Source organism: Arthrobacter sp. Leaf234, assembly GCF_001422665.1.
In the GTDB taxonomy this organism is placed as follows: domain Bacteria; phylum Actinomycetota; class Actinomycetes; order Actinomycetales; family Micrococcaceae; genus Arthrobacter_D.
Window position 1 is genome coordinate 227,368 of sequence record NZ_LMLU01000001.1, and the last position, 57,015, is coordinate 284,382.

Consider the following 57,015-nt stretch of genomic DNA (forward strand, 5'->3'; position numbering starts at 1 on the left):
CCGCCCTGGTGCTCTCGGAGCTCGCGGAGACCCTCGTGCAGAACAGGCTCGCGGTGGCACTGCTCGGGGACGACCTCCGCCACCGCGGGCTCGCCCGCAGCTCCTACTACCGGTGGTTCACCGATCCCGCGGAACGCCGGTTCTACCCCGAGCGGGACCACGCGCACCAGTCGCGCGTGCGGGCCGCGGCCCTGCGGGCAGCCCTGGGAACGGGTACCTCCACCCGTGGCAGGCGGATCGTCGACGCCCTGCTGGCTGAGAGCGAGGAGTTCGCCGAGGTGTGGAGCGGATACGAGGTCCGCAGCCGGTTCGACGACCACAAGACCCTCGTGCACCCCGAGCTCGGCGAGATCGAGGTGGACTGCCAGGTGCTCTTCACGGAGAACCAGGCGCAGTCGCTCCTGGTCCTCACCGCGCCGCCGGGCTCGGAGGGCTTCGAGAAGCTGCAGCTCCTCAGCATCCTCGCCGCCCGCCAGCCGATCTCCTGAGGTCGGGCGACCGGGCCGTTACCTCGACGGTGAGCCCTTGCGCGGCGCAGGGCCGGCGCCTCCTGCTCCACCGGTCGTCCAGGGCCGCGGGTCGGTCCTTGATGCTGCCCTTCGCTCGTCGGCCCGGGCCGCTCCGGCGCGTGCCCCTCCAGCAGTCCGTGCGGCTCGCCGTGCACCACCCTCGGAGCCGCACGGGAAGCCTTTCGGCCTGATCCCGGTTACCGCCAGTAGACGCGCCAGCCTGGCGCCCGATCGGGAGGACTTGCCATGACCATCGTCATCACCGGAGCCACGGGGCACCTGGGCCGCCAGGTCGTCGAGCAGCTGCTGGCCCGGGGCGTGGACCCGTCCACCGTCGTCGCCGGGGGCCGCAACGAGGAAGCCCTCGCCGCACTGGCGGCGCACGGTGTCCGGACCGCTCGCATCGACTACGCGGATCCCGCCACCCTGGACGACGCCTTCGCCGGCGCAGAGAAGGTGCTGCTGATCTCCGGCAGCGAGGTGGGCAAGCGGTCGGTGCAGCACAAGGCCGTGATCGACGCCGCCCGGAAGGTGGACGCATCCCTCGTGTACACGAGCGCGCCGAAGGCCTCGACGTCGGCCCTCGTCCTCGCACCCGAGCACAAGGCCACCGAGGGCCTGCTCGAGGGGTCCGGCCTCACCTACACCGTGCTGCGCAACAACTGGTACACGGAGAACTACGACGACACGATCCGCCAGGCCGCTTCCACCGGCAGCATCCTGACGAGCGCGGGGCACGGCAGGGTGGCCAGCGCGACGCGCCGCGACTACGCGGAGGCGGCCGCCGTCGTCCTGCTGTCCGACGAGTACGCGGGCGAGATCCTCGAGCTCGGCGGCGACGAGCCGTGGTCCGTCGACGAGCTCGCATCGGTGGTCGCCGACGTGCGGGGGGACGACGTCGCGGTGGAACAGGTCTCCACCGACCAGCACGTCGCCGCGCTCCAGGGCTTCGGGCTCGACGAGGGGACGGCGGGCTTCGTCGCCGCGATCGACGCGAACATCGCCGACGGCCTCCTGGCCGAGAGCGACGGGACGCTGTCCCGCATCATCGGCCGACCCACCACGCCCCTCAGGCAGTACGTCGCGGAGTTGCTCGGGTAGCCGGCAGGCCGCCGCGGGCCGGCCGCCGCTACGCTGGCACGACGCATCCACGCATCACGGAGACCGGAGGGGAGACACGTGCCGAACGACCAGGACCTCTCGGTGGGGCAGCTCGCGTCCCGCAGCGGCATGACGGTGTCCGCCCTGCACTTCTACGAGCGCCAGGGCCTGATCCGGAGCCACCGCACGTCGGGCAACCAGCGTCGCTTCGATCGGTCCGTCCTGCGCCGCGTCGCCGTCATCCGGGCGGCGCAGCGCGCGGGCATCCCCCTCGCGACGGTCGGCACGGCCTTCGCCGAACTGCCGACGGACGGGGTCCCGGACCAGGAGGACTGGCAGCGGTTGTCGGCGGCCTGGCGGCAGGAGATCGAGCGGCGGATCGCCCAGCTGGAGCACCTGCGGGACCGTCTGGGTGGATGCATCGGCTGCGGTTGCCTCTCGCTCGCGACGTGCGGTTTCGTCAACCCGGACGACGACGCCGGGCGCCGCGGTGTGCCGTCGACCCTCCTCGATCCGTGATCCCCCGATTTGACCTCAACCTTTGTCGAGGTTCTAGCGTGGAGGGTATGACAGCCTCGACGGACCACGCGGTCCCCACCGCCGATCTCTTCAAGGACGCCTTCCGCGCCCATCCGGCGGGTATCGCGGTCATCACGGCGCAGGGGCCGGAGGGTCCGGTGGGACTGACGGCGTCGTCCGTCTCGTCCGTGTCGGCCGAGCCGCCGGTCCTCGCGTTCTCCGTCTCGACGGCATCGCCGTCCGCCGCCGCCCTGGTCCACGCCGGGACGATGGTGGTGCACCTGCTCGGAGCCGGCCAGCTCGGTCTGGCCCAGCTCTTCTCGACGCGCGGTGCGGACCGCTTCGGCCCGGCCACGGTCTGGCGCACCCTGCCGACGGGAGAGCCGCTCCTTAATGACGCGCCCTGGGCACTGCGCTGCCGGATCCTGCACCGCCTGCCCGTGGGCGGTTCGATGATCCTCGCCGCGGAAGTGCTGGGGATCGAACAGGCAGCGGACGACGGCGGGAGCGCACCGCTCGTCTACCACAACCGTTCCTACCACCGGCTGGGCGACCAGTCGCTGCTGGACTGAACGACCGAACGACGACCACCCCACCACCGAGGAGGACTACGTGAGCGACTACGTACTGCCGGATCTTGACTACGACTACGCGGCCCTGGAGCCGCATATCTCGGGCCGGATCATGGAGCTGCATCATTCCAAGCACCAGGCCACCTATGTSAAGGGCGCCAATGATGCCCTGGCCCAGCTGGCCGAGGCCCGTGAGAAGGGCGAGTTCGGGACGATCCCGAAGCTCTCCAAGGATCTGGCGTTCCATGTGGGTGGTGTGATCAACCACAGCATCTTCTGGAAGAACATGTCGCGAGAAGGGCGAGTTCGGGACGATCCCGAAGCTCTCCAAGGATCTGGCGTTCCATGTGGGTGGTGTGATCAACCACAGCATCTTCTGGAAGAACATGTCGCCCGAGGGCGGGGACAAGCCCGAGGGTGAGCTCGCCGCGGCGCTGGATGACGCGTTCGGGTCCTTCGACGCGTTCCGGGCGCACTTCACCGCCGCYGCGACGTCGCTGCAGGGGTCGGGGTGGGCGGTGCTGGCGTWYGAGCCGCTGGGGAAGAACATCGTGATCGAGCAGCTCTACGACCAGCAGGGCAACGTGCCCGTGGGYACCGTCCCGCTGCTGATGCTGGACATGTGGGAGCACGCGTTCTACCTGGACTACGTGAACGTGAAGCCCGAGTACGTGAAGGCGTGGTGGAACCTGGTGAACTGGGCCGATGTCCAGGCCCGTTTCCAGGCNGGGAGCACGCGTTCTACCTGGACTACGTGAACGTGAAGCCCGAGTACGTGAAGGCGTGGTGGAACCTGGTGAACTGGGCCGATGTCCAGGCCCGTTTCCAGGCTGCGAGGACCGGGGCGTCGAGCCTGATCACCCTCGGCCACTAGCCACCCGACCGCGCACCATCCGGCGCGCTTCGACCTCCGGAAGGGCCACCCGTCAGGGGTGGCCCTTCCGCCGCGTCGACCCCCATTAGTTGCTTAGGCAGCCTAAGTGTAAGATGGATCGTCGGCACCGGAGGGAGGACATGTGCGAGCAGCACTGCGGCGACTCGGCTCCTTCACCCTCGTCGGTACGGTGGCCTTCGTCGTCGACATCTCGGTGTTCAACATCCTCGCGTCCGGGCTCGACATCGGGCCCATCTCGTCGAAGATCGTCTCCGTGGTCCTGGCCACCGGCGTCTCCTGGGTCGGCAGCCACTACCTGACCTTCCGGATGTTCGCCGGGCGGCCGAAGCGCGAGGAAGCACTGCTGTTCGGACTCACCAACCTCATCGGACTCGGCATCGCGGCTGCCTGCCTCGTCGTGTCCCACTACGTCCTGGGTTTCACGAGTCCACTCGCCGACAACATCTCCGCGAACGTGATCGGGGTCCTGCTCGGCAACGTGTTCCGCTACGGGGCCTACCGCTTCTTCGTCTTCCGCCCGGCGACCGTCCCGGCCTCGCCACAGCCCTCCGTGACCGGTCCGTAGGCAGGTCCGGCGCCGAAGCACCATCGGCGATGGGCGGCGCACTCCTCTGGGAAGCTCCGGCCGTCCCGCGTACGATTGACCCAGATCCTCAGCATGCTTCTGAAGCTGCTGTCCGCCCGCGTCCCGAAGAGTTCCCATGCGCGTCCGTCACGCCATCATCTCCCTGACCCTCAGCTGCGGCCTCCTGATCGCCCTCCCGGGGGTCGCCGTCGCACAGACCGTATCGCCGGCACCTGCCTCCCCGAGCCGGACCGATGTGTCGGCGCGGCACCAGGGACCGGTGCTGCCACCCCCAGCCAACGCGACGCTGCCGCCGGTTCCGGTACCCGCCGTCGAACCCGGGCCTCCGACGGCCCCCGGCGAGACGCCGATCGTGCCTCCGGATCCCGGCCAGCCGGCACCGCCGGAGACCGGCCCCACCGACCCGGCAGCGCCCGCTCCCCCGACTCCCGACCCAGCCGTGGTTCCCGCCCCGGAGCCCTCGGCGCCGGCGGCGGATCCTGCACCGACCGCCGACCCTGCGAGCAGTCCGCCCGCACCGGCCGGGACCCCGCCCGATGAGAGCGCGAGTCCGGCCCCCACTCCCTCGGAGGATGCCGCGACGGCGCCCGCGACGGATTCCGCCGAGGGAGCCGCCGAGGCCGGAGGGCCTGTGAGGAACGTCGGCAATGACACCGGAGGCATGGGCGCTCCCGCGTCCGGAGCCCGAACCGCACGCACCACGTCGGCCGCCCCGGCCACCTCGGCCGCATCGGCCGAGACGACGCCCGAGGACCAGCCGGCCGGTGATGCCGTGGTCGAGGCCGCCACTCCCTTGGGCTCGGATCCCGCCCGCTACATCGCTGCGGGCGTCCTCAGTATCGTCGCCGTCGCCCTGGCCCTGGCGATCGCCGTCGTCGCCCAGCCTCGCCGCCCGCGCCGCAAGCACTAGGCCACGCAGGCAGAAGGAGCCGGGACGCGTGTCCCCGGCGCCTTCTGTTGCCATGCGACGGACCGCGGCGGAACCGGCGCGACGTCACCGGAAGAGCACTGCGCGAGGTGAGGTCGATGGACCCCTGCAACCTGAACCGGTTCATCGGGTAGTGCTGCTCGCAGACTAGAGTGCCGGCGGCATATTTCGGGTAGAAGAGCGCCGTTTCCGAGAAGTCCCTGTGAACCAGAATCTAAGGAGAATTGGTTTTCTTTCTGCCCGCCGTGGTGCAGGGACACCCGTGGTGCATGGCGGCTCAGGAGCCTCCGCCCGTGGTGCGTTTCTCCGCCAGGTCCTCCCATCCGCACCACGCAAGAGGAACACCTTGATCACGAAGACACTCACGCGCCGCAACCGGACGGCCCTCGCCGTCACGTCCGGCGCCCTGGCCCTCGCCGTCACCGCCGGCGTCGGGCTCCCCGCCGTAGCCGCACCACCCGCAGACTCCCCCTCGCGGTCGGAGAACAACAACGGCGCCGGCCGCGGAGCCCAGCAGGACGCCCGCGAGAAGGCCCTGCGCAACGGGTCGGGCCGCAAGACCACCGTCGCACCGGTCGACGGAGCCTGGATGAACACCCGGCTCTCCTCGGACAGCCGGGCAGACCTCCTCCTCGCCCAGATGACGCTCGAGGAGAAGGTCTCGCGCCTGCACGGCGAGTTCAGTGGCGAGACCGCGTTCTACATCGCGCCGCTCGAGCGGCTCGGCATCCCCGCCCTGCTCCTGACCGACGCCGGAGCGGGCGTCCGCGTCACGAACCAGGACACCAATGACGGCAGGGCCACGGCCCTCCCTGCACCACTCGCCCTCGGTGCGACCTGGGACACCTCACTGGCCGCCGAGTACGGGGACATCCTCGGCGCGGAGACGCGTGCATCCGGCCAGAACGGACTGCTCGGTCCTACCGGTGACCTCGTGCGCGACGCCCGCTGGGGGCGCGCCTTCGAGAGCCTGGGCGAGGATCCCCGCCTGACCTCGCGTCTCCTCGAGGCCCAGGTCAAGGCCGTCCAGGCGCACGACGTCGTCGCGACCGTCAAGCACCCTGCCGCCTACTCGCAGGAGGAGTCGCGTCTGGCCGGTGGCAACGTCGCCATCAGTGAGCGGGCCCTGCGCGAGGTGTACCTCGCGCCCATCGAAGCCGCCATCAAGGCCGGCGTCGGGTCCGCCATGTGCTCGTTCAACAAGGTCAACGACGTCTACGCCTGCGAGAGCTCCGAGGTCTTCGACATCCTCAAGGAGGACTACGGCTTCAAGGGCTTCATCCAGACGGACTACGGCGCAACCCACAGCACGGTCGACGCCGCCAACGCCGGGCTCGATGTCGAATTCCCGGCCGCCGTGTACTTCGGGCAACCGCTCATCGACGCCGTGAACCGGGGCGAGGTCAGCACTGCCACGATCGACGACAAGGTGCACCGCATCCTCCGCACCATGTTCGAGTTCGGCAGCTTCGACACCCCGGTCGCGGTCACGCCGATCGACGTCGCGGCCGGCAACGCCGTCGCACGCGAGGTGGCCGAGAGCTCCGCCGTCCTGCTGAAGAACGACGCCCCGGCCGGTTCGCCGTCGGCCGCCCTCCCGATCGACGCCGCCTCGATCTCCTCCCTGGCAGTCATCGGGGCGGACGCGGACGCCCTCGCCACCGGGGGCGGCAGCTCCGTGGTGAAGCCGACCAGCACCTCCACCCCCCTCGACGCGCTCACGGCCCGTGCCGGCGCCGGCGTCGAGGTCACCTACGCCGAGGGCACCGACGCAGTTGGCCCGGCGCACTCGCTCAGCGGTGCGGCGGTCCCGTCCTCCGTCCTCGCGCCTGCAGGTCAGCCGACGGCGACCGGCATCACAGCCGAGTACTGGTTCAACGGCGCCGACACGGCGGGCACTCCGACGGTGACACGCGTCGAGGACCAGGTCGCCATGAGCGCCGGGTTCCTCGCCCTCGACGGGCTGTACGGCTCGTCGGTCCCGAAGATCCCGGGCTACCCGTTCGGCGGCCCGCTGACCGCACGCTGGTCCGGCACCATCACGGCTCCCGCCACCGGCGAGTACACCCTCTCGCTGACCGGCTTCGGCAGCGCGCGGCTGTTCCTGGACGGCGAAGAGGTCATCGATGCCTCCGATCCCCACGCCGTCCGCACTGATTCCAGCCTCGCACTGCAGCTCGACGCGGGCGAAGCCCGCGACCTGCGCGTCGAGTACTCCAACAACGCGAGTGATCCCGACCAGGAATCCGCCGCCGACCTCGTCATGACCTGGGAGCACCCGGAGGACGTGGTGACCCCGGCGGTCGCGGAGGCCGTCGCTGCCGCCGAGGCATCGGACGTCGCCGTCGTCTTCGCCCGGGACTACGTGGGCGAGGGCCGCGACAAGAACACGCTGACGCTCGCCAACGAGCAGGATGCCCTGATCGACGCCGTCTCGGCCGCGAATCCGCGCACCGTCGTCGTCCTGACGACCGCCGGTTCGGTCACCATGCCGTGGCTCGACCGCGTGCCGTCGGTGCTCGAGGCCTGGTACGGCGGCCAGGAGCAGGGCGCGGCGATCGCGCGCGTCCTCTTCGGGGACGTCAACCCGTCCGGCAAGCTGCCGGTCACCTTCGCCACCGGAGACGCCGCGACTCCGACGGCCGCGCCGGCCCTCTTCCCGGGTATCGGCAGGACGGCCTCCTTCGCCGACGACGTGAACATCGGCTACCGCGGTTACCTCGCCGCAGGCATCACCCCGCAGTTCGCCTTCGGTCACGGCCTGAGCTACACCGACTTCGGGTACTCGAAGCTCAAGGTGAATTCCTCGGGCAAGCCCGTGAAGAACGGCGGCACGGCGAACGTCAAGGTCACCGTCGACGTCGCCAACACCGGCGCCCGCGCCGGCAGGGAGACCGTGCAGGTCTACGTCGGCTCGCTCCCGACGACGGCGGTCGCCACGCCGGCACGTCAGCTCGCCGGCTTCGCGAAGGTGGACGTTCCGGCCGGACGGACGTCCAAGGTCACGATCGATCTCGACCCGCGTGCGTTCTCCTCCTGGGATTCGGCGACCGACGCCTGGGTGACGCCGACCGGCAATGTCCCGGTCTACGTCGGCACGTCCTCCGCGGAGGCCACGCTGCAGGGTACCGCCAGCATCCGCTGACAGCGCGGCGCCACGTCCGCACACGGAAGGAGCCGGGACGCGTGTCCCGGCTCCTTCCGTGCGTGCGGGCGGGTGCCCGCGGCGGACTAGCGGACCTGCAGGGTCAGCATGCCTGTCGGGTTGGACTGCACGACCTCGATCTTCGTCCCCGTCCCGGCGACGACGACGGACCCCTGCGGGTTCGTGACGTCGTAGTAGGCGTTCGGGTCGGTGTCGTCGAAGACGGCGACGCCGGGCTGCGACGGAGCCGTGACCGTGCTCGAGCCCGCTGCGGTCTCGCGGTGCAGGCTCAGCGCGTCCGTGGCCTGCTTGCCGAAGGTGGCGTCGAAGCTCTGGATGCGGTTGCGGACCACGGTGCCGTCCGACCAGGTGAGCGCCTTGGGATGCGCATCGACCGGGAGTGCCAGGCCGGCCCCGGGGTGCTGGCGCGTGTTGTTGTTGCTCTGCGCGGTGTTCCAGTAGGTGATGCTCAGGCCGTCCTGGTACGCGTAGTGCTCCACGGTGTCGGGGGCGGTGACGCCCCAGCCGAAGTTGTACGGACCGGTGGCCAGCGTCGCGTCGTAGCCGGCGTAGACCCGGTTCTCGGCGATGTAGAAGCGGTCCTTGCCGGCGGCGTCCTTCGGCAGGTTCACGACGACGGCCTGCGGGGCCTTCGTGGCGTGGAAGGACGGCCCGATCTTGTGGGTCGACTTCACACCGGCCGTGGCCACGTCGTAGTCCAGCCAGCCGAGCTGCAGCTTCTCCCAGGCGCCCATGTGGTTCGGGGTGGTGCCGATGGAGCCGTCACCGTGGCCGAGCCAGGAGCCGGAGCTCATGAGGGTCCAGAAGCCCGTGCCGTTCTCGCCACCGCTCGTGTCGTACAGATCGGGAAGGCCGAGGTCGTGTCCGTACTCGTGCGCGAAGACGCCGAGGCCGCCGTTCTCGGGCTCGGTGGTGTAGTCGCGGATCCAGACGTCCGAATCACCGATCCTGATGCCACCGAAGGGGTTGGCTGCCGGGCCGGCCGTGCCGCGTCCCGCCTGGCCCACGGACCAGCGGTGGGACCAGATGGCCGACGACGCCGCCCCGGCCTCCTCGCCCTCGCCGGCGTGGATGGCCTGGAAGTGGTCGATATAGCCGTCGGCCTCGTCGAAGTCGCCGTCCTTGTCGAAGTCGTAGCGGTCCCACTGGTCGAAGGTCGCGAGGTAGGCGTCGATCTCCGCCGGCGTCGTGCCGTCGGCGAGCCGGGCGTCGTACCAGGCGTCCGCGGTGTCCTGCACGAAGCGCGTCATGTCGGCCTGGCTCTCGGTCTCGCCGTAGCTCGCCGAGGTGTAGGGGACGGTCACCCAGTCGCTGACGTCGCCGTCGACCGTGTAGCGGCCGCTCGACATCTCCTCGTAGACGCCCTTCAGCGATTCGCCCTCCTCGCTGAAGAACATGTCGAGGTAGTGCTCGCGGTCGAAGGTGCCGGACCAGTAGGTGGAGTTGTCCACCGCGCGGTCGGGCTCCTTGATGGCGCCGCTGACGGGGCCGGCGGTCGAGGCGGGGAAGCGGGGGTCCACCGTGTCGCCGAACTGGACGAGGAAGGAGAGGATCTGGTCGCTGTCCTGCAGTCCGTACTGCGCCCACTGGCCGGGGGCCACCTTGACCGCCCTGGACCCTCCGCGGTCCTCGACCTTCGCCGCACCGGAGATGACCTTCGCCACGCCCTGCTGGTTGCGGTCGCGGCGCTCCTCCGCCGCGGGGTCGGAACGGTCGTGGAGCTTCTCGGCAGCGCCGTCGACGGTGGGCGAGGAGGTGAAGGACGACGACGTCACGGTCGGTGCGTCCGTTGTGGCACCGGCGGTGGCCTGCGCGCTCACCGGGGCGAGGACGACGGCGCTGGTCACGGCGAGCGCCATCGCGCACCGCAGCCTCCGGGTACGAGGAATGGAATTCAAGGGTTCTCCTTCATGAAATGTCCCAGCTGGTGTGTTGCATCTGCAGGCTGAGTACCTGGTGTGGCAGAACATGTTGCCTAGGTCACACGTTCTGCTGGGCACGCTAGCACCGCGCCAGGACACTTCGGAAGATCGTTGCCCATTGTGAACCATCGGCGTGTCCCCCTCTGGCGGAGGAGGGCGAGTCGACGTATAGTGCCGCGCCGACCGGGTGGCGGAAGGCGCCCGCCTACCTGAAGGACGCGAGCACTCCGGCCGCCTCGCCGAACACCTCGGAGCGGGTGGTCGCGTGCACGGAGAGGCGGATCCGGTCCTCGCCGTGGACCGTCGTCGAGATGCCCGCGGCCGTGAGGGCGGCCTGCGCCTCGGCAGCACGGCCGGGGACCTGCGCCACCACGATGCCCGCCCGCTCCGCACGGTCGCGCGGCGAGAGGACCGGCACGCCGGCGTCGTCCAGCTGCGCGATGAGCGCCTGCGCGTGCGTCGACACGATGCCCTCGATCGCGGGAACCCCCACCGACTCGATCAGCTCGAGGGCTTCCGCGAAGGCGCCGCTCGCGTAGGGCGAGAGGTTCGAGATCGAGAACCGCCCGGCACCCGGCAGCGGCGGGTGCTCCTCGCCGTCGTACCGTCGCGACTCGGTGACGCCCGTCCAGCCGGTGAGCAGCGGTTCGATCCGCTCCACGCCCCGCTGCGACACGGCGATCCCGGCCACGCCCCAGGCTCCGCGGACCCATTTCTGGGCGCCGGCGATCAGGACGTCGGCGAGCGTCCAGGCGTTGTCCACGACGCCGAATCCCTGGATTCCGTCGACGACGAGGAGCCGATCAGGGCCGATCACGTCCCGGATGCCGGGGAGATCCGCGCGGTAGCCGGTCCGGAAGTCGACGGCGCTGACGCTCACCGCCACGGTGTCCTCGGTCAGTCCGCGCGCGACGACGTCCGGCGTCATCTGCGTCCCGGGTTCGCCGATGAGCTCGACGCGGGCCCGGCCGGCATCGCTGGTGCGCAGCCAGGGGTACATGTTGGACGGGAACTCGCCGGCGCCGACCAGCACCGTGCCGCCGGTCAGGCCGAAGGCCACCTGGAACAGCCCGAGCGACGTGCTGCCCGTCAGCCCCACCTGCTCGAGGGGGAAACCGGTGAGCCTCGCGAACGCGGACCGGGCCCGCAGGTCCTCACCGTGCAGCTGGTCCGCTGCGCGCGCGTCGCCGTCACCGGCGGTCTGCAGCAGGTGCGCCACGCGGTCCGTGACCCGGCCCGACGGCGGACCGTAGCTGGCGAAGTTCAGGTACCCGGGCGCTTCGGAGAAGGCGGCCTGATAGTCGGCGAAGGCTGCGGCGTCGTTCCCGGTGTCTCCCATGCTGCCAACCCTACGGTCGCCGAGGTGTCCGCGCTCCTGTCAGCGCCTCTTCCCGCCCTTCATGAGCGGGTTCGCCCTCGATCCGGTGGTCGACGGGCTCCCTGAACCCGTCCGGGTGCGGTCGCGGGCGGAGGACGTGCGGCCGTGGGTCGAGGAGGTGCGCCCTCGAGTGGTCGACGCGTCGTCGACGTCGGCGGCATCGACGCCACCGACGCCACCGGCGCCGCCCTCGACGCTGCCTGAGACAGCGCCAGAGACAGTGCCAGAGACAGTGCCAGAGACAGTGCCAGAGACAGTGCTGGCGATCCGCTCCTTGCGGACCTCCTCACGCACCGTCGCCCTGCCGTCCACCTCGACCGTTCTCATCCGCACACGTTCGAGGGCCACCGTCTCCGTGCCCACGACGGCGACTTCCTCCCGCGCCACGAGTTCCACGGACTGCTCCTGGAACGGTGCGTCGTCACCGTCGAGGTTCGAGGCCGACGTGACGGGTTCCACCTCGATCCGCAACTCCTCGCGCTTCAGGGGAACGCTCACCATGGCCTCTTCGGTGACGACGTACTTCCGCAGGCGCACGCGGGCAGCGTCGACCCGCTCAATGCCCACACGGAGCCGCTCCTCGGACCGGACGACCCACGGGGTGCCGCCCTCGTCGTGGGTCTGCGGTGCGCCCCCGTCGAGTATGCGGGTGCCGACCGCGTCCTCTGAGCCTGCTCCTGCAGCGCCGAGCGCGCGCGTGCGGCCGTCGTCGAGCGGTCGCGTACCGCCGTCGTCGGAGACGCGTGTGCCGACAGCGTCCTGCGGGCCTGTTCCTGCGGCGCCGAGCGCGCGCGTACCGCCGTCGTCGGGCATGCGCATTCCGCCGTCGCCGGGAACAGCCGGGCCCTCCGGCTGCAGCGTCACCGCCGGAGTGGTCGGGGCCGACGACGTCGCGGGCGGCGCGACCCGATCCAGACCGTAGTGCCGGTACAGCTCGGCCTCGTCCTCGGGACCGAGATGGCCGTCCCGATCGATCGACGGAGCATGCCTGATGAGATCGCGCGGGTAGGCGACCACGAGCTTCTGGCCCTGCACCGACGCCCCCTCCAGCGGCACGAAGGACTCCCGCGTGCCGAAGAGTCCCGTGTGCACGGTCACCCAGCTGGGCCGTTCGTCGGCGTCGTCGAGGTAGACGACACCGATCGAGCCCACCCTGTCGCCGTCACCCGACAGCACTGCGCTGCGGCGTCGGATCAACGGATCGAGGTCGGTCATCGAGAGCATGCGGAGTCCTGTCGTCGGGAGCGGCCACCGAAGGGGCGGCTGAACCTCAGGGTAGGGCCGTCCGGCAGGATATAGCAAGCATGCTTACTAATTACCCGGGCAGTCAGCGCACCCTGAGCGGCACTGCCGGGCGGCACTGCCCGCCACGTGTGATGCATCGTACGCCCGGTTTATTTTGAGTAACTCATAATAAGAACTAGCCTGAGAGAACGGCCGCAGCCAGGACGCCGCGGGTCCTCCCCGATGCACTCCCCGTGCTGTGCCGTGCCCTGAATCAGCCTGCCCGACACCCCCGGGCGGCCCCCACCGACGTGAGGATGCACCCATGACGATCATCGACCGCCCCCGCTACGCCCGCCACTCCGCCGCAACCATCCACCAGCCGGCAGCAGGTGCCTCGGACCTGCCGGGTGGTTCCTACGTCACCGGCTCGATGCCGCGGCCCGGCACGGAGGGCACTTACGTCTCGACCGCAGCCGGAGCCAGCAGCCAGGCCCGTCCCCTGCAGCGGGGTACCTACGTGTCCTCCGCCCTCCCGTCGGTACAGCGCGGGGGCACCTACACCTACGCGGGCTGAACCGGCCCGGCACTTCAGCGGAACAGGTCCGCCAGGAGTTCGTCCGAGCGCGCCCGGCCCTCGAGGTCGTAGGCGCCGCCACTGACCAGCAGTTCGTCCGCCCCGGTACGCGCCTGCAGATCGGCGAGGGCACGCTCCACCTCGGATGGCGTGCCGTGGACGGCCGAGCGGAGCGACTCCTCGACGTACCCGGATTCACGATCCGTCAGGCCCTCCCCCGTCTCGGCCCGAAGCGGCGGGAACGAGCCCCTCGTCCGCGAGGAGGCCAGGGCCCGCGCCTCCGGCAGCAGGAGCCGCCGTGCCGCCGCCGTCGTCTCCGCGACGGCGACGTTCAGGGACGCGAGGACGTACGGCCGGCCCCACCAGCGGGAAGGCCGGAAGGACTCGCGGTACAGCTCCAAGGCGCCACCGGCCTCCTCGGCGAGCGCGGGACCACCCACGACGACGGCCAGACCGGCCCGCGCGGCGACCTCCACGCCGTGCCCGGTCGCGAGCACGAACACCGGTGTCCGCCCCGCGTCCGCGGGCCTGGCGGTGACCGGTGCCGAACCGTCGAGGAAGGCGAGCAGATCGTCGACGTCCTCGCCGAACCGGGCGGACTCGTCCTTGCCCGTCCGAAGCGCCGACCGCACGGCCTGCGTGAACCCGAGCGATCGCCCGATCCCCAGGTCGAAGCGGCCCCCGAACAGCGCACCCAGCGTGGCAGCCTGCTCGGCGACGACCAGCGGTTGGTGATTGGGCAGCATGATGCCGCCGCTCCCCACACGGATCGTCGATGTCCTCGATGCCACTGCTGCGGCGAGAACGGCGGGCGCCGATCCGGCGATCCCCGGTACGCCGTGGTGCTCCGCCACCCAGAACCGCCGGTAGCCCAGCTCCTCGGCGCGTTGCGCACGCGCGATCACGTGGTGCAGGCTCTCCGCCTCGGGCGAGCCTTGGCGTGACTGCGCTCGGTCCAGGATGGACACGGCAGCGAAGGGGAGGGGCATACCGGTGGGAACCACGGGCGTCCCGGCCCCATTCCGTGCGAGGCGCGTCACGCCGTCCGTCGGCAGCGGGCCGGTGCGTCCGGGAGGTGCACCCCGGGAGACCGCTGCGGATAATGACCGTGCCACCGGGCAGGATGGGAGATCGCCGCCGGCCGCCATCCCGCGCCGGCGTGGTCTCTGCCGAAAGGACTCCCGCCATGATGGGCGCCCACCATGCTGCCTGCGGCGCTGCCGCCTGGGTCGCTGCCACCACCCGGATCGAGGTCCACCCGGCCCTGCTCGTCCCGGCCCTCCCCGACTCGGTGACCCTCGGCCTCGGGCTGCTGGATGTCAGCCCGGTCGGCGTGGTCACCGGAGCGCTCGTCACGGCGGGCGCGGCCCTCCTGCCGGACGCCGACCACCACAGCGCCACGATCGCCCACTCACTCCCGCCGCTGTCCAACCTCTTCTGCGCCGGCGTCGGCATGATCTCGGGCGGCCACCGCCGCGGCACCCATTCGCTGCTCGGTGTGGCAGCCTTCGTCGCCGTCGCCTTCCTCGCCGGCCTCTGGACGGTGGAGACCGCCCGGTTCGGTACCGTCTACCCGGGCGCCGGGCTGCTCACTGTCCTGCTCGTCTCCTTCGCGGCGAAGGCACTGAAGATCATCCCGGACGGCATGCGGAGATCACCCTGGGCCGTCGGGCTGACGGCCGGGGCCTTCGTCACGGCGTTCGCCCCGGAGGAGCAGTTCTGGTTCCCGCTGTCCGTGGGCATCGGGGTCGTGGTGCACATCCTCGGCGACATGCTGACGACCGGCGGCTGCAACCCGGTCTACCCCCTGCGGCTGCGGAGACCACGACGCCTCACCGGCGTTCCGGTGATCGCGCAGGTGTGGCGGCCGAACGGCAACATCGCCGTGCCCCTGCTCGGCAACGCGGGTTCGATCCGCGAGTGGTGCCTGCTGGTTCCGGTCTCGCTCTACGCCGTCGGCGGCATCGGGTGGGCCGTGACGCGGATCGGCGACGGCGGCGTGATCACCCGCGCGTCGGGCCTCGGCTGACCGCTGCCGGGCGTTCGAAAACAGCTGGAAACACGACCGGGATACCGTCGGGTCCGAGCAGAGAGCGCAAGGAGGACCATGGAGCGCAACGGATTGTTCTTCGACCCCCTGCAGGGCGAGGGCCGACGGCCGGAGGAGAACCTGCCGGAGCAGGACGACGACGGACGGGAGCCACCCGCCGCACCGCGACGCCGCCCGTTGGACCCGGACGAGGTGCAGGTCCAGCGGCGGCGCGAGATGGACCGCGTGCAGGAGGAACTGAGGAAGATGGCGAGTGGGATACCCGTCGTCATCTCGCCGTCCCGCCGTGATCGCGCCGGGGCCCGATCCGGTCAGGCGTCCGACGAGGGCAGATCGACGTGATGTGGCGGGCGGCGCCGGCTGTTCAGCACCCGTCGGGGCCGCAGGCCGGTCCGTCGGCCGACGGCGTCAGCGACACCAGCGGATGCGCCTCCTGCCAGGCCTGATCCAGGGCCTGCCGGAACAGCTCGGTGGGCTGGGCTCCGGAAATACCGTACTTCCGGTCGATGACGAAGAACGGGACGCCCTGGACGCCGATGGTGCGCGCTTCCTCGATGTCGCGGCGGACGTCCTCGGCGAATCGGTCCCCGCCGACAGTGGACCGGATCTCGTCCTCCGCCAGCCCGATCCCCGCGCCGAGCGGGACCAGGACATCGACGTCGGACGTGTCGAGGCCCTGTTCGAAGTGCGCGGACATGACGGCCTCCTTGGCGGCATCGCCCAGGCCGTGGGCTTTGGCGAGATGCAGGAATCGGTGGGCGGTGAAGCTGTTCCCCACCACGATCCGGTCGAAGTCGAAAGCGAGGCCTTCGCCCTCCGCCTGCTGGGCGAGGTGCTGCCACATCTTCCGGACCTGGTCCGGATCGATCCCCTTGCGCTCCGCGAGGTACTGCTGCTCCGTGCCGTCGTAGTGGTCGGGGAGGTCCGGATCGAGCTGGTAGCTCTTCCAGGTCACCTCCACGCCGTCCCTGTGCGGGAAGTCGGCGAGGGCCTTCTCGAAACGGCGCTTGCCCACGAAGCACCACGGACACTTGACGTCGGACCAGATCTCGATCTTCATACCGGGGACAACCGCGACGGGCTCGGGCCCTATTCCCCGGGGGTCGGGGCCCGAGCACCGGTGCTACCGCCGGTTGAGGAGGTTGCGGAGGATTCCGCCGGCCTTGCCGGACGGCACCGGTGTTCCGCGCCGTCCGCCCGACACGCCTCCGGCGGGTCGGCCCGACGTCGTGCCGGTGCCGGACCGGCCGAGGTAGCGGCTCGCTGCATTCTTGACCATAGTGCTGATACCCATCGGATCTCCTTCGGTCGTGCGCCTCACACCCGAAATCATCAGGTGGCTTAGCAGTTTACCCGTCCCGCACCGAAGGAGCCAGCAACCGCCGGCGTGGATCGCCGACGTGGATCCCCCGAATGACGGGGGCAGAACCGGCCGCCGCCGCCAGCACGTGCCGAAGCGGTCCTCCTAGCCCTTCACGGAGCCGTCACTCAGCCCGGCGACGAGGTACTTCTGGGCGATGAAGGAGATGGCGATCACCGGAAGGGTCAGGAGCATGGCTGCCGCGCCTGCCTGCTGGAGCATGGGGAGGGTCTGGCCCAGCTGGGTGGTGATGAAGACCGGCACCGTCTTGGAGGCAGTGTCGGTGAGCACCAGCGCCGTGAGGTACTCCTGGAAGGCGAAGAGGAAGACGAAGACACCGGCGGTGAGGATGCCCGGTCGCATCAGCGGGATCATGATGCGGCGCAGCGTGCCCCACCGGGTGCAGCCGTCGATCATCGCTGCCTCGTCCAGTTCCTTGGGGATCTCGGCGAAGAAATTGCGCAGCAGCCAGATGCTGAAGGGCTGGTTGATGGCCACGAGCGCTGCGGCCAGCGCGAAATTGGTGTCGTAGATCCCGAGCGCCCGGCTGATGTCGTACATGGGCAGCACCACGGCGAAGCGCGGCAGGGACCTGAAGACCAGGGCGAGGAGCAGCAGGATCGCCGAGACGTACCCGGGGAAGCGGGAGAGCGCGTAGGCGGCGGGGATACCCAGCACCAGGGCGACGACCGTGGAGATGACCGCCACCACGGCGGTGTTGACCAGGTACTCCGCGAAGTACGTGGTCTCCCACAGGTTCTTGAACGCCTCGAGGGTGGGCGTGTAGCCGCTGAGTACCGGCGGGTTCGCGAAGGCGACGTCGGTGGGCTTGGTGACCGACAGCGCCGTCCAGATGAAGGGCGCCAGCATGACGACGGCCAGCAGGATCAGCAGGATGGCGGCGGTCGGGTTCGTCCGTCGGCGGCGGCGCTTCGGGGCCGGCCCCACGACCTTCGTGGCCGGTGCGGTGGCGGTACTGGGGATCATGCTTTGGCCTTCGCTTCCTTGAGGAGGTCCCGGATGAAGGGGAAGAGGCAGATCAGGATGAGGAGGATCGAGAGCACGTTGACCGCACTGCCGAGTCCCAGCTGCTGCGAGCCGTCCCGGAACGCATTGTCGAAGACATAGAACATGATGGATTCGTTGCCGATCGCATCCGCCTGGGGCGAGAGCGGGATCAGGCTGTCGAAGGTGCGGAGCACGTCCATGATGGTGATCAGGCAGACGAAGCCGATGATGCCGCGCATGGTCGGGATGATCACCCAGAGGTGCATCTTCAGCGCATTGGCGCCGTCGATCCTGGCGGCCTCCCGCAGTTCCTTCGGCACGCCCTGGAGGCCGGCGAGGATCATGAGCACCGAGAACGGCAGCAGGTGCCAGACGGTGTGCGCGATGATCATGACGCGGTTGGGCCAGGTGTCGGTGAACCACAGGAGTTCCTGCCCGGTCAGCCGCTCGATCACGAGGTTCAGCACCCCGCCGAAGTTCGAGTTGAAGAGCCACGAGAAGCTCACCGCCCCGACGACGCCGGGAAGCACATAGGCCACGAGCATGGAACCGAGGATGTAGGGGCGGAGCTTCCCCAGACCGTTGACGCCGATGGCCACGAGGTAGCCGACGACCAGGATGAGCGCCGTGACGATGGCGGTGAGCAGGAGGGTGAAGAAGACGGCGCGGCCGAACCGGGGGTCGCCGAGGGCCTGCGTGTAGTTGGACAGGCCGATGAAGGTGCCCGCCTGTCCGTAGTTGACCTCCTGGAAGCTCCACTGGACGGTGCGGATCAGGGGGAGGACGAGCAGGCCCACCATGACGAGCAGGCTGGGGCCGATGAAGCTGGCGAATTCACGACGACGCACAAGGTACTCCTGGCTTCGGAAGAGACAAGGAACGAGGGAGTGAGCGCCGGTGGGGCGCTCACTCCCGGAGGCGTCAGCTTCCCGAGACGGTCTCCTCGGCGAGGCGCTGCATCTCCTGCATGCCGTCCTCGACCTCGGTCTGGCCGAGGAGCACCTCGACGAGGACCGGGCGGATCGCGTTGGTCACGGGCGCGCTGAACGGGTCGTTCGGGGCGGGCATCGTGGCCGCGATCGTCTCGTTAGCGGCGACCGCGTACGCGGAGCTCTCGTCGGTGACGATCCCCTCACGCGCCGGGTAGGCGGCGGGCACGGACGCGTTCGAGGCGTCCTCCCCCACGGAGGAGGCGATCATCTGGAAGAGCATGTCCTTGTCGAGCTGCGTGTTCTCGGGGATCGCCCACCCGTCCACCGACAGGCGGCTGAACAGGTACGGGGCATCGGCGGCGAGCGACGGCGGAGCGGCGAATCCGAACTTGTCGAAGTTGGGCGAGTTCGATTCCAGCGTGAGGTCGTTCATGCGCCCCGAGAACATGATGGCCATGGCCGCATTCCCGTTGAACATCTGCTGCTGGACCGACGGCTGGTCGAAGGTTGTGACCTCCGGGTCCATGTACGGCAGGAGCGACTTAAGGCCTTCGAGCGCCTCGCGCGAGCCGTCCGAGGTGAACTGCGGCTCCCCCGCGTCGAGGAAGTCCGTGCCCGTCGAGTTCATGGCGGCCTGGTAGATCGTGGAGATGTCCGCGGTGGCGCTCATGGGGAGGGCGATCGGGTACTCGATGTCGCCCTGCTCGCGGATGGCCTCGGCCGCCGCGATCATGTCCTCGAAGCTCTCGGGGGCGGTGAGGTCCAGCTCGTCGAAGATGTCCTGGCGGTAGGCCATGACGTACATCTGCGCCTGCATCGGCAGTGCGTACAGCTTGCCGTCGTAGGACAGCGCGGAGCGCATGCCCTCGTTCAGGGCGTCCAGTTCGTACTTCTCCCCGTACTCGGCCACGAAGTCGTCCAGCGGGACGATGCTGCCGGCGGAGGCGATCTCGGGGACGGCGAAGCCGTAGGTCTCGAGGATGTCGTAGCTGCCGGTATCGCCGGAGAGCGTCGCCGTGGTCTTGGTGACCTGTCCGCTGAAGTCGATCGGGTCGTGCTTGAGCGTCACGTTCTCGCGTGTGCAGCTCTTGACCATGGTGTTCGTGAACGGATCGATCGCCGACGAGTTGTAGGCGAGCACGTTCACGGTGGTCTCGCCCTCGGGCATCGTGTAGTCGCACTCGACGGCGGTCGCGTCCTCGGCCCCGGTCCGCGAACCGGCACCACAGGCGGTGAGGGACGTGAGGCTGGCGGCGATGACCATCGCGGTGATGCCGGTACGGATCTGTGTGCGGTTTCGCATCATGGGTCCTCTTCTGGTGTCGGGAGGGGAAGCGCATCGTGCATCCCGTGGGGTCGCGGAAGTGGCCCGGGCAACGGCAGGCCGTTGTGCCAGGACGTGATCTGTCCGCGCTGCGTACACTCGCCGTGGGCGGGTCACCAGGTGAACCCGAAGTGGCCATGGAGCCATGGCCTGGCGCGGTGGATCCCCGGTCCCGTCCCCAACATCAGTCGCTCCCCAACGGTTGCGACACCTGCGGTTCCGAACGGATCTCCACCTGATTCAGAGTGTAGGCGGCAGCACCGACGCCCGAACAGCGTTTGCCCCACCCTCACTCCTGCTGTAGGGGGGACCCGAGGACTCCGGTCCCGGACACGTCGGTGGATGACGCCGGCGTGTCAGGGCGCGCGCACCAGCCAGGCGCCGGCGTCAGGAGGGAGCAGCCCATCGCCGGTCAGGGGCGCCGTGGCGAGGAGGAGGTCACCGGCGGGCAGCCGGGCGGGCTGGTCCCCCATCGCCATGACTGCGAGGAACCGGCCCCCTCGCGCGCACACCAGCAGGCCGCCGTCCTCCACCCGGAAGCCGGCCTCCCGCGCGGGGACCAGCGTCCCGTCGGCGACCAGGGAGGTCCGCAGTGCGAGCGCCGTCGTCACGAAGGTCAGCATCGAGTCCCGGTCCTTCCATTGGTCCTCGATCGAGTACCTCCCCCAGAACGACGGCGTGGGCAGCCAGGGTGCGTCCGTCCCCGCCGGCGAGAAGCCGAAGGACCCCTCCTCCGCCGTCGTCCAGGGCAGCGGGATGCGGGCGCCGTCGCGGGAGATGCCGCCGCGCAGCCACATCGGGTCGACGCGGTCCCCGACGGGCACGTCGACCTCCGGCAGGCCCAGTTCCTGTCCCTGGTACAGGTACGCTCCGCCGGGCAGGGCGAGCACGGTGAGCAGGGCCGCCCGTGCCCGGGCCTGCCCCCTCGCCCCGCCGCCGTAGCGGGTCACGGCCCGGACCACGTCGTGGTTCTCCACGGACCACGCCGGAGCCGCTCCGTGGGCGGCGTGTGCCGCGGTGAGCGCGCCGGCGGTCGAGGCCCAGGTAGCGGCATCCCAGGGCACCTTGACGAAGGGGTAGGCGAACGCCTGGTGCATCTCGTCCGGCCGGACGAGCCGGGCCGCGCGGTCGGCGTCGAGATTCACCTCGCCCACCAGGACCCGCGCGGGCGAGTATCCGTCCGCGATCAGGCGCCACCGCCGGTAGACCCCGTGCAGCTCCTCCTGGTCCGTGAGGTGCGGATTGAAGCGCAGGCCCCGCGCGACGGCGGCCGGGTCCTCGGCGTGCGGCAGGCCCTCGCTCTTGAAGAGCCCGTGCGCGACATCCACCCGCAAGCCGTCCACCCCGCGGTCGAACCAGAAGCGGATGACGTCCTCGAAGAAGTCGCCGACGGCCGGATTCCGCCAGTTCCAGTCCGGCTGGGCGGAGGAGAAGATGTGCAGGTACCACTGCTGGTCGGTGTCCGAGCCGGGGTGCGCACGCGTCCAGGACCGGTCGCCGAAGGAGGAGACCCAGTTGTTCGGCGGCGTGTCCCCGTCGGGCCCGTCCGCGAAGTGGAAGAGGTCCCGTTCGGGTGAGCCGGGTCCGGCGGCGAGGGCGGCCTGGAACAGCGGGTGCTCGGACGAGCAGTGGTTCGGGGCGATGTCCATGAGGACGCGCAGGCCCAGTCCGTGGGCGGCGTCGAGCACGTCGTCGAAGTCCGCCAGGGTCCCGAACAGGGGGTCCACGCCGCAGTAGTCGCTCACGTCGTACCCCTGGTCGACGTGCGGCGACGGCTGGAAGGGGGTGATCCAGAGGCCGTCGACGCCGAGGTCCGCGATGTACGGCAGGCGGGCGGTGAGGCCGGGGAGATCGCCGACCCCGTCGCCGTCGTGGTCGGCGAAGGAGCGCGGATAGACCTGGTAGACGACGGCGTCCCGCCACCACTCCGCCTGCGGGTCGGTCCCCGTCATGGGGCGCCGTCCGAGGATGCGGGCACGGGACGACACGAATTTCGGCACATGATGCGAGCCTACGATGCCCTCGGCCCCGGCGCACCGCGGCCATCGCCTGGCAGTGCCACGGCAGCACCTCCCCCGGACGGCACCGCCTCGCCGGTGCCACCCGTCCCGCCACGGCGGGAGGGGCCGGCCCGCCCCGTCCGGGGGAGGGCCGCGCCCTTCCCACCCGGTGTCAGGACGCGGCGATGTCCGCACCGGTCAGCAGCGTGACGAGCTCACGGCCCGTGGTCTCCGAGGCCCTCCGCTTGGCGATGGCCCGCCCCTGCCGCATGACCCAGATGACATCGGCGAGTCCCATGACCTCCTCGAAGTTGTGGCTGATGAGGATCACCGTGATGCCCTGCTCGCGCAGTGAGGCGATGAGGCGGTGCACCTCGGCACTCTCGTTCGGTCCGAGGGCCGCGGTGGGCTCGTCGAAGATGACCGTCCTGGCGCCCCAGGCGACCGCCCGGCAGATTGCGACGGCCTGGCGCTGGCCGCCGGACATGCCGCCCACCTCCTGCGTGAGCGAGAGGGTGGTGTTGCCGATGCGCGCGAGCATCTCCTTGGCACCGGCCTTCATCTTCCGCTGGTTGAGGAGCCGGAAGGGCCACACCCCGGTCCGGATCTCGCGCGACAGGTAGAGGTTCTGCATCACGTTGAGCGTGTCGATCACCGCGAGGTCCTGGTAGACCGTCTCGATGCCGAGGTCCCGGGACGCCTGCGGTGAGGAGATCGAGGCTGGTTCGCCGTTGACCAGGATCTGTCCCGTGGTGGGCTCGTGGATACCGGAGAGGCACTTGATGAGCGTGCTCTTCCCGGCGCCGTTGTCACCGATGATGGCGGTGACCTGGCCTGCCGGCACCTGCATGGAGACCCCGCGGAGGGCGTGCACACCGCCGAAGTACTTCTCGACGTCGATCAGTTCAATCATGTTTTCAGCCATGGGAGGGTTCCGGCTCTTTCAGGGAAGGGATGAAGGGGGCTTCCTGGGTGTCGTCCAGGGCCAGCCGGTCCGTGGACGCGAGGTAGGAGGTCTGCTTGCCGCAGACGATCCGCCCGGCCCGGTCGGCGAAGACCAGAGCGTCGTGGAAGGAGTGTCCGGCAGCGAGCGCCGCGACGAAGCCCCCGAGGAAGGAGTCACCGGCACCGATGGTGTTGACCACCCGTGCCGAGACGCCGCGGATGCGGCCCCGGGTGCCGGCGTCGTCGACGTAGGCCGCACCGTGTGCGCCGAGCGTGATGACGGCAGCCCGTGCCCCGGCCGCGCGCAGCGCTGCAAGGAGTGCGGGCGGATCCTGCTCCTCCGGGAGATCGAGGACCAGCCGTGCCTCGTCGGCGTTCAGCACGACGACGTCCGCGAGGGCGAGGAGCGTACGGGCGCCCTCCTGGACCGGTGAGGCGTTGAGGATCACCGAGGCGCCGGCTGCACGGAAGGACCGTGCGGCGTGCAGGACCGTCGGCAGCGGCACCTCGAGGTTCAGCACCGCGAGGTGCGGCGCTGCGTTGCCGTCCAGGTAGGCGTCGATGTCCTCGCGTGAGAATCCGTCGTTCGCGCCGGGTACCACCACGGTGTCGTACTCGCCCGCCGCGCTCACCCGGACGTGGCCCACTCCGGTGCCTCGGGCGTCGTCGACCACGATGCCCTCGGTCCCCACCCGGGCCGCCCCGAGTGTCCGCCCGACGAAGACGCCGAAGTCGTCGTCACCGATCCTGCCGATCAGGTCCACGGGCAGGAGCGCGGCGATGGTCATGGCCGTGTTGAGGCTCTTCCCACCCGCGGACATCTGGAAACCACGCCCCCCGGAGTACCGGGCGGCCTCCGGGGCGTCGTCGACATAGGCGATCAGGTCCACGTTGATGGACCCCGCTACGCAGATACGGCGGTGTTCCATTTCTCCCCCATGACTGTCCCCCACAGGATCGGCGTCGATTCCAGGGCATGGCCCGTCGGCAGGTCGGGGTGGTCCCTGACGAGGCTGCGGGCCATGTCGATGATGGCACCCATGCGCGAGATGTTCATCCCGCACTCCTCGACGGGGTTCTCCCGGACCGGGTCCGTGTCGAAGTAGTAGGTGCCGGCATAGCCCTCGCGCACGAGGTAGTAGGCCAGTTCGATGGTCTCCGAGAGGTGGATGCTCCCGACCATGAGGCCGTCGTCCGCGACACCGTGGGAGTCGTTGAGCTGCAGCCCGAACAGCTTGCCGGACTGCAGGCACATCGCCGCGGACTGCGCCGGGTTCTCGCGGGCCATGAGCAGGTGGCCGAAGTCGAGCGTCACGCCGACGTTGTCCCGGCCGCAGTCGTTCACCAGGTTCATGACGGCGCCCGTGGTGTTGAGGATGGTCCGGCCCCGCGGGTCGGCCGGCTTGTACTCGATGGAGACGCGGATGGCCGGATCGTGATCGGCCACGGCCCGGAGGCTCTCGACCATCCAGGCCCAGGACTTCGTGTAGTCCATCTGCAGCGGGTACTCGTAGCCGTCGTGGGCGGGCCAGAGGAGGACGTGGTCGGCCCCGAAATCGGCGCACAGGTCCATGGCCTCCGTGACCATCCGGACGGCCTCGGCGCGGATCTCCGGATCCGCGTTGGTGAACGCACCGTCGGCGAAGCGCGGCGAGGGCCAGCGGAGCTGGATCGCCGGGACGTCGAGGCCGGCCCGGGCGACGGCGGCCTTGATTTCCTCGACCGAGTCCCGCCTGAAGTGTTCGGGGTAGTTCAGTTCGAGTGAGGTCAGGCCGGGAACGGTGCCGGCCGTCGCGATGAGGTCAAGGACCGGTTCGTCGCCGGTGGGCAGCTTCTTGCCCTTGCCGAGCGCGAAGGAGTTCAGGCGGGTGGAGTACTTCACGGGGTGCATTAGCGCTTCGCTTTCGTTCGGGAGGCCGCCCGGTCCACGAGGACCGCGAGGAGGATGATGAGGCCCGTGATGACGAGCTGGAAGAAGGGATTGACGTTGAGCAGGGTCAGCCCGGTCCTGATCGAGCCGAGGAGCAGCGCCCCGAGCACGGTGCCGACGATCGAGGCGCGCCCGCCCATGAGGCTCGTGCCGCCCACGACGACGGCGGCGATCACCGTGAGCTCGTAGCCGGTGCCCGAGATCGGTTCCGCGGCACCGATCCGGCTGATCAGGAGGACGGAGGCGAGCCCGGCCAGGCCGCCGGCGATCACGAAGGCCGAGACCTTGACGCGCTTGACGGCGATGCCGCTCTTCAGGGAGGCGTCGGCGTTGGTGCCGACGGCCTTGAGGTGGACGCCCAGCTTGGAGCGGTTGAGGATCAGGTAGCAGATGACGGTGACGGCCACCAGCAGGACGATCGGGTTGGGGATGGTGCCGACGGTCCCGCTGAGGATGTTCCTGAAGCCCTGGTCCAGTCCGAAGATGGGCAACCCGTCGGTGTAGAGGAAGGCCAGCCCGCGGTACACGTTGAGCGTGGCGAGGGTGACCACGAAGGATTCGAGCGAGAACACGGCGGAGAGGCTGCCGTTGACGAATCCGAGGACCGCGCCGAGCAGGATCCCCGCGATGATCGTCGGTACCGCGCCCCAGGTCTCGAGGTTCGCGGCGCAGATCACGCTGACGAGGCCGACGATCGAACCGACCGACAGGTCGATCCCGCCCGTGACGATCACCAGCGTCATGCCGAGCGCGATGATGGCGATGATCGCCGACTGCACGCCCATCTCGAGGAGGTTGGCGATGCTGAGGAAGGACGGCACGAGGGCGGTGAAGATGGCGAACGTGATGACCAGGGCGATGATGACGCCGAGGACGCGGTTGTTGGCGAAGTCCGGCATGCGCCGGGGGCTCCCGGCGGGCGGGGGCGACGCCGGCCGGGCCGCCTGCGCTGCGGGTGCGGGTTGCTTGATGGGAAGTGTCACTGCGGGGACTTTCTCGTGGGGGACGGGTGGGGTCGACGCAGTGCGTCAGTCGAGCGTGGGGGGAGCGTCGTCGACGTTCTCGGTGGTGATCAGGGCCTGGGGCGTGTAGACCGCACGCGGTACGTCCTGGCCGCCGAGGATGCGCAGCGCGACGTTCACGGACACCTGGCCGGTGAGGTACGGGTAGGAGTCCACGGTGGCGGTGAGGTCGCCGGCGCGGATGGCGTCGTAGGCGGCTTCCACGCCGTCGGTGCCGATCACCATGATCTGGCCCTTCTTCCCTGCCGCGTTCACGGCCTCGGCCACACCGAGGGCCATGCCGTCATTGTTCGCGTAGATGGCCTTGAGGTCGGGGTACTGGCCGATGATCGTGGTGGCGGCGTCGCGCGCCTTCGCGATGTCCCAGTCGCCGGGGACGCTCGCGACGACCTCCAGTCCACCCTCCTCGGCCGTGGTGGTGAAGCCGGCGGTGCGCTGCTTCGCGGCGTACACGCCGGCCTGGCCCTCGATCACCGCGACCTGGTCGCCCTCCTGCGCCGATTCGAGGACGAACTCGGCGGCGGTGATCCCGTTCTGGATCTGGTTGGGTCCGACCCACTGCTTCGCGCCGGGGAGGACTGCGTCGTTGACGTTGATCACGAGCAGGTCCTGCTGCTCGGCCTTCTCCACGGCGGGGCAGAGATTGGTGTCGGTCTGGGGGGAGACGAGCATCGTGTACTTCTTCTGCAGCATCGTCTCCGCGGCGTTCAGCTGGCCGACCTGGTCGGACTCGGTGGCCGCCGCCTGGACGTCCACGCCCACGCCGTACTCCTCGGCTGCAGCGGTCTGGCCCTCGGAGAGCGCCACCCAGTACTGGTTCCCGAGGAACTTCATGATGGAGCCGATCTCGGTCCCCTCGGGAGCGTCGGGGACGGCTCCGAGGGTGCTTTCGAGGGCGTCGTACTCGACGCTGTCCTCGGCGTCGTCGGTGCTGAACGGCTCGCCGTCCACCGAGCACGACGTCGTCGCAGCGGGATCGGCGGCGGCATCGCCGGGGGCCGACTCGGCGGGACCGCAGCCGGCGAGCGCCAGGGCGAGGACGGACAGCAGTCCTGCGGTCTTGAGGGCGGATGGTGCAGTCGTCGATGACTTCATGGTTCTCTCCCGGGACGGGTGGATCAGTGGAGAAATTTCCTCACGGAACTTCGGCTCTGAAGCTGGATGGGTGCTCGGAGTCTATGAGCGGAATCACACGGCGACAGGCCCTCGGCGCAATCGGTTGTAACGATTCGTGACCGATGAATAGGCATTCAGGTGCGCCCCGGGTAGTACCGCGAATCACGTCTGCATATATATTCAGAGCCCGCCCTCCGCCGTCGAAAGGTCCCGGTTCATGACACCGCCGAACGAGCCGACATCCCTCTCCACGGCGACTCCCGACCAGCTCCGGCTCCTGACCAAGATCGCCGTGCTCTACCACGAGGAGGGACTGGCCCAGGGGGAGATCTCCACCAGGCTCAACCTCTCGCAGGCGAGGGTGTCGAGATGCCTGAAGCTGGCCGCCGAACTCGGGATCGTACGGACCTCGGTGGTGCAGCCCGCCGGCATCTACGTGGGCCTGGAGAAGGCGCTCGAGGAGAAGTACGGGCTGCGGGAGGTGGTGGTCGCCGACATGGTGGACGACGCCTCGCTCGGCATGCGCCTGGGCTCCTGCGCTGCCACGTACCTCGAGACGACCATCGAGGTGAACGACGTCGTCGGCATCTCGTCGTGGAGCACCACGCTGCTCCAGACCGTGGAGGCCATGCGGTCCAGGCCCCGGAAGATCCTCAGCGAGGTCATTCAGATGATCGGAGGGGTCGGCAGCCCGCAGGCGCAGGTGCAGGCCACCCGTCTGGTCTCGCACCTCGCCGAGCTGACGTCCGCGCGCCCGGCCTACATGGCGGCCCCGGGGCTGGTCGCCAACCACGGGATTCGGCAGGCGTTCCTCGACGATCCCGCGGTGGCCAGCACCGCCGGTGCGTGGGACCGCGTCACCACCTCCCTCGTCGGGATCGGCACCTTCCCGGCGTCGCCGCTGTGGCGGGCCAGCGGCAACGCGCTGACCCCCGCCGAGGAGAAGGAACTGCTCGATTCCGGCGCCGTCGGGGAGATCTGCCTGCGCTACTTCGACATCGACGGCGTCCCGATGAACCCGGCCGTCGAAGAGCGCATGATCTCGATGACCTCGGAGGCGATGCTGCGGATCCCCCGGCGGATCGGCGTGGCCGGGGGCATGCGGAAGCTCGCCGCCATCCGCGGCGCGATCAACGGCGGGTGGATCAACGTGCTCATCACGGACTCCGACGTGGCCCGCCAGCTGCTCGAACCACCGAGGCTCGACGCCGGACCGCCCCGCGTCAGGTGACCGGCTTGTTGCGGTAGCGCTCCACGAGTTCCGGTGCCGCCGCCTGCAGCCGGACGGGTGGAAGGCCGCGCGACATCAGGACGAGGTCATCCACCACCATGTCCCCGATGCTGTGGAAGGCCTGGGGGATGCCGCCCGCGCGGTGGGGTGAGAGCACCACGTTGGGCAGGTCCCGGAACGGGCTGGTGGCAGGGAGCGGCTCCTCGGGCCACACGTCGATCGCCGCGAGGAACCGGCCGGCGCGCAGCCGGTCGAGGAGTGCGTCGTAGTCGACGACCGCGGCGCGGCTGACGAGGACGACCCGCGCGCCGTCGGGCAGCAGGTCCAGCGCGTCGCCGTCGAGCAGGTGCGCGTTGTCCGCGGTCGCCGTCGCGAAGACGAACAGGAAACGGCTGGTCCGCAGGGTCTCCTCGAGGCCGGCCGCCTGCGCGCCGGTGTCCTCGATGACGGCGTCCGGAAGCCACGGATCGTGGATGCGGACCGTCGCGTGGAAGGGCTGCAGCAGGCGGTGGAAGCTTCGGCCGAGGTTCCCGTACCCCAGGATCCCGACACTGGAGCGGTGCAGCAGCACGGCGTCGGACGAGGAGCCCCCCACGTACTGCTCGGTACCGGCGCGCATCGCACCGTCCTGGCCGCTGATCCCCCGCGCGAGGTCGAGGGCCAGTCCCAGCGAGAACTCCGCGACGGCCTGCGAGTACGCGGATCCGCAGCCGAGCACCCGCACGCCCTGCGCGAAGGCGGCCCGGTAGTCCACATTGGGGAAGAAGTTCCCCTCGACGTTCACGACGGCCCGGAGGCTCCGGGCCCGTTCCAGGCGTCCGGCGTCGAGGTCGGGTTGCCCCACGACGGCGAAGGCGTCCGGAAGATACTGCTCCAGCACGGCCTCACCGGGAGTGTCCTCGAGGTCGACGACGGTGAAGGCGGCCCGGAGCCGCGCCAGGGCCTCCGGCGTGAAGATCCTGTCCCTCTTCTGGGGTGCGGGGGCGAGCAGGACGACGGGCTTCGCGTCGGTCATGGCGGGTCCTTCGATTCGGAGGGGTGAGGCGGATCCGGCTCACAGGTGGGTGCGGAGGTCGGCGGCGAGGGCAGCGCGTGGATTGTGGGAGTGGCGGACGCCCACGGTGAACGCCCCTGCGGACCGACCGAGTCCGAGATAGGTGTCGCTGTCCTCGAGGACCACGCACGGCGGGAGGCACACCTCCCGGAAGAGTGTCTCCTTGTCCCGCCCCGGCTCCCGCCGGGCCACACGGACATGACCGGCCAGGCCCCAGCGCTCCAGCAGCGCTTCGATCAGGTCCGGGTCGCCGTTCGAGACGACCACCTGCTCGGCCGCCGTCCCGTCGAGCGCGGGCATCAGGGCGGCCGCGAGCCAGGAGGGCCGGAGGTCTGCGAGTGCGGCTTCCGCCACCACCGAACCACGCTCCCGGTGGAGCGCCGCGATCTCGTCCGGGCCGGCAGGGAACCCTTCGCGGATGACGCGCTCCCAGATCCATTGCTCGGTGTGGCCCACGAGGTCGTCGAAGAAGTCCTCCGCGAAGACATGGCCGCGCCGCTCGGCGAGGACCCGGTAGCTGGCCTCGTGGAGCGGCTCGGTATGAGCCACCACACCGTCGAAGTCCCAGATCACCCGGCCGTCCCGGGCCCGGTCGAGGACCTCGCGGACGAGGTCCGGGTGTGCGGCGTCGCCGATCGGCATGCGGGACCCTTCGGTGGATCGGACGGGGCGGAGGTGCCGGTCCCGATGTCGGCCATCGTAGGGTCGCAGGCGCGGGTGGGCCAATCCTCCGAGGCGCAAGCGCGTCATCCACGGGGCGGACCCGGGACGCGCCCGGCGGCACGCGGCGTACCGTGGACGGATGAGCGTACCCCTCCGGTCCAGAGTCACCCTCGACGGTCGCTTCGCGCAGGAGCTCCCCGAGATGGCGGCCGCCTGGCAGGCGGATCCCACGCCCGGGCCCCGGCTCCTCGCCCTGAACGAGGGACTCGCCGCGGAACTGGGCCTCGACGCCGCTTTCCTCCGCTCGCCCGACGGGCTGGCCCTCCTGACGGGGACCGCCGTCCCCGAGGGTGCGACACCCGTGGCGCAGGCCTACTCCGGCCACCAGTTCGGGAGCTTCAACCCCCGCCTCGGTGACGGCCGCGCACTGCTCCTCGGCGAGCTCACCGACCACACCGGCGCCCTGCGGGACATCCACCTCAAGGGCTCCGGCCGCACGCCCTTCGCCCGCGGCGGCGACGGGCTCGCCGTCGTCGGGCCCATGCTGCGCGAGTACGTCGTCAGCGAGGCCATGCACGCCCTCGGGGTGCCGACCACCCGGTCCCTCGCCGTCGTCGCGACGGGCCGTGACGTCCGGCGCGAGACGATGCTGCCGGGGGCCCTGCTCACCCGCGTGGCGAGCAGCCACCTGCGCGTCGGCAGCTTCCAGTACGCCGCAGCCAGTGGGAACCAGGACCTGCTGCGTCGCCTCGCCGACCACGCGATCGGGCGGCACCACCCGTCGGCGGCGGATGCCGTGAATCCTCCCCTCGCCCTGTTCGAGCACGTGGTCAGCGCGCAGGCACGGCTCGTGGCCCAGTGGATGCTCGCGGGGTTCATCCACGGGGTCATGAACACCGACAACATGACCATCTCCGGGGAGACCATCGACTACGGGCCCTGCGCCTTCATGGACGTCTTCGACTACGCCACGGTCTACAGCTCCATCGACCACGCGGGCCGGTACGCCTACGCCAACCAGCCGCTGATCGCCGAGTGGAACCTCGCCCGGCTCGCCGAGGCCCTGCTGCCGCTCATCGGGGAGGACCAGGAGGAGGCCGTCACGACGGCCGTGGCAGCGCTCGAGGTGTTCCGCCCCCAGTACGGCGCGGCGTGGCTCGCCGGGATGCGTGCGAAGCTCGGACTGCCCGACGGCGTCCCCGACGACGTCGCCTCACCGCTCGTCAACGATGCCCTCAGCCTCCTGCAGGAGAACCACGTGGACTACACGTCGTTCTTCCGCGGGCTCTCGTCGGTGGTGCGCGGGGACCCGCGGCCCGCCCGGGACAGGGTGCTCGACGTCGCCGCCTTCGACGCCTGGGCGGAGCGGTGGCTGGCGCTCGGGCCCGACGCCGACGCCATGGATGCCGTGAATCCCGTGTACATCCCGCGGAACCACCTCGTCGAGGAGGCGCTGGAGGCCGCGACCGCCGGCGACCTCGGCCCGCTGGACCGGCTCGTCGACGTCGTCCGCCGTCCGTTCGAGGAGCGCCCCGGGCTGGAGCGCTACGCGGCCGGACCGCCGGAGGACTTCGGGAGGTACACCACCTACTGCGGGACCTGAGGGAGCGGACCGGCCCGACGCACGTCCCCCTACACTGCTAACGTGACCTGGCTCTTCTACTGCTCCGCCGCAGGGGCCGCACTCGGCCTCTTCCTGGTGTGGCGGATGCCGCTGCCCGTGGTGGTCCGGAGTGCGGCCGCGGCGTTCTTCGTCCTCCTCGCAGGCCTCTTCCTCGCGAGCGCCGTCCTGCCGTCCGGTGACACCCTCGCCGCCCTCACCTTCGACACCCTGGCCATCGGGTCCATGATCGCGCTGTTCCTGATCGTGCGCTCCTGGCTCTCGGACCGCGCCGAGATCAGCCGCCTGCGCAGCATCGCGCAGCGCAACGCGGACCAGATCTCCGTGGTGAGCCATGAGATCCGTACCCCCCTCGCGCTGATCCGCGGCGCGGCGGACCTCCTCGGCGAGCGCTCGCCGGGTCCGCTGACCGACAGCCAGGCCCGGTTCGTCACGACCATCAGCGGCAACTGCCACGCGGTGATCGCCCTCGCCGAGGACCTGCTGACCCAGGCGCGCATCGACGCCGGGATGTTCGAACTCCACCTCCACCGGGTCAACCTGCGCACGCTGGCCTCCACCGTGATCGCCGAGCTGCGCCAGCTCCATCCGATCCAGTTCGCACTGGACTGCCCGGGCGCCCCACCGAGGGCATGGGCCGACGACGCCCTGATCCGGCAGGCCATGACCAACCTGATCAACAACGCGGTGGCCCACGCCGCCAACGCCAGCCTCATCACCGTGCGGATCGTCCGGGCCGACGACCAGGTGCTCATTTCCGTCAGTGACGACGGCGAGGGCATGGCGGAGGCCCAGCGACGGGAGCTGTTCACCCGCTTCGCCAGCGGCCGCCCCCTCCAGGACGGCACGGGACTCGGGCTGGTGATCACGCGGCAGATCGTCCAGATGCACGGGGGCGACGTCTTCGTCGACAGCACGCCGGGGCGCGGGACCACCATGCTGTTCAGCCTGCCGGAGCGGACGCCGGGCACGGCCCTCCCCCGGCCGGTGGCGGCCGCCCGGTGATGGAGCACCCACACCTCGCCCTGGTGGTCGACGACGAACCGCAGATGCTGGACATCGTCACGTTCGCCCTCGAGACCCAGGGCTTCGCGAGCGTCTCCGCGAAGGACGCCGAGTCCGCGTGGAGCCTCTTCCGGAACCGCCGGTTCGATCTCGTGGTGCTGGACGTCATGCTCCCGCAGTCCTCCGGCCTCTCGCTGTGCCGCCGCATCCGGGAGGTGAGCGCGGTGCCCGTCCTCCTGCTCACGGCGAAGAGCGGTGTGCAGGACCGGATCGCCGGACTCGAGGCCGGGGCGGACGACTACGTGACCAAGCCCTTCCACCCGCGCGAGCTCGCCCTGCGCGCCGAGGCGATCGTCCGCCGCACCGCCGTCGCGCCCGCGCCGGTGGAACTGGTGCACGGGCCGCTGCGCGTGGGGCAGGACGCCGCGACCGTCCACGGACGCTACCTGCACCTCTCCGCCCTGGAGCTCAGGCTCCTGCGGCGGCTCGCGAGCGCCCAGGGCCAACCCGTCTCCTTCCGCGACCTCCTCCTGTCCGGGTGGCAGATCGACGAGGGCCCGGGAGGCCGCGAGATGCTGAAGACGGCGCTGTACCGCGTGCGCAAGGCGCTGCACGGCGAGGGGATGCCGCGGGCCATCCGGGCCGTCCGGGGTGTCGGCTACGAGCTTCCCCACCCTGGCCGCGACTGAGGCGTAGCCGGGCAGTGAAGGTCACAGGGCTGTGACCGAGCGTGACCGTCGTCACCGTTGCGGCCCCTGGCCGGTCGATACGGTGAACGTGCATCCTCCACCCGGCATCCGGGTGGCCGACGGGCAGCGACGACGCTTCCCCCCACGAAAGGCAAGCCCATGAAGCGCACCGCAGCGCTCACCGCGGCCCTCCTCGGTTCCGCCACCCTCGGACTCTCCGGCTGCGTGGTCGACGACACCCAGCAGGCATCGGCGGACGGCGAACTCGGCGGCACGCTCACCGTGGCCTGTGGGGCCATGGAGGACTGGTGCCAGGCCATGACCACCGCCTTCACCAAGAAGACGGGTGTCCAGACGGACTTCGTCCGGCTCTCCTCCGGCGAGACGGTGGCCCGCCTCGAGGCGGCCAAGGACTCACCCGAGTTCGACGTGTGGCACGGCGGTCCCGCCGACGGCTACGGCACGGCTGCCGCCGCCGGGCTACTGGAGCAGTACGAGTCCCCGAACGCGGCCCAGATCCCCGAGAAGTACCGGGACGAGGACGACTACTGGACAGGCGTCTATGTCGGAGCCCTCGGCTTCTGCTCCAACCAGGCGAAGCTCGACGCCCTCGGCGTCGACGTGCCGACGGCGTGGTCGGACCTGCTGGTCCCCGAGCTCAAGGGCCAGGTGTCGACGGCCCACCCCTCGACCTCGGGCACCGCGTTCACCACCCTGTGGACACAGGTCACCCTGGCCGGGGGCGACGAGGACGCCGCGTTCGACTACATGCGCGGACTCCACAACAACGTCCTGCAGTACTCCAAGAGCGGCACTGCACCCGGCCAGGCGGCCGGACGCGGTGAGGTGGCGGTGGGCCTGGTGTTCACCCACGACTGCGTCAAGTACAAGGAAGCGGGCATGAACGACCTCGAGGTCTCCCTGCCCGAGGAGGGCACCGGCTACGAGGTGGGCGGCGTGGGGATCGTGAAGGGCACGGACAACCTCGCGGCGGCGAAGGCCTACATCGACTGGTCGCTCACCCCCGAGGCCCAGGACATCGGCCCCACGGTGGGCTCCTACCAGGTGCTCACCAATCCCGAGTCGGTGCAGGACGACCGCATGATCGATCTCGAGACCACCAACCTCGTGGACTACGACTTCGAGGCCGCTGCCGCCGCCAAGAAGGAACTCACCACGCGCTTCGACGAGGAGATTGCGGCCCAGCCCCGCGAGTAGCCGGCACCCTCCCGCCGACCGCAACCCTCCCCCGCCCGAAGGAGTTCCCCGTGAGCCTCGACACGCTCCCCGCCGCCGCCCTGCCGGCCGCCCCGCCACCCCGCAGAGGGTCCCGCCAGGGCGGGGCGAGGATGGACACCGTCACCAAGCTGGTGATCACCGCCGTCGTCCTCATCCTCGCGATCCTCATCGGCTATCCGCTGGTGCGGATCCTCACCCAGGCGTTCGGCGCGGAGGGCCTCGAGACGCTGCGGAACATCGCCACCTCATCGGCCAACCGGGCGGTGCTGCTGAACACCGTGGTGCTGGGCGTGCTCGTGGGCGCGGTCGGCACGGCGATCGGCTTCGCCTTCGCCTACGCGCAGGCCAGGCTCGACTTCCGGGGCAGGAAGCTGCTCCACCTGATCGCGCTCCTGCCCATCGTCTCGCCGCCCTTCGCGGTCGCCACCGCCGTCATCACCCTCTTCGGGCGGAGCGGGCTCGTCACCAACAAGATGCTGGGCCTGGACTACAACATCTACGGGCTCACCGGCCTGACCCTGGTGCTGTCCCTGTCCTTCTTCCCGGTGGCGTACATGAACCTCCTCGGCATGCTGCGCAGCCTGGACCCCGCCACGGACGAGGCCGCGTCCAGCCTCGGCGCCAACCGCTGGAAGATCTTCCGCAGCGTCACCATCCCCATGCTGATCCCGGGATTCGCGAGCTGCTTCCTGCTGCTCTTCGTCGAGGCGATCGCCGACCTGGCGAACCCCCTCGTGATCGGCGGCGACTTCACGGTCCTGTCATCCCGCGCCTACATCGCCATCACGGGCGAGTACGACGTCGCGAGCGGCGCGGCGTACTCCCTGGTCCTCCTGCTGCCGGGGCTCCTCGTCTTCCTCGTGCAGCGCTACTGGGCCGAGCGGCGCAGCGTGGTGTCGGTGACCGGCAAACCGTCCGGCAACATCACCCTGCTGCGCTCGCCCCTGGCCCGGATCCCACTGCTCACGGTGGTCCTCGCGATCGCGGCCCTGATCGTGGCCATCTACGTCACCGTCTTCGTGGGTGCCTTCACCGCGATCCTCGGGGTCAACAACACGTTCACGCTCGCGAACTACCGGTACGTGCTCTCGGGCATCGGGTCGGACGCCATGTTCACCACCACCATCCTCGCGCTGATCGCCACCCCGGTGGCCGGTGTCCTCGGGATGGTCCTGGCCTGGCTCGTAGTCCGGAAGGTCCGGCGGGGCCGCGGCGCCCTGGACTTCCTGGGCATGCTGGGCCTGGCCGTGCCGGGCACCGTGCTCGGCATCGGGTACGCCCTGGCCTTCAACAAGCCCTTCATCATCGGCAACATCCAGCTGCTGCCGGCACTGGCCGGGGGCGGCGCCATCTTCGGCGGCGCCCTGGCCATCGTGATGGTCTACGTCATCCGCTCCATGCCGTCCGGGCAGCGCTCGGGGATCGCCGCGCTGCAGCAGATCGATCCGGCGATCGACGAGGCGTCCACCTCCCTGGGGGCATCCGGCCTGCGGACCTTCCGCAGCATCACCCTGCCGCTGATCCGCCCCGCGCTGCTCTCCGGGCTGACCTACGCCTTCGCCCGGGCCATGACCACCCTCTCCCCGATCATCTTCATCACCACGCCGCAGACGAAGATCATGACCTCGCAGATCCTGTCCGAGGTCGATTCCGGCCGGTTCGGCAACGCCTTCGCCTACTGCACCATCCTCATCGCGATCGTGCTCGGGGTGATCGGGCTGATGAACCTCCTGATCCGGGACCGCCGCGCTCCCGCGCGCGTCAACTGACTCCTCCCACCTGCCGCAGAACACGGAGAACCCCCATGGCAACCACCACCAGCACCAGTACCAGCAGCGGCACCCCCGTGCAGGCGCGTCCCTCGGGCAGCCTGCACCTCGACAACCTCGTGAAGCAGTACCCCGGCGGCGTCAGCGCCGAGCCGGCGGTCGCCGGTATCGACCTCGACATCCGGCCGGGCGAGTTCCTCACCCTGCTCGGTCCGTCCGGGTGCGGTAAGACCACCACCCTGCGCATGATCGCGGGCTTCGAGACGCCCTCCCACGGATCGCTGACCCTCGACGGCGAGGACATGGTGTCACTCACCCCGGACAAGCGGCCCATGGCGATGGTGTTCCAGTCCTACGCCCTGTTCCCGCACATGAGCGTCTTCGACAACGTGGCCTACGGCCTGCGCCTGCAGAAGCTGCCCAGGAAGCGGGTCCAGGAGGAGGTGGAGTTCGCACTGGCTTCCATGAGCCTGACCAAACTCGCGGACCGGGCTCCCAACCAGCTCTCCGGCGGCCAGCAGCAGCGGGTGGCCCTCGCCCGCGCCATGGTGATGAAGCCCAAGGTCCTGCTGTTCGACGAACCGCTGTCCAACCTCGACGCCAAGCTCCGCGTCCAGATGCGCACCGAGATCCGGGCGCTCCAGCACAAGCTCGGGATCACCAGCGTCTACGTCACGCACGACCAGGACGAGGCGATGAGCCTCTCCGACCGGATCGTCGTGATGCGCCAGGGCCGGATCGAGCAGGTGGCCACGCCGGAGACCGTGTACCGGAAGCCGGCGTCGGTGTTCGTCGCCGACTTCATCGGCCGCGCGAACTTCCTCGACACGTCGATCGAGCAGCTGGCCAGGGAGGCCGACGGCGCCCGCGCCACGGTCCGGGCCCTCGGTGCCACCTACACGGTCCCCGCCCATGACGGGATCGGGCCCGGCAGCCCCGTCTGCCTGATGGTCCGGCCCGAGTCCGTCGTCCTGGCCCCGGCACCGGACGCCCGCGAGGTGTCCGGCACAGAGGGACGCGTCCTCAAGTCCGTCTTCTACGGGGCCTGGGTCGAGTACGAGATCGAGACCGTCGGCGGCAATGTCACGGCCGTGATCTACGACCCCGCACCGGGAGACATCCTGGACCCCGGCACCTTCGTCCGCGTGTCCTTCGAACAGGACAGGGCCTGGCTGCTTCCGGCCGAGGACTGACCACCCCGCACCGCCCCACGCCTGCACCACTCGCGCAGCATCACCGAAAGACAGGAACCATGACTCGATCCACGACCAGTGGCACCTGGGCCGACAAGGGACTCATGAGGTTCCTCGCCGCGCCCCCACCCGCCGAACGCCTCGACGACACCACCGTCGCGAAGCGCTACCCGAAGCTCCGCCTCCAGGTGTTCCTGGGCATCTTCATCGGGTACGCCGGCTACTACCTCGTCCGCAACAACGTCCCGCTCGTCGCGACGATCCTGCGCGACGAGGAAGGCTTCACCACCCTGGGCCTCGGCATCATCACCAACGCGGTCCTCGTGGCCTACGGCCTCAGCAAGTTCCTGAGCGCGATCGTCAGCGACCGCAGCAGCGCGCGGCTCTTCCTGCCCATCGGCCTGGCCCTCTCCGCGGTCGCCAACCTCTTCATCGGGTTCATGCCGGGGATCGGCGCGAGCGTCGCGTTCTTCGCCGTCGTCATGATCTTCAACGGCTTCGTGCAGGGGATGGGGTGGCCTCCCTCCGGACGCACCCTCGTCCACTGGTTCTCGACGTCGGAGCGCGGCTCCAAGACGGCGCTCTGGAACGTCGCCCACAACATCGGCGGTGCCGGCTCCGGCGCCCTCGCGGGCCTGGCCCTGGCCACCTTCGGCAACTGGCAGGCCGCCTTCTGGTTCCCCGGCATCGTCTGCCTCGTGATCGCGGTCATCGCCTTCGTCCTCCTGCGCGACACCCCGGAGTCCGAGGGCCTGCCGCCCATCGAGGAGTTCAGGAACGATCCCGCGCCGGTGGAGTCCGACGCCGCCGACGAGAGTGCCTCGACCTGGGAGACCGTCAACCGCTACGTCATCCGGAACGCCACCATGGTGAAGCTCGCGCTGGCCAATGTCTTCGTCTACACGCTGCGGTACGGCGTACTCGTGTGGGCCCCGGTGTACCTCGCGGACGAGCGCGGCGCGAGCCTCGGCGAGGGGATCGCCGGTTTCTCCCTCTTCGAACTCGCGGGCATCCCGGGCACCCTCCTGTGCGGCTACATCAGTGACCGGGTGTTCCGCGGCCGCCGCTCCCCCGCGGGCATCACCTTCCTGATCGGCGTCTTCCTGGCCGTCCTGGTGTACTGGCTGTCACCGGTCGAGTGGCCCATCGGGGTCTCCTACGCCGCACTGGTGGTCATCGGCGGGCTCATCTACGGACCGGTGATGCTCATCGGCCTGCAGGCCCTCGACCTCAGCCCGCGCAAGGTGGCGGGAACGGCCGCAGGCTTCACGGGTCTCTTCGGCTACGTCCTCGGGGCCACGCTGGCCTCCACGGGCATCGGCCTGTCGGTGCACAACTTCGGGTGGGACACCACGTTCGTCCTCATCCTGGCGTGCGTCCTGCTCGCCATCGCCTTCATGTACTCGGTGGGGCGCGACGAGAAGGCCATGCGCGAGCGGAAGCTCGCCGAACGGGTCTGACCCTCGCACGAAAGCCCCGATCCGCCGGTCGTCACCCGCGGGTCGGGGCTTTCGCGTGTCGGCCCGAGGACGGGCACGACGACTCCGGCCGGGCTAGGCTCGGGGAGCGCGGGGGCCGGCTTCGCCGTCGGGCGCCCACCCTCCGCTACCGACCCTCCCAAGGAGCCACCATGCCGGTCCACCCCGATGCGCAGCGATTCCTCGATCTGCTCGTCGACGCCCCTCCCCTCGACACGCAGACCGCCGAGCAGAATCGGGCCGATCTCGTCAACGCCCTCCCCCTGACCGGGGAGAAGGCGGAGCTGGCCTCCGTCGTCGATGCGACGCTCGCGGGCGTGCCGGTGCGTGTCTACACGCCGTCCGACGATGAGGGCGGACAGCCGGCGGTCGTGTACCTCCACGGCGGCGGGTGGGTCCTCGGCGACGTCGAGATCGCGGACAGCACGTGCCGGGCCCTTGCCGTCCACGCCCAGGCGGTGGTCGTCAGCGTCGACTACCGCCGGGCCCCGGAGGTCCCCTTCCCCGGCGCCCTCGAGGACACGATGGCCGTGACCAGGGCCCTGCTCACCGGGGAATCGCCCTGGGCCATCGACCCGCGGCGGGTGGCTGTCGCGGGCGACAGCGCAGGCGGCAACCTCGCCGCGGTGACCGCCCAGCAGCTCCGCGACCACACACCGCGCCTGGTGCACCAGGTGCTCATCTACCCCGTGACCGACCTCCTCGCCGGCGATTCGGGCAGCTACCGGGAGTTCGCCGACGGCCACTTCCTCACCACGCGCGATCTCGGGTACTTCTACAGCCAGTACGCCGGTACCGCCGACCGCACCGATCCGCGGCTCTCACCCGCACACGCCACGGACCTGGCCGGCCTGCCGTCCGCCACCGTGGTCACCGCCGAGTGCGACCCGCTGCGCGATCAGGGCGAGGAGTACGCGCGGGCCATGGCGGCGGCCGGCACGAGGGTGACGACGGTCCGCTTCGCCGGCCAGGTGCACCCCTTCGTGTTCATGGGCGGGATCATCGAGGACGCGCACGCCGCCCGGCGCTTCATCGGGGCGCAACTCCGCGCGGCCTTCTCGGCGGGCAAGGCCTGATCCGCCCGGCGGTTCACTCCCCCTCGGGCACCAGGACCGTCACGCCCGCGGCGTCCAGCGCCGCGGCCAGTCCGGACGACGGCGCCCGGTCGGTCACCAGGTAGTCGGCCCCCTCGAGCGGGACGATCTGCGCGAAGAGCCGTCGGTCGAGCTTCGTGGAGTCGGCGAGGATGGCCGTCCGCTCGGCCCGGCTGATCATCTCGGCCATCATGGCGGCGTCGCCGAGGTTCGAGGTCGAGCAGCCCGACCCGTCCACCGCGCCGACGGCGATCAGCGCCATGTCGCAGCGGATGTCCACCTCGGGCGTGCTGCCGCTCATCCCGAGGGTGACCGGGCCGGTCGTCGCCTGGGTGAGCGTGCGCACGGCTCCGCCGAACATGTAGAGGTCACGGAACACCGTCGGTGAGATCTCCGCGGGGATGCGCAGGTTGTTGGTGGCGATCGTCAGGTTGCGGTGGTTCCGGAGTGCCCGGGCCACGGCGAGGCTCGTGGTCCCCGCATTGATCATGAGGACGGACCCGTCCGTCACCAGGTCGACCGCCAGCTGCGCGATCGCCTCCTTCTCGGCCGCCTGCATGCTCAGGCGCACATCGATCTCCCGGTCCCGCCCGGCCCGCTCCGATGTGCTGACCGCACCGCCGTGGGTCCGGATGAGGATGTTCTCGCGGTCCAGCTGGTCGAGGTCCCGGCGGATGGTGTCGATGGAGACGTTGAAGTGGGCTGCGAGGTCGGCGACGGTCACGCGGCCCACCTCGTCCACATAGGACGCAAGATCGGCCTTCCGCCCAGCAGGGAGCTGGCGGACGCGCTGCAGTTCTTGCGATGTCATGCCTTCATCTGTAACACATCGGGGCCCCGACGGCACGAGAAACAGCACATAACAGCACATCCTTGCGGCAAATCTGCCGGTGGGTCTGCCGTTTAACGCGTCTTTCTCCCGGAGACTCTTGACGGCGCCGTGTGACAGCGCGCACACTCAAGAAGGAAACAGCAAGAAACGGCAGAATCAAGCGAAATATCGCACCATCTCAACGAGGAGACCTGATGTCCACCCATCGGCGCACGCGTTCCCGCGCAAGACTGCTCACCGGCATTGCCACCGCCGCCTCGATCATCGCACTCACGGCCTGCGGTTCGGGCGGATCGGCGTCCGAGGAGGCCGGCGGCGACGTCACCATCGAGTTCGCCCAGTGGTGGGAGCCCGAGCTTCCCGACGGCGAGTTCCGCTCCCTGATCGACACGTTCGAGGAGGAGAACCCCGGTATCACCGTGGACCTCGTCAGCGGCCCCTACGCCTCCACGAAGGAGCAGCTCTTCGCCGGTGCGGCCTCGGGCACCATGCCCGACGTCGTCGGCCTGGACGGCGCGTGGGTCAGCGACTTCGCCGAGCAGGGCGTCATCGCCGATCTCACCCCCCTCCTCGAGGACGCCGGATTCGACGACAGCCAGCTCGTGAGCCAGGTGAAGGTCGACGACAGCACCTACATGGTCCCCGTGGTCAACTTCGTCTACCCGATGTTCACCAATGACGACCTCCTGTCCCAGGCGGGCGTCAGCGCACCCCCGGAGACCCGTACGGAGTTCTCCGATGCCGCCAAGAGCATCTCCGACCTCGACGGCGACGCCTCCGGCTGGGTCCTCCCCCTCTCCCTGGAAGCACCCAACGGCGTCCAGAACGACGTCATGTCCTGGGCCTGGGCCTCGGGCGGCACCATGCTGAAGGACGGCCAGCCGGACCTCACCAATGACGACGTCACCTCCGCGGTCGACTTCATCGGCGGCATGTGGGACGACGGCGTGATCGCCCCGGGCAGCTTCACCATGAAGGAACAGGACAAGGTGGAGGAGTTCACCAACGGCCGCGTCGGCATGATGATCGACTCCCTCGCCCACATCAACCTGATCCGCGAGACCAACCCGGACCTCAAGTTCTCCATCTCCGCGGTCCCCGCCGCCGACGACTACACCGGCGAGCGCGGCATCCCCTACGCCTCGTGGGGCATCGGCGTCGCCGAGAATTCCGAGAACAAGGACGCCGCCGCCAAGCTGGTCTCCTTCCTCATGAGCGAGGACACGAACTCCGAGCTCTCCACCATGGCGAATGCCTTCCCCGGCAACACCGGCTCCGTCCCCGAGTTCGTCGAGGACGACGAGCTGTTCAAGACCGCCTTCGACATCTACCAGGCGGGCTACCCCGCCAACGAGTTCGTCGGGCTCCCCGTGGCAGAGGAGCTGATGCGCCAGCTCGGCGCCCAGCTGCAGTCCGCCTTCGACGGCCAGCAGTCCCTCTCCGAAGCGCTCGAGAAGGCGCAGACGGAATGGGAAGGCGAGTTCTAGGTCCTCCCCCGAACCGGATCGGGCACCGCTGCCCCCGCGCGGTGCCCGATCCCCCACAAAGGTCACTCCCATGAGCCTCCGCACCGTCACCCCACCCGATCCCCAGACGCTCCTCCAGGGAGCTCCTCCCCGCAAGCGCCGCCAGTTGCGCCGCGCCGGCGAGTCCTACGGCTTCCTCGCCCCCACTCTGATCCTGCTGTTCGTCCTCATGATCGTCCCGATCGTGATGGTGATCGGCTACTCCTTCCAGGACAACGTGATCCTGAAGTCGTCCTCCGAGTTCGCCGGCGCGGACAACTACGTCACGGTGCTGACGGATCCGGCCTTCTGGAAGGCCACCGGGAACACCGTCTTCTTCTCCACCGTCAGCGTCGCCGTGCACCTGGTGCTCGGCCTCACCTTCGCGATGCTGCTGAACAGCCCACTGATCAGCGTCACCTCCCGCGCCATCTTCCGGGCCCTGTACGTGCTGCCCTGGCTGTTCACCGCGGCCGTCATCGCCGTCCTGTGGCGCATGCTCCTGTCCCCCAACGGGATCGTGAACTTCCTGCTGAACACGGACGTGGAGTGGCTCGCCGATCCGCAGCTCGCCCTCGGCACGGCGACCTTCATCAACATCTGGGCCGGCTACCCGTTCTTCATGGTCAGCCTCCTGGCGGGCCTGCAGGGCATCCCCCAGGACCTCCACGAAGCGGCGAGCATCGACGGCGCCAGCCAGGTGCAGCGCTTCTGGAACGTGACCATCCCCCAGCTCCGCCCCATCATCATCAGTCTCCTGCTCCTGGATCTGATCTGGACCTCCCAGCAGTTCGCGCTGATCTGGCTGACCACCGGCGGCGGTCCCATCGACGTCACCGAGATGCTCAGCACCTACACCTACAAGCTCGCCTTCGCCAACTACGACTTCTCCCTCGCCGCGACCGCCGCGGTGCTGATCCTGCTGATGTCGCTGGTCCTGGCCGTCCTCTACGTCCGCCACCAGAAAGCAAGGGATTGACATGGCGATCACCACGCAACGCCGCACCCTCCTGGCGAAGTCCGGGGTACTGGCGGGACTCGTCCTCGGAGCCGTCTTCGCCGCGGGTCCCGTGCTCTGGATGCTGTCCAGCTCGTTCAAGTCCAACACCGAGATCTTCGAGCTGCCACCCCGGCTCATCACGGACACGTTCTCGTTCGACGCCTACGCCGCGATCCTCACCAACTCCGAGACGCTGCGGTTCTTCTTCAACAGCTACCTCGTGGCCGGCGCCGTCACCATCCTGACGCTGCTGGTGGCCATCCACGCCGCCTACGCGTTCAGCCGCTTCGAGTTCCGCGGCAAGCGCGTGCTGAACGTGGTGATCATCAGCGTGCAGGCCGTCCCGCCCATCACCCTGCTCATCCCGTACTTCGGCCTGGTGGTGGCCCTCGGCCTCTACAACACCTACCCGGGGCTGATCTTCACCTACATGGTGTTCACGCTGCCCTACGCGATCATCATGATGACCGGCTACATGAACACGCTGCCCCGCGAGCTGGACGAGGCCGTCCGGGTGGATGGCGCCGGGTCGCTCACCGCCCTGTGGCGCGTGCTGGTCCCCATCTCGATCCCCGGGATCGTCTCGGTCGGCATCTACACGTTCATGATCGCCTGGAACGAGTACCTCTTCGCCCTCACGCTCACCCGCACCACGGAGATGCGCACCGTCCCGATCGGTATCCAGCTGCTCATGGGCCAGCACTCGTACGAGTGGAACCAGATCATGGCGATGAGCATCCTCGGGTCCATCCCGGTGCTGATCCTCTTCCTGGTCCTGCAGCGCTTCTTCATCAGCGGCCTGACCGCCGGCTCCGTCAAGAGCTGACCCCACACCACCCCTCGCACGTCATCTAAACAAGGAGAATCACAGTGCTGTACACCGGTAGGTCCATCCTCGACATCGCCAACGAACACACCTTCGCCATCCCCGCGTTCAACATCAGCGACTGGGCCATGTTCAACGGCGTCATGGACATCAGCGAGGAGAAGGAGGCGCCGGTCATCATCGCCATCCACCCGGACGAGGTCTCCCACATCCGCACCGACCTCGTGGCCGCCATGCGCAGCCGCGCCCACCGCTCCAGCGTCCCGGTGGCCATCCACTGGGACCACGGTGGAACCTACGAGCAGATGATCACGGCCATCCAGGCCGGCTTCACCTCCGTGATGATCGACGCCTCACTGCTCCCCTTCGACGAGAACGTGGCCCTGACCCGCAAGGTCGTCGAGGCAGCGCACGCCGTGGGCATCCAGGTGGAGGGCGAGCTCGGCACCATCGGCGCCAATGACAGCTACGGCGAGTCCGGTGCGGCGGAGATCATCTACACGAACACCGACGACGCCGTCCGCTTCGTCAAGGAGACCGGCGTGGACAGCCTGGCGATCGCCATCGGCACCTCCCACGGCCTGTACCCGGCGGAGAAGAACCCGGAGCTGCGGCACGACCTCCTCGAGGAAATCAAGGCCGCCGTGGGCATCCCCCTCGTGCTCCACGGTGGGTCGGCGAACCCGGACAGCGAGCTGTCGCGTGCGGTGAGCCTCGGCATCAACAAGATCAACATCTCCAGCGACATCAAGGTCTCCTACCACAAAGCCATGCGGCGCATCCTGGGCACGGACGAGCGCCTCCGCGAGCCGAACGCCATCCAGCCCGAGGCCATCGCCGCCCTGAAGGTCACGGCAGCCGAGAAGATCGACCTCTTCGGCGCGGACGGCAAGGCCAAGCTGTACTGAGGCCTGCCCGCGGGACCATGCTGGCAGGAGGCAGACAGAGGTCAGACAGAGGTGACGGACGCCGGCGCAGGTCGGCAGGAAAGGATCGGTGCCATGGGAACCACGCTCGTCCTCGGACTCGGCGGAACCGTCGACTACGAGGTGCGCTGGGACGCGGAGGTCCTCGGCGCGCTGGCCGTGCAGTACGGCATCCGGCGCGCGGAGCTCACCACCATGGCACCGATCGTGGACGAACGCTCCCTGGTGGTCACCATCCTCGCCTTCGTGCTCGACGGCGCCGGTGGCGAGCGCTTCGTGGAGTCCTCCGAGGTGGTCAAGCAGTTCGCGGACCGCTTCACCACGGAGATCACGCTGGGCGGCACGGGGGTCCGGGCCGGGATAGCCCTGGACCGGCTCGGCATCCCCAGCGTCCAGCACCTCGTCAGCATCGACGACCACGTGCGCCGGCTCATGCCGGCGTCCATCTCCTGGGTCAGCTCGGCCACCGGGGACACCCTGGACCCGCATCTGATCGTGCAGTACCCACCCGGCACCGTCATCCGGTTCGACGACGGCGAGATCGTCTCGCCGTCGTCGAACCGCCTGATCTTCGCCAATGATCCGCCGAACCGCAGCATGGCCATCGCCCCCGAACTGGGGGACGCCCTCACCGAGGCGAGGGCCTTCCTGGTTTCGGGGTTCAACACCATGCAGGACGAGGCCCTGCTCGAACGCCGGCTCACCGACCTCGACGCCGCCCTGGAGCACCTGCCGGCGGACGCCCTCGTGTACTACGAGGACGCGGGTTTCTACGTGAGGCGGTTCGCCGAACGCATCTGGGCGCACCTGCTCCAGCGCATCGACGTGTACGGGATGAACGAGGACGAACTGCAGGAGTACGTGGACCGACCCGTGGACCTGCTGGACCCGGCCGATGTCGCCGCCGCGCTCCTTGCGGCGCATCGCCTCATCCCGGTCCCTGCCCTGCTGGTGCACACGCAGCACTGGGCCATCGCCGTGGGCCCGGCCGCCGCCGGGCACCGCGACGCGGTGGCCAGCGCCGTGCAGATGGCGGCCACCCGCTTCCGCCTGGGCGACGGCTTCACGGAGTCCGACTTCGAGGCGACGGCGCTCCTCTCGCGCAGCGCGCGCGGCGAGGACGTGGTGGAGGGCGTGGAACGGATGATCACCGGAGCGGCGGGAGTGCCCGCCTACCGCATCGACACCGCGACGCCCACCACCATCGGGCTCGGTGACAGCTTCGTGGGTGGCTTCCTGGTGGTCCACGCACCCGTGCGGGAACCGCAACCATGATCGAACGGCTGCCGTCCAACCGCCCGCCCGAGCGCTTCTACCGCGGCGGGGCGCAGATCTCGTCCTTCCGCGGCGAGGCGTCGGACGCAGCATTCGAGCCGGAGGACTGGATCGGGTCCACCACCACGATCTTCGGTGAGCAGGGCCTCGGCCTGACGCGCCTCGCCGACGGCCGGCTCCTGCGGGACGCCGTCACGGCCGATCCCGGATATTGGCTGGGATCGGATCACGCGGCGCGCTGGGGCGCGGACGTGCGGCTCCTGATCAAACTGCTCGACGCCGGTCAGCGGCTCCCGGTCCACGCGCATCCCGACGATGCCTTCGCGGCGGAGCACCTCGGCCACCGCCACGGCAAGGCCGAGGCCTGGTACATCCTCACCGGCGGCACCGTGCACCTCGGACTGGTGCGGAGCGTCGGTGACGACGAGCTGGCGGCACTCGTGGAGGCTCAGGACGTCGATGCGCTCCTCGGCCTGCTGCACCAGGTGGACGTGGCCCCCGGCGATGTGGTGTTCGTCCCGCCGGGGGTGCTGCATGCCATCGGCGAGGGCGTTCTGCTGCTCGAACTGCAGCAGCCGGAGGACCTCTCGATCCTGCTGGAATGGCGGGACTTCGCCCTCGACGGAACGGCGGACGGGCATCTGGGGCTCGGCTTCGGCGTGGCCCTGACGGCGGTCGACCGGACGGCGCTGCCCCGCGAAGCGCTCGGCGGGCTGGTGCGCCCGTCACCGCCGTCGGGCTCCGCCTTCCCGTCCGGCGCGGACGCGTTCTTCCGGCTGGAGCGCCGGCCCGTCGACGGCCCGGCCCGGCTCCATCCGGGCTTCGCGGTTCTGGTGGTCAGTGACGGACCGGTGACCCTGTCCGGCCGGGAAGCCCCGCGCGGCAGCACGTGGCTGGTACCGGCGGGGGAGGGCCCGCTCGACCTCGACGGCACCGGCGAGCTCCTCGTCGCGCGGCCTCCGGCCCCCTGACCTTGGCGCGAGCGGGGGCTGCCCTGACGTGAGGAAGGGGCCCTGCGCGGAGTGCGCAGGGCCCCTTCGGCGATCTAGTGGTTCACGCCGCGTCTCGGTGGACGCATCAGGATCACGGCGACCGCGAGGACCGCGGTCACGCCTCCCAGGATCATGGCCAGCCAGGCCTGGTAGTGCTCATGCGGCCCGAAGACCGCCGGGAGCGAAAGCACCAGGGCGGCGCCCGCGATGAACAGTCCGATGAAGAGCGCGAGAAACGCCCGAGGTGTTGTGTTGCTCATGATCGTCCCTCTCAGAAGCAGGTTGCGACGGCGGTGATGGACGCGCCGCCTACCGTGGCGAATCCGGCGATGCAGGCGACGCAGAACGGAACTCCGACGCCGGCAGCAGCGGCGGCGCAGGCACCTGCGCAGCTGTAGGCGATGATGCTTCCGACGACTCCGCTGACACCGAGCACCGTAGCGATGCAGGCTCCCGTGTTCTTCTCCGCCTGCGTCGATGCGCCCCCGTCGGCCTTCATGCCGCCGGCCGATTGCGAATTCTCCAGATCGGCCTTCAATTCGGCATCGGTCATGAACGCGATATTCGTGTCCTGGTCACTGGTCACCATGCCATCGACATAGGTGGTGACATTGAAATTGCCTTCGCCATTCTCGCTGACGAGCGTCTCGCTGAACTGAAGTCGATTCCCTGCGTCATCGAACACCATCGAGACGTTGCTCGTGAAGCTGTACGGTCCGCCGATCGGCAGCGTCACTGTCGTGAACTCGCCCTCCTCGGTGGTGACCGAGTTCACCTTCACCTCCGCTACTTTCACGGAATTCAAGGGCGCCTGCAGGTCCACGGACCCTTCGGACAGTGCCTTCATGGCCGCTTCCGTCTTCGCGGCCGCTTCGTCACCACCGACTGTCGTCATGGTGAGCGGATCACTGTCGAGAGCTGTTGGCGCTGCGGTCGCCGCACCCGTGGTGGTGACCATGAGCAGCAGGCCCACAAAGGGGGCGAAGAATGCTGTCATTCTTTTTCTTGAGACCATATTGATTGCACCTTTCAGGATTCCCTCATTTATCCTTTCAGCTTGCGCATTCAACGTTACCCAGCCGTGATTGCGGGCACAACCCTTCAACGCCCGATAGTGACGGAGATCAAGATAGCCTGAGGGCTTCCTGACAGGTAGCTGGGGGCATGCACGCGAGTAGCAGGATCGTGGAGTCGAGTACGGGGCACTGTATTCGGATCTGCAGGCGCTCCCTACCTTTGGGGAGGCGGCGACGTGGCTGCCCTCACTCATTCAGGAGCACCCGTGCGTACCAGTCTCGCCGCATCCCCTCTCTCCCGCCGCCTCGCCACTGCCGTCCTCCTGCCGGGGCTCCTCGGCGGCGCACTCTTCCTGGCCCCGCAGGCCTCGGCCGCCACCGGTCCGACGTCGGGCATCTGCAACGGCGTGGTGAACCAGCTGGCGCACCGTGGAACGGTGCAGGAGAACCTCCTCAAGGCCGCAGCGAAGAAGAACGCCGACATCATCGCCAAGCTGCAGGCGGACAAGGCGGCACTTCAGGCGAGCGCTACCTCCCTGAAGACCCAGATCGACGACGCGACCAAAGCGCTCGCAGCCCTCGAAGCCGAGGATGCACGCCTCGCCACGGCCCTCACCACAGCCCGGGCCGCCGAAGCAACCGTCGTCGCGGAGCAGGAAGCCGTGACGCGGACCATCGCGACGACGAACACCCAGCTCGCCGACCTGAAGGTTGAGCAGGCTGCAGCCGTCGCGGCTCTCGCACCGATCCAGGCGCAGCTGACGGCGGCCGAGGCGGCAGCGGCCGATCTCCGGAACCAGGCATCCGCGGCGACTGCGCAGGTCGACGCGCAGCGTGAGGTCGTGCGTCGCGCGTCCGAAGAACTGGCAGGCCTCGAAGCCACCGTGACCCGAACCGCCGGCGATGCAGCCCGCCAGAACGACGCCATCACGACGGCGACGGGTGAACTGGCCGGGCTCACCGCGACGGCCCGGGAAGCAGCCGACGCCGTCGCTGCCGCCCGGACGGCTGTCGCGGAAGGCGAGGATCTCCTCGGACAGCTCGTCGCCGCCGGCACCACGGCGCAGGCGGAGCTCGACGCACTGCGGACCGACATCGCCCAGGCCGAGGACGACCTCACTGCACGGCAGACCGCCGCCACGGCAGCGGCGGCAGCAGTGACGGCGAAGAACACGGCCGTCTCGAACGCACAGGCCGACCTCGAAACCCTTCAGACGGCGGCCACCCGCGCCGGGGATGCCGTCACCGCGCAGACGACGGCCGTCACGGCCGCCGAGGCCGCCCTCGTCACGCTCCGGGCCGACGCCACGAAAGCTGCCGACGCCGTCACCGCGAACACCGCACTCCAGGGCACCGTGACCGGGCAGATCACGCAGCTGAAGAAGGACATCACGGCGAAGAACAGTGAGATCACGACGAAGCAGACCGCCCTGACGACGGCGGAGACGCAACTGACGGCGCTTCAGGTGCAAAAGACGACTCTCGACTCCGACATCGCCGATCTCACGACCAGGATCAGCGAGATCAAAGGAAACAACTCGAACCTCAGGAAGTCGCTGATGGATCAGCGCTCGCTGAAGCAGGCCGACCTGGCCGCCGTGAACACGCAGATCGCGGACAAGGGCACCCAGATCTCCGGACTGCAGGGCGACCTCACGACCCTCAAGACCCAGGTGGACAGCCTCAACGCACAGCTGCTGGCGAAGCAAGGCGAGAGTAGCGCCCTCCAGCTGCAGGCAGCACAACTGCAGGCCACGCTGACCGCCGCGAATACCGCCGTCGCGACGAAGGACGCCGATGTGGCAACCCTGAAGTCCCAGCTGCCGGCGCTGCAGACCGCGCTGGCCGACGCGAAGGCCCTGGTCGCTGCCCAGCAGGCGAACGTGACCACCCTTCAGGGTCAGCGGCCGGCCCTCGTCACGGCTGCCGACGAAGCCCGTGACGCTGTAGCGGACCAGGAGCAGGTGGTCGCCGATCTCGTCGCAGCGCTGCCCGGCCTGACCGACGGCGTCGCCGCCTCCGAGGCCGCCATCACCGCCCAGAAGGACGTCCTGTCCGGGCTGCGCACCGACCTCTCCGGAGCGGAAGCCCGGCTGGCGTCGGCAACGAGCGCCGTCGCCACCAAGTCGACCGAGCTCAGCGGGCTGCAGGACCGTCTGCCCACCCTGCAGGCAGCTGCCGACAGCGCGGCGAAGGCAGTGACGGACAAGCAGGCGGAGATCGTCGCCCTCAACACCGAGATGGATCGCCTGGTGGGCGCGCTGGCCGCGCTGAACTCGAGCATCGCCGGCAAGGAGTCGGAGGTCCTGACGCTGCAGGGCCGCGTCGCGCCGCTCCTCGCGCAACTGGATGGACTGAACGGTGAGATCAGCGCCACCGAAACCCAGCTCACGTCCCTGCAGAGCCAGCTCACCACCCTCGACAAGCAGGTGACCGACGCACAGACCGTCCTGCGCACACTCGAGGCGCAGAAGAAGGCGAACAAGACGGCCATCACCACGCAGAAGGCCACTGTCAACGCACTCGAGGACAAGCTCGGGGCGGTTCAGGGCCAGATCAAGGCCATCGACGGGCAGATCGCGCTCGGCGGCTGCGTCGCCTGACCTACAGCGGCACATGCTGGTCAGGGAGGGCTCCGGGACGTTCTGTCCCGGAGCCCTCCCTGCGTGTCAGCGGGTGCGACGCTGCTCGAAGAAGTCCCACATGAGGCCGTTGGCGCTGATCTCCGTGGTCGTCACGCCCGCTCCCGGGAACGCGGCAGCATTGCCGCCGGGCCAGGTGTGCCCTCCCCCGGCGATGACGTACTGGCGGACTGCGGCGTTGCCGGGGCAGCCGCGGTGGTCGGTCAGTGTGACGTTCTCACTGACGCGTGATTCCTTCGCCGTGTGGCAGCCGTTGAGGTCCGCCCAGCGCTCGGACGCCGCGAGTGCCCCGTACCCCCAGTACGCCGCTCCTCCCCCGGCGAACGGGTTGACCGGGTCGGCGGTGCCGTTGAACGTGATGACCGGGACGCCGTCGCCCGGCGCGCAGGTTGCCGGATCGGGCGCGAGACCGCCGTCGACGGCGAGCGGGGCACCCGCCCGCAGGCCGGCGACGGGCGCGATCGCCGCCACGGTCGTCGGGTTGTCGCACGCGAACTGGGACACCATGCGCCCGCCGCCCGAATAGCCCGCCGCGTACACGCGGCGCTCATCCACGCAGCCCGCGTCGACGAGCGTGTCGATGACGTCCTGGAGGAAGGCCTCGTCGTCGGGCGCTCCCGCGACGTCCGTCGCGGTGTACGGCACGTTCCAGACGAAGCCCGCCGCTGCCGGGAGGGCGCCCTGCGGTGCGGCGACGATGAAGCCCTCGCGGTCCGCCGTGCGGTCCAGCTGCGACCGCGTCAGCTGCTCCGCCGGTGTGCTGTTGCTGCCGTGGAGATCGAGGACCAGGGGCGCTGCCCGCGTGCCCGCGGACTCCGGGACATGCACGACGACGGTGCGGTCCAGTCCGCCCGACGGGATGGTCAGCGTGGTGCGCCCGTCGTCAAGGGCGCAGGCCGATGCCGGCGAGGGCGCTCTCCCCTGTCCCGGTGCGGCGTGGGCGGGTGCGACCGCCGCGAGCGAGGCGGTCAGGACAAGACCGGCGAGGGCCAGGGCAGGCAGGGTGCGGGGCATCGTTGCTCTCTTCGTCGAGGGTGATCCGCCCAGTATGCCAAGCAGCAGGGCTCGCGCCCCTACGAATGTGCCATGCCGGCAGGAGACAGGAACGCCCCCGAGCTCTCGGCTCGGGGGCGTTCCTCGTGAGGGCTCCGCTAGAACGTCAGCACCAACCGGCCGCGGACGCCGCCCGCCTCGAGGCGCCGGTGGGCCTCAGGCGCCTGCTCGGCGGGGAGGGTGTCTGCCACGCGCGGGGTCAGCACGCCGTCCTCGACGGCCTGCCGCAGGGAGTCGAGCTTTGCCTGCGAGTGGTACTCGTCGAACACCCACGCAGCCTCGAAGCGGATGTCGCGGGTCGGTTCACCCTTCCAGCCGCGCACGGAGATGAAGACCCCACCGTCGCGGAGGGCCGGCACGACGTCGTCGTGCAGCAGCGCTGTGTCGGCGATCGCGTCGACGCCGTCCGGGAAAACCTCCCGGACGCGACCGGCGAGGTTCTCACCGCGGTCGAGGATGTGATCGGCGCCGAGGCTCTGCACCAACTCGCGATCCTTGGGTGCCGCGTCCGCGATGACCGTCAGGCCCTGCTGCTTGGCGAGCTGGATTGTGTAATTGCCGAGCGTCCCGGCTGCGCCCGTGACGGCGATGACCTGCCCGGGCGTGAGAGCGGCGAACTCGAGGACCTGTACGGCAGTGAGCCCGTTCATGGGAATGGTGGCTGCCTCCTCGAGCGTGCTGGTGGCAGGGATCCGAGCGATCGAATCATCGGCAGCCACGAGGCGTTCGGCGTACGCACCGCCGTGCTCCCCCAGAGGCAGCGCGATGGCCATGACCTCGTCACCGACCTTCCACGCACTGCCGCGCCCTACTTCATCGATGACGCCGGCAGCATCCATGCCGGGTAGGTAGGGCGGCTCGGACTGGCTCATGTCATAGGCGCCCGTGCGGACATTCGTGTCCGTCGGGCTGACCGCGGCTGCCCTTACGCGGATGCGAACTTCCTTCTCGCCCGGGTGCGGCTCGGGAAGGTCGTGGACGGTCAGGGCGTCCGGTCCGCCGAATTCGGTGACTCCGATTGCTTTGATAGCGCATCAACTCCAGGTTGCGGTGTTCGGTGCTGCCGGGGACGGTGCGGTCCCGGCAATCAGGACGAGAGGGTGGCTCCGTCGGTGCGATTGCCTACCACCTTCAGGCGGTCGGCGCCCGCGCCGTCGAGCTCAAACCTCTGCTCTCCAGAACCGGGATCCGGCACGAAGAATTCCACCTAGATCACGCGAGACGTCCCGGTCCCTGCATCAGGGACCGGGACGTCTCGTCATCGAGCGGGGTTACTTCCGGCTGGTTGCCGTGCTCTTGTCGTCGTCGCGCCCGGACTCGATGTCCGTGCCCTCGGCGTCGGCGGCGATGACGGGCTCGCCCTCGACCTCGTCGCGGTCCTTCTTCGCCGCGTCGCCCCGGGTCTTGATGAGGCTCGCGATGGTGGCCACGGTGATGGTCGCCAGGATGAAGAGCAGCGACACGGAGATGGGGATCTCGGGGACCCAGAGGAGCGGCTCGCCGCCGTTGATGAACGGCAGTTCGTTGACGTGCAGGGCGTGGAACACGAGCTTCACACCGATGAAGGCGAGGATCACGGCGAGGCCCTGCGCCAGGTAGACGAGGCGTTCCAGCAGGCCGCCGATGAGGAAGTACAGCTGGCGGAGGCCCATGAGGGCGAAGGCGTTGGCCGTGAACACGATGTACGCCTGCTCGGTGAGGCCGTAGATCGCGGGGATGGAGTCGACGGCGAAGATCAGGTCCACGAAGCCGATCGCGATGATAGTGAGCAGCATCGGGGTGACCCAGCGCTTGCCGTCCTTCTTCACGGTGAGCTTGTCCTCGTGGTACTCGTCCGTGACGGGGAGCACGCGGCGGACCAGCTGCATGAACTTGCCGTCGGCCGGGTTGGAGTCGTGGCTGCCGAAGGCCTGCTTGTAGGCGAGGAAGAGGAGCAGCGCGCCGAAGATGTAGAAGATCCAGGAGAAGTTCTCGATCAGGCCGGCGCCGATGGCGATGAACGCTCCGCGGAGGATCAGCGCGATGATGATGCCGATCATCAGCACCTTCTGCTGGTACTTCTTGGGTACCGCGAAGCCGGTCATGACGATCAGGAACACGAAGAGGTTGTCGATCGAGAGTGCCTTCTCGGTCAGATACCCGGCGTAGTACTCACCGCCGAAGTCCCAGCCCCACACCTGGCCAATCACCACACCGAAGAGGAGGGCAAGGCCGATGTAGAAGGCGGACCAGCGGGCTGATTCACCGATGGTCGGTTCGTGGGGCGTGCGCACGTGCGCGAAGAATTCATAGACGAAGAAGGCGATGGTCACCGCGATAGTGATCAGCCAGATTGTGGGAGAGATGTCCACGGAGGTACTCCAAAGGGGGTCGGCGTCGGATGGGCGCCAAGGTCTCCTCCGCCCGGACGAACCGGAACCGACGGGCCCGGGATGCTTCAATGCATCCGTATTGACGGGCCGATCACAGACGGGAGTACTCCCCTTGATACATCGATGCTAACGCATGAAGTGGGGTCCTTGTTCCCCCTCACTCAACCAAGCCCCTCGCTCGTCAGCAACTGACACATCGCCGAGCGAAGCCCTCCGCAACACCACGCACGGTCAACTCCACGATCCTCCTTACCGTTCGCTGCCACACCTAGTGCTTCGCGATCCCAGGCTTCCCACTCTCATCAAAGGCGCTCTCCGGTGGTTCACGAGATCGTCGTCCTGAGACACATTGTTGAGACAGAAGCCGAGCCAGCACCGTCAGCAGTCGCCGAGTTCCACTGACGGACCGGCAGCAAGCTTGAGCGTGTCCGGTCAAAGGATCCTTTGATGAGATGTCGGAATTAGCTTGCAGTCTGAAAGACGGTGGACCGACGTTCGGATCTGCGCGAGCGTCCAAACTTTCTCGGCATTGATTGTCGAAGCGGGTCAGACGAGCAGCACTAGGATTACGAGATGCAGAGAATCTTCTTGTCGCACCAAAGCGACGACAAGCCCATCGTCCGTCAGGTACAAAGCGAACTGCTTCTGATGGGTGCCGAGCCGTTCTTCGATGAACTGAGTATCCTCAACGGCGAGATCATACCTGGGCGCATCGAAGATGCCCTCGAAACAGTCAATGTCTTCGTACTGTTCTGGTCTGCGACAGCGGCGAAATCGGACTGGGTGAAGGTGGAGAGGCAAGCCGCTTGGGCCAAGTTCCGAGCCGACGAACAGGGCTTCCTCGTAGTCATGCTGGATGACACACCGTTGCCCGAAACACTCGCTTATAAGAAGTATATTAAGGCGGACACTGAGGAAGCCCGCGAGATAATCGCTCGGGAAATACTAGGTCTCCAGCACGGTGCACGGCTCATCAAGGCTGTTCAAAACACCTTGGAGACTTGGGGTATCGACGTTGCGTTCAACGAGGGCTACGGCCCGTATGCAGGTTGCCCTAGTTGCGGTGCTGGCACCCCGGAGATCGAAGAGTTCGTCGTGCCTGATCCGACTCGTGAGACCACCTACGGGTACATCCGCTGTACGAAATGCAAATGGAGCGGTGGGGGCGGCGAAGTGTCCTCCTACTGAGGCTTCCCCTGCTCAGCCTGATGCTTAGCAACCTTGTCTTCAAAACTCTTCCGAACGCCCTCAGGCAGCGAGGCGTGCAGGTCCGCATACGTCTTCGGCTTCGTTATCAACTCATCGACGAGCGAGTTCATTACTTTGAAAAACACATCCGCTACGCCAGCGTCGGTGTCAGTAAGGAGAATAACCGCAGATTCGCCTTGCTCACCGTCCCCGTGCAGGGCCATGTTTCCCATGTACCGGATAAAGTTCAACCCTTGAATCGTTGGAGTAGAAACCTCTGATTGCAGTATCACTAGCCTGTCATCTAAGTTTTTCTTCTTCCCAACGGCGTCCTTCGTCAAACCTTTCACCAGACGCTCCATGGATGCACGACACAGTGCCGCAGCGGCTCGCTTCGAGTAAGGGAGGACTGCCACTGCTTCGTTGAATAGTTCGGCGGCATCTGCTGGCATGTCAACGTGCGGAACGTGGTTAGAGTTTTGACCGCCCCTGAAGTGAGGGCTTGACACGTATGGATAAGCCAGATCCTTTTCAATCCAAAGAGAGTATTTTTTACATGCAAAGCACTTACTGACTGACCAGTCAGGGGTGCCCTCTTTTCTACCCTCATCAGTCCAAATCATGTACTCAGGGTCTGATACCGACCACATGTTGACGTTCTCATCAATGATCATCAAGGGATCCCAGTTCTGAGATGTGAAAGCACCACATCGGGGACAGTTGAAACTTGGGGCCTCGAAGTACGGAGCGGCATATTCCTGCATGGGAGCATCGTGTCACAGTAGAAAGGTCATACGGAGGAGCGACTATACGACGGAGGCTCACGTCGATCACCAGTTGTTCAGCCTTCCCGCGCTGCGTGATCAGCACTGGGTGAATAGCACTGGGGAACGGGGCACGGTCGGGTCAGGCAGCAGATCCCCAGTCGATGTCCTCAGCGGCAACGTGATCCTGAGTTGCCGCGCCTTTGTCAGCCGGGGTAGCAGCGTCCGTTCACGCTCGGAACCCCGACCAGGTTCCCTACCCACCCGAGTCCCTAGGTCGCGAGGCACGACCGGACCCTCAAGCGCTGGTGGGACGCATTCTTGGCGTACTTCACTGCCGAGCGTGCAAACAACGGTGGACCAGAAGCCGTGAATGGGGTCATCTAGCTCCACCGCCGCCTCGCCAGCGACTACCGGAACCGTCACAACTACCGGCTGAGAATCCTCCTCACCGCCGACAGCCTCACACCATGACCCGACAGGATGTCCGAAGAGCGCACAAAGAATCATTTCGGGACATTGCT

General features: G+C 68.9%; 52 protein-coding genes and 1 pseudogene (1 of these 53 only partly in view). 29 read left to right on the plus strand and 24 right to left on the minus strand.

What is annotated here, in order from left to right:
• The 9 genes and pseudogenes from ASF21_RS01030 to ASF21_RS01065 form a co-directional block, all read left to right on the plus strand.
• On the plus strand, positions 1-488 hold the 3' portion of the coding sequence (locus tag ASF21_RS01030; RefSeq protein ID WP_055765582.1) for a helix-turn-helix transcriptional regulator. The gene continues 349 nt to the left of window position 1, outside the view; only the last 488 of its 837 coding nucleotides appear in the window; the start codon falls outside the window, past its left edge; it ends in the stop codon at positions 486-488.
• A 267-nt stretch (positions 489-755) separates the two neighbouring features.
• On the plus strand, positions 756-1,610 hold the full coding sequence (locus ASF21_RS01035) for an SDR family oxidoreductase (RefSeq protein WP_055765586.1): 855 nt from the start codon (positions 756-758) through the stop codon (positions 1,608-1,610).
• Between the two features lie 78 nt (positions 1,611-1,688).
• Entirely contained in the window at positions 1,689-2,129 is a 441-nt protein-coding gene (gene soxR, locus ASF21_RS01040; protein ID WP_055765589.1) for a redox-sensitive transcriptional activator SoxR, read from the plus strand.
• A 47-nt stretch (positions 2,130-2,176) separates the two neighbouring features.
• A complete protein-coding gene (locus ASF21_RS01045; RefSeq protein ID WP_055765592.1) occupies positions 2,177-2,701 on the plus strand; it encodes a flavin reductase family protein in 525 nt (174 codons plus the stop codon).
• Positions 2,702-2,741: 40 nt separating this feature from the next.
• A pseudogene (locus tag ASF21_RS17470) lies at positions 2,742-3,428 on the plus strand (superoxide dismutase); the annotation flags it as partial.
• Positions 3,429-3,461: 33 nt separating this feature from the next.
• Entirely contained in the window at positions 3,462-3,575 is a 114-nt protein-coding gene (locus ASF21_RS16240; protein WP_414826610.1) for a Fe-Mn family superoxide dismutase, read from the plus strand.
• A 142-nt stretch (positions 3,576-3,717) separates the two neighbouring features.
• The gene (locus ASF21_RS01055) at positions 3,718-4,161 is read left to right on the plus strand and encodes a GtrA family protein (protein ID WP_055765595.1); all 444 of its coding nucleotides are present in this window, start codon (positions 3,718-3,720) and stop codon (positions 4,159-4,161) included.
• Between the two features lie 136 nt (positions 4,162-4,297).
• Entirely contained in the window at positions 4,298-5,092 is a 795-nt protein-coding gene (locus ASF21_RS01060; RefSeq protein WP_055765598.1) for a hypothetical protein, read from the plus strand.
• Positions 5,093-5,456: 364 nt separating this feature from the next.
• Positions 5,457-8,255 carry a glycoside hydrolase family 3 protein gene (locus ASF21_RS01065; protein WP_055765601.1) on the plus strand — a complete coding sequence of 933 codons (2,799 nt, stop codon included), beginning with the start codon at positions 5,457-5,459 and terminating at the stop codon, positions 8,253-8,255.
• An 86-nt stretch (positions 8,256-8,341) separates the two neighbouring features.
• On the opposite strand, the gene ASF21_RS01070 is transcribed toward ASF21_RS01065, so the two are convergent.
• The 3 genes from ASF21_RS01070 to ASF21_RS01080 all read right to left on the minus strand — a co-directional run bounded on the left by ASF21_RS01070 (position 8,342) and on the right by ASF21_RS01080 (position 12,800).
• Positions 8,342-10,174 (minus strand): immune inhibitor A domain-containing protein, encoded by a 1,833-nt coding sequence (locus tag ASF21_RS01070; RefSeq protein ID WP_235498606.1) that lies wholly within the window; start codon positions 10,172-10,174, stop codon positions 8,342-8,344.
• A 229-nt stretch (positions 10,175-10,403) separates the two neighbouring features.
• The gene (locus ASF21_RS01075) at positions 10,404-11,537 is read right to left on the minus strand and encodes an aminotransferase class V-fold PLP-dependent enzyme (protein ID WP_055765607.1); all 1,134 of its coding nucleotides are present in this window, start codon (positions 11,535-11,537) and stop codon (positions 10,404-10,406) included.
• Between the two features lie 39 nt (positions 11,538-11,576).
• Entirely contained in the window at positions 11,577-12,800 is a 1,224-nt protein-coding gene (locus ASF21_RS01080) for a PRC and DUF2382 domain-containing protein (RefSeq protein WP_055765610.1), read from the minus strand.
• 325 nt (positions 12,801-13,125) lie between these two features.
• On the opposite strand from ASF21_RS01080, the gene ASF21_RS01085 reads away from it, so the two are divergent.
• The gene (locus ASF21_RS01085) at positions 13,126-13,377 is read left to right on the plus strand and encodes a hypothetical protein (RefSeq protein WP_055765613.1); all 252 of its coding nucleotides are present in this window, start codon (positions 13,126-13,128) and stop codon (positions 13,375-13,377) included.
• A 14-nt stretch (positions 13,378-13,391) separates the two neighbouring features.
• Here ASF21_RS01085 and ASF21_RS01090 read toward each other — a convergent pair whose 3' ends face one another.
• The gene (locus ASF21_RS01090) at positions 13,392-14,417 is read right to left on the minus strand and encodes an MsnO8 family LLM class oxidoreductase (protein ID WP_235498612.1); all 1,026 of its coding nucleotides are present in this window, start codon (positions 14,415-14,417) and stop codon (positions 13,392-13,394) included.
• Between the two features lie 146 nt (positions 14,418-14,563).
• On the opposite strand from ASF21_RS01090, the gene ASF21_RS01095 reads away from it, so the two are divergent.
• Together ASF21_RS01095 and ASF21_RS01100 are read left to right on the plus strand one after the other, a co-directional pair.
• Entirely contained in the window at positions 14,564-15,406 is an 843-nt protein-coding gene (locus tag ASF21_RS01095; RefSeq protein WP_055765619.1) for a metal-dependent hydrolase, read from the plus strand.
• Positions 15,407-15,484: 78 nt separating this feature from the next.
• Entirely contained in the window at positions 15,485-15,769 is a 285-nt protein-coding gene (locus ASF21_RS01100) for a hypothetical protein (protein WP_055765622.1), read from the plus strand.
• A gap of 22 nt (positions 15,770-15,791) precedes the next feature.
• Here the strand turns inward: ASF21_RS01100 and ASF21_RS01105 are convergent, their stop codons facing one another.
• From ASF21_RS01105 to ASF21_RS01150, 11 genes are all read right to left on the minus strand, one after another.
• Positions 15,792-16,487, minus strand: a complete 696-nt coding sequence (locus ASF21_RS01105) for a DsbA family protein (protein WP_055765624.1) — start codon at positions 16,485-16,487, stop codon at positions 15,792-15,794.
• A 63-nt stretch (positions 16,488-16,550) separates the two neighbouring features.
• Positions 16,551-16,721, minus strand: coding sequence for a hypothetical protein (locus ASF21_RS16655; RefSeq protein ID WP_157365693.1), 171 nt, complete (start codon positions 16,719-16,721; stop codon positions 16,551-16,553).
• A 171-nt stretch (positions 16,722-16,892) separates the two neighbouring features.
• Positions 16,893-17,774 (minus strand): carbohydrate ABC transporter permease, encoded by an 882-nt coding sequence (locus ASF21_RS01110; RefSeq protein ID WP_055765627.1) that lies wholly within the window; start codon positions 17,772-17,774, stop codon positions 16,893-16,895.
• Positions 17,771-18,643 (minus strand): carbohydrate ABC transporter permease, encoded by an 873-nt coding sequence (locus ASF21_RS01115; protein ID WP_055765629.1) that lies wholly within the window; start codon positions 18,641-18,643, stop codon positions 17,771-17,773. Before ASF21_RS01115 ends, ASF21_RS01110 begins: the two co-directional genes overlap by 4 nt.
• A 73-nt stretch (positions 18,644-18,716) precedes the next feature.
• The gene (locus tag ASF21_RS01120) at positions 18,717-20,033 is read right to left on the minus strand and encodes an ABC transporter substrate-binding protein (RefSeq protein ID WP_055765632.1); all 1,317 of its coding nucleotides are present in this window, start codon (positions 20,031-20,033) and stop codon (positions 18,717-18,719) included.
• Positions 20,034-20,407: 374 nt separating this feature from the next.
• Complete coding sequence (locus tag ASF21_RS01125; RefSeq protein ID WP_235498614.1) at positions 20,408-22,051, minus strand: alpha-amylase family glycosyl hydrolase; 1,644 nt, start codon at positions 22,049-22,051, stop codon at positions 20,408-20,410.
• Positions 22,052-22,223: 172 nt separating this feature from the next.
• Positions 22,224-22,964 carry an ATP-binding cassette domain-containing protein gene (locus ASF21_RS01130; protein ID WP_235498615.1) on the minus strand — a complete coding sequence of 247 codons (741 nt, stop codon included), beginning with the start codon at positions 22,962-22,964 and terminating at the stop codon, positions 22,224-22,226.
• A gap of 4 nt (positions 22,965-22,968) precedes the next feature.
• Positions 22,969-23,925 (minus strand): PfkB family carbohydrate kinase, encoded by a 957-nt coding sequence (locus ASF21_RS01135; RefSeq protein WP_082471148.1) that lies wholly within the window; start codon positions 23,923-23,925, stop codon positions 22,969-22,971.
• Entirely contained in the window at positions 23,901-24,878 is a 978-nt protein-coding gene (locus ASF21_RS01140) for a sugar phosphate isomerase/epimerase family protein (protein ID WP_162237500.1), read from the minus strand. Before ASF21_RS01140 ends, ASF21_RS01135 begins: the two co-directional genes overlap by 25 nt.
• A gap of 8 nt (positions 24,879-24,886) precedes the next feature.
• The gene (locus ASF21_RS01145; protein ID WP_157365694.1) at positions 24,887-25,909 is read right to left on the minus strand and encodes an ABC transporter permease; all 1,023 of its coding nucleotides are present in this window, start codon (positions 25,907-25,909) and stop codon (positions 24,887-24,889) included.
• Between the two features lie 45 nt (positions 25,910-25,954).
• Positions 25,955-27,043, minus strand: a complete 1,089-nt coding sequence (locus ASF21_RS01150; RefSeq protein WP_055765650.1) for a substrate-binding domain-containing protein — start codon at positions 27,041-27,043, stop codon at positions 25,955-25,957.
• A 238-nt stretch (positions 27,044-27,281) separates the two neighbouring features.
• Here ASF21_RS01150 and ASF21_RS01155 point away from each other — a divergent pair, with 238 nt between their 5' ends.
• Positions 27,282-28,295: a sugar-binding transcriptional regulator gene (locus ASF21_RS01155; RefSeq protein WP_055765653.1), complete on the plus strand. Its 1,014-nt coding sequence runs from the start codon at positions 27,282-27,284 to the stop codon at positions 28,293-28,295.
• Here the strand turns inward: ASF21_RS01155 and ASF21_RS01160 are convergent.
• Both ASF21_RS01160 and ASF21_RS01165 read right to left on the minus strand, forming a co-directional pair.
• A complete protein-coding gene (locus ASF21_RS01160; RefSeq protein ID WP_055765656.1) occupies positions 28,288-29,310 on the minus strand; it encodes an NAD(P)-dependent oxidoreductase in 1,023 nt (340 codons plus the stop codon). The two genes, ASF21_RS01155 and ASF21_RS01160, sit on opposite strands and share 8 nt — an antisense overlap.
• Before the next feature lie 39 nt (positions 29,311-29,349).
• Positions 29,350-29,991, minus strand: coding sequence for an HAD family hydrolase (locus ASF21_RS01165; RefSeq protein ID WP_055765659.1), 642 nt, complete (start codon positions 29,989-29,991; stop codon positions 29,350-29,352).
• 160 nt (positions 29,992-30,151) lie between these two features.
• Here ASF21_RS01165 and ASF21_RS01170 point away from each other — a divergent pair, with 160 nt between their 5' ends.
• The 8 genes from ASF21_RS01170 to ASF21_RS01205 all read left to right on the plus strand — a co-directional run bounded on the left by ASF21_RS01170 (position 30,152) and on the right by ASF21_RS01205 (position 40,082).
• Positions 30,152-31,615 (plus strand): protein adenylyltransferase SelO, encoded by a 1,464-nt coding sequence (locus ASF21_RS01170; RefSeq protein WP_055765662.1) that lies wholly within the window; start codon positions 30,152-30,154, stop codon positions 31,613-31,615.
• Between the two features lie 42 nt (positions 31,616-31,657).
• Entirely contained in the window at positions 31,658-32,638 is a 981-nt protein-coding gene (locus ASF21_RS01175) for a sensor histidine kinase (protein ID WP_055765665.1), read from the plus strand.
• Positions 32,638-33,327 (plus strand): response regulator transcription factor, encoded by a 690-nt coding sequence (locus tag ASF21_RS01180; RefSeq protein ID WP_055765668.1) that lies wholly within the window; start codon positions 32,638-32,640, stop codon positions 33,325-33,327. The genes ASF21_RS01175 and ASF21_RS01180 overlap by 1 nt, the downstream gene beginning before the upstream one ends.
• Positions 33,328-33,486: 159 nt before the next feature.
• Positions 33,487-34,545, plus strand: coding sequence for an ABC transporter substrate-binding protein (locus ASF21_RS01185; protein ID WP_055765671.1), 1,059 nt, complete (start codon positions 33,487-33,489; stop codon positions 34,543-34,545).
• Positions 34,546-34,595: 50 nt separating this feature from the next.
• Positions 34,596-36,335 carry an ABC transporter permease gene (locus tag ASF21_RS01190; protein ID WP_235498616.1) on the plus strand — a complete coding sequence of 580 codons (1,740 nt, stop codon included), beginning with the start codon at positions 34,596-34,598 and terminating at the stop codon, positions 36,333-36,335.
• Between the two features lie 35 nt (positions 36,336-36,370).
• Complete coding sequence (locus ASF21_RS01195) at positions 36,371-37,528, plus strand: ABC transporter ATP-binding protein (RefSeq protein WP_055765674.1); 1,158 nt, start codon at positions 36,371-36,373, stop codon at positions 37,526-37,528.
• A gap of 59 nt (positions 37,529-37,587) precedes the next feature.
• Positions 37,588-38,988 (plus strand): MFS transporter, encoded by a 1,401-nt coding sequence (locus tag ASF21_RS01200; protein ID WP_055765677.1) that lies wholly within the window; start codon positions 37,588-37,590, stop codon positions 38,986-38,988.
• A 170-nt stretch (positions 38,989-39,158) separates the two neighbouring features.
• Entirely contained in the window at positions 39,159-40,082 is a 924-nt protein-coding gene (locus ASF21_RS01205; RefSeq protein ID WP_055765680.1) for an alpha/beta hydrolase, read from the plus strand.
• A gap of 13 nt (positions 40,083-40,095) precedes the next feature.
• On the opposite strand, the gene ASF21_RS01210 is transcribed toward ASF21_RS01205, so the two are convergent.
• A complete protein-coding gene (locus ASF21_RS01210) occupies positions 40,096-40,911 on the minus strand; it encodes a DeoR/GlpR family DNA-binding transcription regulator (protein ID WP_055765682.1) in 816 nt (271 codons plus the stop codon).
• A 215-nt stretch (positions 40,912-41,126) separates the two neighbouring features.
• On the opposite strand from ASF21_RS01210, the gene ASF21_RS01215 reads away from it, so the two are divergent.
• From ASF21_RS01215 to ASF21_RS01240, 6 genes are all read left to right on the plus strand, one after another.
• A complete protein-coding gene (locus ASF21_RS01215) occupies positions 41,127-42,419 on the plus strand; it encodes an ABC transporter substrate-binding protein (RefSeq protein WP_055765686.1) in 1,293 nt (430 codons plus the stop codon).
• Between the two features lie 70 nt (positions 42,420-42,489).
• Complete coding sequence (locus tag ASF21_RS01220) at positions 42,490-43,416, plus strand: carbohydrate ABC transporter permease (protein WP_055765688.1); 927 nt, start codon at positions 42,490-42,492, stop codon at positions 43,414-43,416.
• A gap of 1 nt (position 43,417) precedes the next feature.
• Positions 43,418-44,263 carry a carbohydrate ABC transporter permease gene (locus tag ASF21_RS01225; protein ID WP_055765693.1) on the plus strand — a complete coding sequence of 282 codons (846 nt, stop codon included), beginning with the start codon at positions 43,418-43,420 and terminating at the stop codon, positions 44,261-44,263.
• Positions 44,264-44,307: 44 nt separating this feature from the next.
• Positions 44,308-45,171 carry a ketose-bisphosphate aldolase gene (locus ASF21_RS01230; protein ID WP_055765696.1) on the plus strand — a complete coding sequence of 288 codons (864 nt, stop codon included), beginning with the start codon at positions 44,308-44,310 and terminating at the stop codon, positions 45,169-45,171.
• 93 nt (positions 45,172-45,264) lie between these two features.
• On the plus strand, positions 45,265-46,464 hold the full coding sequence (locus ASF21_RS01235) for an ADP-dependent glucokinase/phosphofructokinase (RefSeq protein ID WP_055765699.1): 1,200 nt from the start codon (positions 45,265-45,267) through the stop codon (positions 46,462-46,464).
• Complete coding sequence (locus tag ASF21_RS01240; RefSeq protein ID WP_055765702.1) at positions 46,461-47,435, plus strand: class I mannose-6-phosphate isomerase; 975 nt, start codon at positions 46,461-46,463, stop codon at positions 47,433-47,435. The genes ASF21_RS01235 and ASF21_RS01240 overlap by 4 nt, the downstream gene beginning before the upstream one ends.
• 74 nt (positions 47,436-47,509) lie before the next feature.
• Here the strand turns inward: ASF21_RS01240 and ASF21_RS01245 are convergent, their stop codons facing one another.
• Both ASF21_RS01245 and ASF21_RS01250 read right to left on the minus strand, forming a co-directional pair.
• Positions 47,510-47,716: a hypothetical protein gene (locus ASF21_RS01245; RefSeq protein ID WP_055765704.1), complete on the minus strand. Its 207-nt coding sequence runs from the start codon at positions 47,714-47,716 to the stop codon at positions 47,510-47,512.
• Positions 47,717-47,727: 11 nt separating this feature from the next.
• Positions 47,728-48,453 (minus strand): hypothetical protein, encoded by a 726-nt coding sequence (locus ASF21_RS01250; protein ID WP_157365695.1) that lies wholly within the window; start codon positions 48,451-48,453, stop codon positions 47,728-47,730.
• A 285-nt stretch (positions 48,454-48,738) separates the two neighbouring features.
• On the opposite strand from ASF21_RS01250, the gene ASF21_RS01255 reads away from it, so the two are divergent.
• Positions 48,739-51,075 carry a hypothetical protein gene (locus ASF21_RS01255; RefSeq protein ID WP_055765710.1) on the plus strand — a complete coding sequence of 779 codons (2,337 nt, stop codon included), beginning with the start codon at positions 48,739-48,741 and terminating at the stop codon, positions 51,073-51,075.
• A 66-nt stretch (positions 51,076-51,141) separates the two neighbouring features.
• Here the strand turns inward: ASF21_RS01255 and ASF21_RS01260 are convergent, their stop codons facing one another.
• The 3 genes from ASF21_RS01260 to ASF21_RS01270 all read right to left on the minus strand — a co-directional run bounded on the left by ASF21_RS01260 (position 51,142) and on the right by ASF21_RS01270 (position 54,518).
• Positions 51,142-52,128 carry an alpha/beta hydrolase family esterase gene (locus ASF21_RS01260; RefSeq protein WP_055765713.1) on the minus strand — a complete coding sequence of 329 codons (987 nt, stop codon included), beginning with the start codon at positions 52,126-52,128 and terminating at the stop codon, positions 51,142-51,144.
• Positions 52,129-52,265: 137 nt separating this feature from the next.
• A complete protein-coding gene (locus ASF21_RS01265; protein WP_055765716.1) occupies positions 52,266-53,195 on the minus strand; it encodes an NADP-dependent oxidoreductase in 930 nt (309 codons plus the stop codon).
• Positions 53,196-53,438: 243 nt separating this feature from the next.
• Positions 53,439-54,518: a TerC family protein gene (locus tag ASF21_RS01270; protein ID WP_055765719.1), complete on the minus strand. Its 1,080-nt coding sequence runs from the start codon at positions 54,516-54,518 to the stop codon at positions 53,439-53,441.
• 594 nt (positions 54,519-55,112) lie between these two features.
• Between ASF21_RS01270 and ASF21_RS01275 the strand changes: the two genes are divergently transcribed.
• Positions 55,113-55,727 (plus strand): toll/interleukin-1 receptor domain-containing protein, encoded by a 615-nt coding sequence (locus tag ASF21_RS01275; protein ID WP_055765722.1) that lies wholly within the window; start codon positions 55,113-55,115, stop codon positions 55,725-55,727.
• Here ASF21_RS01275 and ASF21_RS16245 read toward each other — a convergent pair.
• Positions 55,721-56,401: a DUF4145 domain-containing protein gene (locus ASF21_RS16245; RefSeq protein WP_162237501.1), complete on the minus strand. Its 681-nt coding sequence runs from the start codon at positions 56,399-56,401 to the stop codon at positions 55,721-55,723. The genes ASF21_RS01275 and ASF21_RS16245 overlap by 7 nt on opposite strands.
• Positions 56,402-57,015 lie beyond the last annotated feature (614 nt).

Excerpts from the sequence above, each read along its gene's own strand:
- ASF21_RS01035 (WP_055765586.1), top strand. The coding sequence starts at position 756 with ATGACCATCGTCATCACCGGAGCCACGGGGCACCTGGGCCGCCAGGTC.
- ASF21_RS01045 (WP_055765592.1), top strand. The coding sequence starts at position 2,177 with ATGACAGCCTCGACGGACCACGCGGTCCCCACCGCCGATCTCTTCAAG.
- ASF21_RS01060 (WP_055765598.1), top strand. The coding sequence starts at position 4,298 with ATGCGCGTCCGTCACGCCATCATCTCCCTGACCCTCAGCTGCGGCCTC.
- ASF21_RS01075 (WP_055765607.1), bottom strand. The coding sequence starts at position 11,537 with ATGGGAGACACCGGGAACGACGCCGCAGCCTTCGCCGACTATCAGGCC.
- ASF21_RS01080 (WP_055765610.1), bottom strand. The coding sequence starts at position 12,800 with ATGCTCTCGATGACCGACCTCGATCCGTTGATCCGACGCCGCAGCGCA.
- ASF21_RS01085 (WP_055765613.1), top strand. The coding sequence starts at position 13,126 with ATGACGATCATCGACCGCCCCCGCTACGCCCGCCACTCCGCCGCAACC.
- ASF21_RS01095 (WP_055765619.1), top strand. The coding sequence starts at position 14,564 with ATGATGGGCGCCCACCATGCTGCCTGCGGCGCTGCCGCCTGGGTCGCT.
- ASF21_RS01100 (WP_055765622.1), top strand. The coding sequence starts at position 15,485 with ATGGAGCGCAACGGATTGTTCTTCGACCCCCTGCAGGGCGAGGGCCGA.
- ASF21_RS01105 (WP_055765624.1), bottom strand. The coding sequence starts at position 16,487 with ATGAAGATCGAGATCTGGTCCGACGTCAAGTGTCCGTGGTGCTTCGTG.
- ASF21_RS16655 (WP_157365693.1), bottom strand. The coding sequence starts at position 16,721 with ATGGGTATCAGCACTATGGTCAAGAATGCAGCGAGCCGCTACCTCGGC.
- ASF21_RS01110 (WP_055765627.1), bottom strand. The coding sequence starts at position 17,774 with ATGATCCCCAGTACCGCCACCGCACCGGCCACGAAGGTCGTGGGGCCG.
- ASF21_RS01120 (WP_055765632.1), bottom strand. The coding sequence starts at position 20,033 with ATGATGCGAAACCGCACACAGATCCGTACCGGCATCACCGCGATGGTC.
- ASF21_RS01130 (WP_235498615.1), bottom strand. The coding sequence starts at position 22,964 with ATGATTGAACTGATCGACGTCGAGAAGTACTTCGGCGGTGTGCACGCC.
- ASF21_RS01135 (WP_082471148.1), bottom strand. The coding sequence starts at position 23,925 with ATGGAACACCGCCGTATCTGCGTAGCGGGGTCCATCAACGTGGACCTG.
- ASF21_RS01150 (WP_055765650.1), bottom strand. The coding sequence starts at position 27,043 with ATGAAGTCATCGACGACTGCACCATCCGCCCTCAAGACCGCAGGACTG.
- ASF21_RS01155 (WP_055765653.1), top strand. The coding sequence starts at position 27,282 with ATGACACCGCCGAACGAGCCGACATCCCTCTCCACGGCGACTCCCGAC.
- ASF21_RS01160 (WP_055765656.1), bottom strand. The coding sequence starts at position 29,310 with ATGACCGACGCGAAGCCCGTCGTCCTGCTCGCCCCCGCACCCCAGAAG.
- ASF21_RS01165 (WP_055765659.1), bottom strand. The coding sequence starts at position 29,991 with ATGCCGATCGGCGACGCCGCACACCCGGACCTCGTCCGCGAGGTCCTC.
- ASF21_RS01170 (WP_055765662.1), top strand. The coding sequence starts at position 30,152 with ATGAGCGTACCCCTCCGGTCCAGAGTCACCCTCGACGGTCGCTTCGCG.
- ASF21_RS01180 (WP_055765668.1), top strand. The coding sequence starts at position 32,638 with ATGGAGCACCCACACCTCGCCCTGGTGGTCGACGACGAACCGCAGATG.
- ASF21_RS01185 (WP_055765671.1), top strand. The coding sequence starts at position 33,487 with ATGAAGCGCACCGCAGCGCTCACCGCGGCCCTCCTCGGTTCCGCCACC.
- ASF21_RS01195 (WP_055765674.1), top strand. The coding sequence starts at position 36,371 with ATGGCAACCACCACCAGCACCAGTACCAGCAGCGGCACCCCCGTGCAG.
- ASF21_RS01200 (WP_055765677.1), top strand. The coding sequence starts at position 37,588 with ATGACTCGATCCACGACCAGTGGCACCTGGGCCGACAAGGGACTCATG.
- ASF21_RS01205 (WP_055765680.1), top strand. The coding sequence starts at position 39,159 with ATGCCGGTCCACCCCGATGCGCAGCGATTCCTCGATCTGCTCGTCGAC.
- ASF21_RS01210 (WP_055765682.1), bottom strand. The coding sequence starts at position 40,911 with ATGACATCGCAAGAACTGCAGCGCGTCCGCCAGCTCCCTGCTGGGCGG.
- ASF21_RS01215 (WP_055765686.1), top strand. The coding sequence starts at position 41,127 with ATGTCCACCCATCGGCGCACGCGTTCCCGCGCAAGACTGCTCACCGGC.
- ASF21_RS01220 (WP_055765688.1), top strand. The coding sequence starts at position 42,490 with ATGAGCCTCCGCACCGTCACCCCACCCGATCCCCAGACGCTCCTCCAG.
- ASF21_RS01225 (WP_055765693.1), top strand. The coding sequence starts at position 43,418 with ATGGCGATCACCACGCAACGCCGCACCCTCCTGGCGAAGTCCGGGGTA.
- ASF21_RS01235 (WP_055765699.1), top strand. The coding sequence starts at position 45,265 with ATGGGAACCACGCTCGTCCTCGGACTCGGCGGAACCGTCGACTACGAG.
- ASF21_RS01240 (WP_055765702.1), top strand. The coding sequence starts at position 46,461 with ATGATCGAACGGCTGCCGTCCAACCGCCCGCCCGAGCGCTTCTACCGC.
- ASF21_RS01245 (WP_055765704.1), bottom strand. The coding sequence starts at position 47,716 with ATGAGCAACACAACACCTCGGGCGTTTCTCGCGCTCTTCATCGGACTG.
- ASF21_RS01250 (WP_157365695.1), bottom strand. The coding sequence starts at position 48,453 with ATGACAGCATTCTTCGCCCCCTTTGTGGGCCTGCTGCTCATGGTCACC.
- ASF21_RS01260 (WP_055765713.1), bottom strand. The coding sequence starts at position 52,128 with ATGCCCCGCACCCTGCCTGCCCTGGCCCTCGCCGGTCTTGTCCTGACC.
- ASF21_RS01275 (WP_055765722.1), top strand. The coding sequence starts at position 55,113 with ATGCAGAGAATCTTCTTGTCGCACCAAAGCGACGACAAGCCCATCGTC.
- ASF21_RS16245 (WP_162237501.1), bottom strand. The coding sequence starts at position 56,401 with ATGATCATTGATGAGAACGTCAACATGTGGTCGGTATCAGACCCTGAG.